Genomic DNA, 46,455 nt, shown 5'->3' on the forward strand with positions numbered 1-46,455 from the left:
AAGGCCTACAGGTCTCCGACGATGAGTTTCAAGCGCTCAATATCAAACCCGGTAAGTTTCATGGCGATTGGAACTATACGCTTCTTCCTCGCTCTTAATCGGTAACTTAATTCTTGCCCATGCCTTAGGCTACGGCGCGTTACTTTTGTCTTTGCCTGTGGCCTGCAGCCTCTAGCCTCTAGCCTTGTTTCGTATCGGCTCCTCCGCCTGCGTATACTGCGCCACTCAGCGTACTCACTGTCGGAAGTGTATAGATGACGAACACTCGTCGTATAACCGATAGCGCAGCCGTAGAAGATGAGATCATTCCTACGAGGACAAAGGTACAACAGAACTGATTGTCGTGAGAGAGGGAAGGGAGCATACCAATAGGAATCCATGCCCATCCTCCGCTGAGGAGCACGGTGACAGCGACCTGCCAGTTGCTCCATTGCTCTGCCGTGTAGCGGGATGGGGAAAGGTCATACGCACGGATTAGTACGAGGCGTATCGAGGTGCTAAGAAGCATGACCGCAAGCCATATGAGGAGGGATCTATGTGAAAGTTCCTTCCAGACCAACGCTGTCAGGGCAAGTGAAGTGAGCGGAATGGGGACAGTTGTGGTCTTGACGTTCGAATAGAGAATCCGCACTTGCTCCGCGAGAACAAAAGTATCACGAGCTTCTGTATGAGATTCCATCGCTCTGAGAACAATCCCTTAGGTAAAGTAATGATGACAGCAACTCGCCCTGTACCTTGTAAAATGGCACAGCGCGTGTAACCGAAAGGCAAAACGTCGGAAGAAGAAGTGATGGAAGAGGAGTCCGGTTTTTCCTTGCCTATATTATCGTTACCACCCGAGGTGACTTTAAGCGCAGTAAGGAAAGAACCACAGCGATCGCACAGACAAAGGCGGCAAGAAGAAAAACGTCTTGAAATGCGGGTATGAAACTCTGTGCGTTGTCGAGTGTGGGCAGACGCAGCTGCTCAGCATGGAACGCCCGACGACTGGCAAACATCATACTCGCGCCGGTGACACCGAGGACCACTCCCAGCGTGCGCATCATTTGCGTCATACTTCCAGCCACCCCTTGCTGTTCGCGGGGAATGGCGCCCATGACGAAATTCATGTTCGGAGCTTGAAAAAGACCGAGACCAATCCCTACGAGTCCTAAGGCGACGACGACCATCAGCGTATGCGAATTGGCATCAAGCTGGGCAATACTCCACAACCCAAGTGCTTCTACACCTAAGCCGAGACTACTTAGCCGTGCGGTACCCAAGCGGTCTGACAGTTTTCCTGCCAATGGTGCAACAAGTGCCGTTGCCGCTGGACTCATAGTGAGTAACAACCCTCCACTCTTAGCGGTGTACCCCAACCCATTGACGATGTAATAGGGAACTAACAACCAGATTGCGAACATTGAGCAGTTGGCCAAGACATTGAGCACGTTGGCGACGACGAATGCGGGACGACGAAACAGCTTGAGATCGACCACGGGTGCAGGTGTTCGTGCCTCAAAGAGGAGGAATACGACCAGACATAAGGCCGCACCGATGAACACTGTGACGACGAGCGGAGAGAGCCAACCGAGATCACGTCCGCGACTGATTGCCAGGAGGAATCCCGCAACACTGCCAGCCAGAGTCATTGCTCCTATCCAGTCAAACGGTTGGCTGTCTTGACGTATTGGTTGAAGAGCAATGCGGCTAAACGCGAGAGCTGCTAAGAGAATAGCTGGCAGTAGGCGAAAGAGGTACACTGCGCGCCAGCCGAAAGTATCGACGAGTATCCCACCGAGTAAGGGGCCTAACGCAAAACCTACCGCCGCACTCATCTGAAAAATGCCAAGCGCCTGTCCTCGGGTTTCTGCTGGGGTTGTCAGGGTTACGAGCGCTGGTGCAGCGGCCAGTACCAGCGCGATACCAACTCCCTGCAGGACACGGGCGGCTAGAAAGAGCGAAAAAGTCGGCGCAATACCGCACAGCAAAAAGGCAAGCGCGCTCAGAACGAGGCCCCACGTGAGCAGGCGTTGATGACCCCAGAGATCCGCAAGTCGCCCACAGCCGAGCAATAAGCTGGCGTAGGTCAGGACATAACTAATGACAATCCACTGCATGGACGGTACATCAAGAGAAAAGGCTGCAGCGATGGCTGGGAATGCGATGTTGACCGAAGAATCGAGAGACGATAACAGAGCGCTCAAGCTGGCCAGAAGGAGCACCAGACGTGGCGTCAAAGTACGAGGGGGCGTTGTGTCGATGAGTTCCACCTTGCTAAGCTGCGCATCACAACAAGAAATTTTCGCATCTAATTCAGAAGTTCGTTCATCTGTCAATCGACGGTGGAGGATGGGGAGGAAACAGGTATTTGTATGACGCAGGCACAATCGTTACGGGCGATGTTATCTGAAGACCGGTTGCTGATGGCTGCAGGGGCGTATGATGTCATCTCAGCCCGCTTAGTAGAAGAAGCCGGGTTCCCACTAGTGTACTACTCAGGGGGGGTGTCGGCTGGGGTGCTCGGCTATCCTGACTTTGGTCTGCGGAGCCTCACTGAGATGGTGATCCAACTCAAAGGTGTGTGTCGCGCCGTGAGTGTGCCCGTGATTGCTGACGCTGAAGCTGGTTTTGGCTCGGTCCTGAATGTTGTCCATATGGTGCAAGAATATGAGCGCAGTGGGGTTGCAGGATTGCATATTGAAGACCAAGACTCCCCGCGTCGCTGCGGTCACCTGGGTGGCAAGGTGTTGGTCTCGGCGAAAGAACATGCCGCAAAGATTCGTGCGGCGACAGACAATCGCACGCAGTCGGATACGGTGATCATTGCGCGCATTGATGCCATTGCGGTGCATGGGGTCGATGATGCGATCGCGCGAGGAGAAGCCTATCGTGAGGCTGGTGCCGACATGCTCTTTTTCGAAGCGTTTGAAACCGTCAAACAAATGGAAAAGATTTGTCAGCGCTTCTCAAAGACGCCACTCGTTGTGAATATGGTCGAAGGGGGAAAGACGCCATTCTTGCCCGCACAAGATTTGCTTGAACTGGGGTTTCGTGTCGCCATCTATCCAGTCACGTCGATATTGGCGGCGACCTATCAGATGAAAAAGGTGCTGAAGTCCCTGCGCGAGACCGGGAGCACTCAAGGGAATTGGCACGAAATGTTGTCGTTTAACGAAGTGTTCAATGAGCTCCTCGGGTGGGATCAAGCATTGTCATTTATCGATCATTATAGTGAGAAAAAGGACGAGAACGCGAAACGTAGAGGATAAGTATGCCCTGATTTTCTTGCTATCACGTAACACGTATCACGCATCACGGGTTACGTATTACGTGCTGCGTGTTGCCACGAGCTTTATGAACGTCATCACCAAAGATGTTTTCACCTCCCTCGCTCTCCACGATCAGGTTGCGCGCCTTGGTCAGGTTGATGCCAAGACGCGACAAGATTTGATTTTATCCTCGCGCTATAGCCTTGATCTTGTACGGTTGCTGTCGCCGGAGATGCTCTTCTATACGATTAAAGAGATTGGCTTGGTCGATGCGGTCGGCTTACTCGCGCTGGCTTCCCCGGATCAAGTACGCGACATGATGGATCTCGACTGCTGGCGCAAAGATCATCTCGACGAACAACGCACGCTGACCTGGCTGATGTTGCTCGACGAATCTGGCAGTGGAAAACTCGCTCAGTGGGCGTTGCGTGCGGATGTTGAACTGCTTGTGCTACTCATTCGCCGTCACTTTGAGATTGTGCGGAAAGCCGACATCGAAGAAGACCCGGACTTTAACCAGAGTCTCTATTTCACCTTTGACGATCAGTATTTGCTCCGTTTCATGGGCGATGAAGAACCGATCCTTCACCTCTTGTTAGAGCGTATCCGAGTGCTCGATTACCGGCTGTACACCTACATTCTAGAAAACTGCCTGATGGAACTGGACAGCAGTTTAGAAGAAGGAGCATTTCGTTGGCGCACGGCACGCCTCGCTGATCGTGCGTATCCAGACTATGAAGAAGCGCAGGCGCTCTTCCGTGTTGTTGTGCCAGAGTCGATTGGTCGTGAACGCTTTCCTCGTATTGGCGGGCACCCGCTCCGTTTTGCTGAGGGGGAAGCGCTGATCCCATCTGACCATGCGTTGATGTTGTTGGATGTGGCGAACTCATTTTTCCTCCGTGCCTTAGATCAGCTTTCGCCGGATGTGGTCGAGGCACTGAGCCATGATCTCGCAGTACTGACGAATCAAGTGGTCATTGCTGAAGGAGCTGATCCTGGTGAAGTAAGTGATGTCCGACGATGTGTAGAACTTGCGCACGACTGCTTGAATATTGGGTTAGAATATCTGGCCAAGGGAGATGAGCGGCAAGCCGTATACCTCTTACACGAAACGATGCTGCGCCCTTTCTTTCAAATTGGGCGGAGCGTGACGTTGCGCTTGGGTCAGCAGGCGCGTGAGGTTGCACGTGATCTCCAGCATCGCATCGGTGAACCGTGGGTTGGACTAGTCGATTCGCCGTTTCGTGAAGCGACGGCCGGGGCTCAACGTCGACAGCCACTGTTTTTCCGTGGCCTGGAAACCCCTGGCGAGATTTTGTTTCGACCATTCCGTTCGCTGACCGATGTTGTGCGCGTAGAAGCGTTACTTGCACAGGTTCCCGTGTGGTTTTCGGTTTTTGCTAAACTTGAACTCTTACCCCAAGAGGCTGAATTCGAGCAGGTCTCACTCGCAGTGCTCTGGAACACCATGTTTGCACGCTGGGTCGTTACCCAGAACGTTGATATCAAACCTCTGCGACGCAGAGATCTCAACACGTTACAGAGAAAACTGCGTGGAAGTCAGCTTGATACCCAACGAGTCGCTTTCCAAAGATTTGTTGCCGACCACTGCCAGCTGTCACCGCAAGAATCGCAGGCGTTACATACCTTGGCAGAGCACGCATTGGAAAAACTGCATGAGGCACTGACTGTTGATGCGATGACGATTGAATTGCGCTTCATTGAAGGTTTGTTAATGGAAGAGTAGCCCGTATTGCGTGAGCGTTCGCTTTTGGCAAGAATTTGACTCAGTGAATGAAATCCTCCCTCTCCCTCCTTTGACAAAAGAGGGGAGATGAAGCTCCCTTTGATAATGGGGGCCGCGCCTCGCGCGGAGGGATTTGGGAGCGTTGAGAACGAACAGAAGATATTGGGGTCATAACGTTATGGATAACCTCTGGGATCGTGCTGAAGAATTGCTTGCCGCGGGAAAACCGTTTGTACTAGCCACAATCATTCGCACCCGTGGCTCTGTCCCGCGTGAAGTTGGTGCAAAAATGGTCGTGCCACGTGAAGGGCAGCCATTTGGTACCATTGGCGGTGGCTGTGGCGAGGGTGAAGTTTTGCGCCGCGCCTACCCGCTGTTTGATGAGAACCAACCGCCACGTGTGGTTGAAGTTGACCTTACTGGTGACTTCGATCAAGACGAGATTCAGGTGTGTGGTGGGTTGATGGATGTCGCACTTGATCTCTGGAAACCGGATGAGCACCGGGAGCTCGTACATGCTTTGGCTGAAGCAACACGGGCACGCCGCCCCACCGCTCTAGTGACGGCGATCAATCCGGTGACTGGCCTTCCCGCTGGGGCTAAGAGTTGCTTATCGCTGGGAGCCGAAGGCACTAAACTCACTCCAAGTTTAGAGCTTGATCCGGTGACGATACAGACATTTAGCAGTTCAGTTTCTGCTGGTACTCCGCAACTGTTCTCGGTCTCGCCTCAGGGCGAGGTGATCGAAGATGCCGTTGCCCGCGGAAAGGACTGGCCGCGCGTGTTTGTCGATGTCCAACCTGGACAACAGACTCTGGTGATTGTTGGCGCAGGCCATATTGCCCAGCCGTTGTGTGAAATCGGGCAAATGCTTGGTTTTCGTACGATTGTGATTGATGATCGCCACGCTTTTGCTAATCGGGATCGTTTTCCTCGTGCGACAGATGTTCGCGTTGGACCATTTGTCGAGACGCTCGATAGTCTGGAGGTCAACGAGCATACGTTCGTTGTGGTCGTGACGCGTGGACATGTGTGGGATGAAGCCTCGGTGAAAGCTGTGATTCGCCGGAAGCCAGCATATCTCGGCATGATCGGTAGTAAACGTCGCGCGAAAGCGACCCTCGAACGCCTCATTGAGCAAGGCTACAGTTCCGAAGAACTCAGCCGGGTGCACACACCGATGGGACTAGATATTGCGGCAGCGACGCCAGCAGAGATTGCCGTGGCAATTGCGGCAGAGGTTATTCGCGTTCGTCGTGATGGACCACTTGAGACAATTTCTATCGCCGCTAAGGCGCGACCCAGTGGGGCGGTGAAGTTTGAGGGGTGATGGCAGCTCTTTCTCTCCCCTCTCCCTTGGCGGGAGAGGGCTAGGGTGAGGGTGCTTTCGGCTACGAATCTCCAACATGATCTCCGCAATCCTCCTCGCCGCCGGTGAATCCCGCCGCATGGGGTCAGCCAAGGCGCTGCTGCACTATCAAGGCCAGACTTTCATTTCTCGCATTTGCCATGCCTTTCTCACTGCCGGTGTTGATGAACTCATCGTCGTTCTCGGTGCCCGGGCTGATCAACTCCGTGACGCATTGCCACCGCACCCCAAGCTTCGCACGGTCGTGAATTCACGCTACCAACTTGGTCAGCTCTCTTCACTGATGGTTGGTATCGGTGCGTTATCGCCTGACAGTGAGGCCGCAATCGTCAATCTTGTCGATCACCCGATGATCGAGGCCGACACGGTCCAAGCCCTCATCGCTTCGTTTCGTACTGCGCCGCTACCAATTCTCATTGCTTCATACCAAGGCAAACGTGGTCACCCAGTGTTATTTTCCAGCCAGGTCTATGGGGAAATTCTTGCCGCGCCGCTCGACCAAGGGGCGAAAGTGGTCGTACGCAAAGATCCGACTCGTGTTCGTGAAATTCCGCTCGATGATCCCGGTATTCTCGCCGACATCGATACACCGGCAGATTATGCGCACTACGTCGGTAGCAAGAAATAGCGCCGGTACGTACGCAATTCCTCTCTGCTCCCTTGCCTTTGCCGCGGAAAAAGACCAAGACAGAGGGCTATTCTGCTGCAAAGGAGCTGAGCGTGGGGACTGAACCTGTTGCGTATCGTTGGTGGGTGCTGGCCAATGCGTTTTTGATCTTTGTCATGGCCTTTGGTATGGGCTGGACATATATCGTGATGTTAGTGCAGCAAGTCCTGCAAGACCTCGGGCTGCAAATGTCAGATTGGGGAAGCCTGTGGTCAGCCATTTCTCTCGGCACTGTTTTGTTTGCCATCATCGGCGGGGTCCTTGGTGATCGGTTTGGCATCCGTCTTTCGGTTGGATTAGGTACAACCTTCATGGGACTGTTCTTGTTGCTGCGTGGAACTGCGACGAGTTTCGGTTCGCTGTACCTCTGGATGCTGCTGTTCGGCCTGGCACTTGCTGTGACATTCTCCAATGTTCCCAAAGCGCTAGGCATGTGGTTTCCCCCAGGGGAGTTCGGACTCGCCAACGGTGTCACCCAAGCGGGATATGGCGTTGGCGCAGGACTGGCAACAGTCCTCACGCCATTGATTGTTGAGGCTGTCGGTGGCTGGCGTTCGCTTACTTCTATTTTGGGGGTTGTCACCATTGCACTGGGAGTGCTGTGGCTTCTGACGGTAAAGGATCGGGTGGTGGCGACGGCGCAACTCACTGAGCGAGTTGGTATTGGTGCGTCGATACAGCGGGTTCTGCACGTGCGGGATGTCTGGATCATCGCTGGTTGTTACTTTCTCTTCTTGGGCGGGTATATCGCACTGATTGGTTATGCTCCGACCTATCTGGTGTCTGAGCAAGGGATGACCGCTCCTGCTGCCGGTGTAGTGCTCTCCATCGTCATGTGGGTCTATGTGGCCGGCGCTTTTGTCTTGCCGACGATGTCTGATCGAGTGGGGCTGCGGAAGGCATTTTATGTACCCTGTATGTTTACCACCGGGGTTTTCATTATCGCTGGGGCGTTCCTCGTTGGCACGCCACTGTGGGTCGCTGCGGCAATTTGGGGCTTTGCTGCAGGGGCATCGCCGATCGCATTCGTTGTACCATTGGAAATGGCTGGCGTGGGAACGGCCTTAGCAGGATCAGCCTTAGGGGTAGCCGTCACTGCTGGATACCTTGGTGGGTTTGTTGGTCCGCTGATCTGTGCGCGCCTTGCCGAGGCCTCCCCCGTCGCTGGTTTTGCCTTCGGTGGCGTGTGCTACGCGTTGTCGGCACTGCTGTTCTTATTGATTAAAGAAACTGGCCCGCGTCGCGCTTGACAGCGTCGCGCAAAGTTTGTAATCCTCCTTTCAGAGTCAAAGGACAATTTTACTCCTTTGGGAGACTGGAGTGAGACTCAGCCGCGAAAGTGGATACGGGATTGATGGACTGGTTGCATTGGCGGAACAACCAGCTGGTACGGTATTGCTCCTGACTGAGATTGCGACGGCTCAACAGCTGCCCCAGAGTTTTCTTGCCAAAATTTTTCAGAAACTGGCTCGTCACGGTATTGTGCGGTCGTTCCGCGGTGCGGTCCGTGGGTACGCCTTAGCGCAACGTCCGGAGCATATTTCACTGAAAGCAGTTTTGTTGGCGATTGAGGGACCAGAGTTGTTTGAGCGGTGCGTTCTCTGGAGTGATCGTTGTGCGTCCCGTAACCCGTGTCGATTGCATGCGCAGTGGGTTGAGGTTGTACGGGACGTCCATGAGCCTTTGCTGATGCGAACAACCTTGGCTGATGTCCTGGCGAGTAAACCTCACCAACGCAAACGTCCGCGGCGCAAGCAGGCACTTGGCAAGCGGTGAAGGCAGAAATGCAGGGGTCTGCGAATTCGCGAGTGGGAAGCACGACAAGTCGTGCGGAAAGTGAGCGGTTCTTATGCAACAGCGTGACAACGACAGACATAACGGCAGTGCTCAACGGAACGATATGACGGGGAGTGATAGAGACAGTGCCGAACAACACTCAGTTCTCCTGCAAGAGGAAGTAGAGGAGGCCACTCAGGCTGTTCCTCAGGATGGACTGATCTCAGCGCAGGCGTTGCTGAAGCTGAAGTCCCCACGACCGGTCTTTGATATGCTTCGCGAGAAGGATGTCGATGTCAACAAGATCAAAAGCATACTCAATTACGAAGGAGAACTGGAAAAGCTGCAAATCGAGTTCGTGAAAATGCAGCGCTGGGTACAAGAACAGAGGAAACGAGTGGCGATCATCTTCGAAGGGCGAGACGCAGCGGGAAGGGGGGGAACGATTCGCCGGTTTTCAGAACACCGCAATCCGCGCGCAATGCGTGTCGTCGCACTTCCTGTTCCCACAGAAGAAGAAAAAGGACAGTGGTACTTTCAACGCTATATTAAGCAGCTCCCGAATCGTGGCGAAATCGTCTTTTTCGATCGGAGTTGGTACAATCGCGCGGTTGTAGAACCAGTGAATGGATTTTGCTCGCAAGAGCAATATGAACGTTTCATGCGCCAAGTGCCAGAGTTTGAGCACATGTTGTTTGAAGATGGTGTCCTCCTGATCAAATTGTGGTTTTCTATTTCTAAAGACGAACAAGTGCAGCGCTTCGCGTCGCGTCGTCAGAATCCGCTCAAACAATGGAAGCTGAGTCCGATTGATGGGAGAGCCCAGGACCTCTGGGACGCATATACCCGCTATGAAGAAGTCATGTTCAGTAAAACGCACACGACCTTCAGTCCGTGGATCATTGTCAAGGCGAACAATAAACGCAAAGCACGACTGGAGAGTATGCGCTACGTGCTGTCGACACTGGACTACAATGGCAAGGAGAATACGGGTGTCCCATTGTTCCCCGACCCCAATACGATTACGCGGTTTCAGCGATCGGTGAATAATTTGGATTAACGTGAGATACGGAGTTCCGGTGGCAAACGACAAGAGAAAAATGACTGTGAAAGTGCAGGATCTGATGCAACCAAACGTCGCGGTCCTCCGCGATACCGATACCCTTGATACCGCTGAAGAGCTGATGGCAGTGGGATGGGTGCGCCATTTGCCAGTGGTCGATAGTGAGAACCGACTGGTCGGCATGATCACGCAGCGTGATCTCCTCCGGGCCTCGTTGTCTTCGCGTTCCCAGGCCTCGCCAAAAGAGAAACAACAGTGGCTCGCAGGAATTCAGGTTCGTGATGTGATGACCAAAGAAGTGAAGACCGCGACTCCTGAGACGGAACTGCGTGAGGCCGTCAAGCAGTTTCTCGTGAATAAATTTGGTGGGCTGCCTATCCTTACCGACTCACAATTGGTTGGTATGTTGACTGAAACAGATTTGCTCCAGTACTTGCATACACTCCTCTCTCCCAAACGTGCTCCGCGCGCTTCGACGAAAACGAGAGCAAAGGTCAGTTCAGATTCCGGGAATACCCTTCAGTAGACCGGGGTCAGGTCGGAGGCCGTTCCCGGTTCCCGCACACGTAAAACGTAAGAAGCTGTTGATCAATTCCGCAGAGCCAGTGCAAAAAACGGAACCGTGCTTCGACAGGCTCAGCACGAACCGGGGATCTCTACTCTGCGCGGGTAGGAAGTGCGGTTTTGTCATGCTGAGCAAAGCGAAGCATCTCTCCCCCGCTCCCGCTGAGAGATTCTTCACTCCGCGGTGCTCCGGTCAGAATGACACTCGCCCTCGCCGCGGAGCAAAAAGCGCAACTCGTGCCCGCGCGCAGTATCATATCTTTTTCAGTTCTGTTTCTGTTAACCCTGCGCTTGTCGAAAGGTTTTTCAACAGCTTCTAAAGGAAGAGGGGGGGGAGGGTACGCGTTATGTATTACGTTCTCAGGGTAGGCCGGAACCGCTTCCCGTATTCCGGCCCACTTTCTGTGTCCCTCCATAGAAACCGCATTGGGTACAACCCCCGTCGTCATTGACACTAGGGCGTACGTGCGACTAGAAACGAAAGGTACGTACCATCTACCCAAAGGAGGGACATGCCGTGGTGTATGAAATGCGAGTGTATACGTTGCAGCCGGGAAAGGTGCCGGAGTTTCAAGCGCTGATCGAAAAAGAAGCACTACCGGTGATTAGTAAATACTCCAAACTCGTCGGTTGGTGGTCGACCGAAGTAGGGCCACTCAACGAGGTCGTGCACATCTGGGCGTATGAGGATCTTGCCCATCGGACGCGTGCGCGTGAAGCCCAAGGCGCTGATCCACAACTGCAAGCCTTTCGCCCCAAAGCGCAAGCGATGATTGTCAGTCAGTATAATAAGATCATGACGCCTGCGAGTTTTTCGCCGTTGAAATAAAATCTGCTGCCGCAACCTTAAAAATGGAGAAGTAGAGAAGACGCTGGAGATTGTCATTCTGAGCCACAGCAGAGCGAAAGGGTGACATTTCCGGTGCGTCTTTTGCTCGTGGCCTGACTCCGGAAGGTACCCTATGCTCAGCCCCTATCGTGTCCTTGATTTGACAACCGAACGTGGCCTGTTGTGTGGCCAAATCCTCGGTGACCTTGGCGCTGATGTCATACAAATCGAGCCACCTGGTGGTTCTCCGGCTCGTCATCTCGCGCCATTTTTTCATGATGTGCCCCATCCCGACCGTTCGCTGTATTGGTGGGCCTTTAATCGCAATAAACGCAGTATCACGCTCAACCTTGAACATGCCGATGGTCAAGCGATCGTCCAACGCCTGGCAAAAATTTCACACTTTGTTATTGAATCAGACAATCCCGGCATCCTGGCTCAACGGGGCTGTGGATATCAGGACCTTGCCAAGATCAATCCAGCGCTGGTGTATGTATCGATTACGCCGTTTGGACAGGACGGACCGAAGGTAGGGTATGCGGATAGTGACTTGGTGATTTTGGCTGCTGGTGGACCACTCGTGCTGACCGGAGATGAAGATCGTGCGCCAGTCCGTGTGAGTGTCCCGCAAGCCTACTTACATGCGAGTGGACAAGCTGCAGCCGCGGCTCTGATTGCTCATCACGAACGTCGCCGCTCGGGACTCGGGCAACACGTTGACGTCTCGGCGCAACAGGCTGTGGCACAAGCAACTCAGTCGGGCTTGTTAGCTGGACCGTTAGGAGAGCGTGACTTTCAGCGCCTGGCTGGGGGAGCCAAGATGGGACCGGTCAATGTCCGCCTGGTATGGCCTGCAAAGGATGGCTATGTCTCGATTGGTTTTCTCTTTGGCTCAGCGATAGGCCATTTCACCAAGAGACTGATGCAGTGGGTGTGGGAAGAAGGCTTCTGTGACGAGGCGACGCGGGACAAAGACTGGGTCGCGTTTGGCGCCATCTTTCTCGGTGATCCAGAGGCACTCAAAGAATATGATCGGCTTGTCGGCATTGTTGAACGGTTTAGTGCGAGCAAAACCAAAGACGAACTCTTACAAGAAGCCCTTAAACGAGCGCTCTTGATTGCGCCGGTGCAAACAACCGCCGAGGTGTTAGAAAGTAAACAACTTGCCGCCCGTGAGTACTGGCAAGACCTCGAACACCCAGAGTTAGGTCAGACGGTGAAGTATCCGGGCCCGTTTGCCAAGTTTAGCGCCGCGCCGCTACGCTATCGGCGTCGCCCACCAACAACTGGTGAACATAACCGCGAGATCTATTGTGGTGAATTGGGATTTACGGAGCAGCAGGTCGCTGACTTGCTGCATAGCGGGGTGATCTAAGCCTAGCAATCAAGACGCAAATTTTAGGAGCTGCCATTCTGAGGAGCGGAGCGACGAAGAACCTCGGTGGAGCGAGGAGAAGAGATTCTTTGCAACGCGCAGAATGACATATCCGTCCGGTTCTCGCAGTAAGTGTATGAAGGTTCTGTGTCCTACATTGGTCATAGTGTGAGGAATCTATGTCAAACCAACCTCTAGCAGATGTCAAAGTGCTTGATTTCATGTGGGCGATTGCCGGGCCAGGCTCGACACGCATGTTGGCCGACTATGGCGCGACGGTGGTCCGCGTTGAATCGACACACCGCTTCGATGCGACACGGACAGTGGGGCCGTTCATTAAAGGTAAACCTGGAGCAGAAAACTCCGGCTTGTTCTTCAACATGAACGTCGGCAAACGCATGCTCACCCTTGATCTGTCGAAAGAAGAAGCTCGCGCTGTGGTGCTTGATCTGGTGCGTTGGGCTGATGTTGTCACTGAGTCGTTCTCACCGAAAGCCATGCGCGCGTGGGGCTTTGATTACGAGTCGTTGCGTAAGGTGAAGCCAAACATCATCATGCTCAGCAGGTGTCTGATGGGACAAACTGGGCCGATGGCGCAATATGCAGGATTTGGCAACCTGGCTGCAGCGATTGCTGGCTTCACCAACATCGCTGGCTGGTCAGATGCCCTCCGGCTGGGCCGTTCGGTGCGTACACCGACTACATTGCGCCGTGGTTTAATGCCGCGGCAATTTTAGCCGCACTTGAATATCGTGATCGCACTGGCTTAGGCCAGCATATCGATCTCTCCCAAGCTGAAGCCTCGATGCATTTTCTTAGCCCTGCGTTGCTCGATATGGCGGTCAACGATCGTGTTCAACAGCGTACGGGCAATCGCGATATCAATCATGCACCGCATGGGGTCTATCCCGCTGCCGGGGTCGATCGCTGGATTGCCATTGCTGTGACCACTGACGAACAGTGGCAATGGTTGTGTGAGGTGATGGGCCAACCGGCATTAGCAAATGACTCTCGTTTTGTCACACGTACGGCACGATTGACCAGGCAAGATGAACTCGATGCGCTGCTCAGCGCCTGGACAAAAGATAAGGATACATTTCGGCTAGAACAGCAACTGCAAAGCCGCGGTGTTCCGGCCACTGCTATACGCTCGATGAAGGAATTGTACGACGATCCTCAACTCCAGCATCGTGGACATTTTGTGCAGCTTGCGCATCCTAAGTACGAATCGACGACGGTCGAAGGTTCACGCTTCCGTCTGTAGCGCACTCCCGCACATATCACTGGAAGTGCGGCGACCATCGGGCGTGACAACCAGTACGTGCTGGAAACGCTGCTTGGTTACAGTGCAGAGCGGATTACGGAGTTAGTCGCGGCGGGAGTGTTGGAATGAAAACGCCAAAAAGTAGTCAGCATTCAGCATTCAGTAGGTGAAGGATGACACGGAGAATCGGAGAAAGGCGAGAGGCCGTGTCATTGCTGGACAAGCCAGCAGTGCGAGCGGTCCGCACGGCTAGCAAGCTAAACTGGACTACAGAGCATTCGTACACTTGACGCTAAGACGTTTCGCTTCTGTCATTCTGAGCGGAGCGAAGCATCTCTCTGCGAGACCCTTCGTTGCACTCAGGGTGACAGCTCAGGTGTACGAATCTTTCCTGGTTCGATTTAGCCGTGGCGCATCAAGGTTGCGCGTCTGCCTTATTTTTTTGCCCACAAATCAGCGTACCCTTTAATCTCGATGCCTTGTACTTCAGGGGTCATAAGCAGTGGTTCTTCGGTGTCGAGGTTGATCGCTACGAATTCTAACCGTGCATCTTTCTTCCAGTTCTTGACGCTGTTTTCCCATACGCCAGGTTGTGGGCCGTGATGGAGTCCTTGCGGGTTCAGGGACATCACACCGAAAGGCGTCGTGCCACTGCGACGGCTCAAGGTAAACTCGCCACTGTGCACAAAGAAGACCTCATCGTAATCGATGTTCCGGTGGTACCACGGCACGCGTAACGCCTTGGGGTCACCTTCCAGCGGTCGCGGGGCGAAAGTACAGATCACAAATCCTGGTGCCTCAAACGTGCCGTGCGCGCTCGGTGGCAGGTGGACGCCGTCACTCATGAGCGGACGAAAATCTTTCACATTCAGTTTGAACACTGAGTGTGTTCCTTTCCAGCCGACGACATCAAGCGGACAGAAATCATAGAATACCGAGGTGTACTCACCACGCCGACGCACGCGCAGTTCCCACTCATGGCGCTGTTCCGTTACCACGCCAGGTTCCGGTGTTTCGATGACATCATAATCAAACGGTGCATAGTGGCCAACGCCAGACCGTTCGGGAAAACGAATGGGCCCACGTGATTGCATGACGAGAGAAAAGTTGTCGCGCGTCTCGGGAACGATGCGATAGTTGGTCCCTTTCGGGATGACTATGTAGTCACCGTCTGTATAGGACAGCGGTCCGAAGTCGCTTTGCAGTACGCCACGGCCCTTGTGAATGAAGTGGACTTCATCACCATCGCCATTGCGGAAACAAAACGGCATAGGCTCTGTGCGACGTGAGATGGAGAGGGCAACATCATTATTGTACAGCACTTTCGTGGGCTCGCCGCGCGGGTCATCGAGGTCACTGGGTTTGAGGTCGTAGGTATTGAACGCCCGTGGCTGCAGGGGGCCTTCAATACGTTTCCAATCTGTTGGTGGATGGGTGTGATAGAACTGCGTCGCCGGGCCAAAAAATCCCTGTCGGCCATGTTCTTCTTCATACAGCCCTTCGGGAATGGCGACGTGGGCTTGTTTTGGAACCGTGCCTTTGGAGTATTGAATCTTCACGATACGCCTCCTTTCAGTCGGCAATGAAAAATTAAAAATGGAGAATTAAAAATTGAAGGCAGCCTCTCTATATGCAGGGTTCTGTTTTTATCTTCTCAATTCTTCATTTTTAATTTTGAATTTTTCATTGGAATTTAGGAAGTACATACTTCGCAAATCGATCCAACGAGGCCAGGATCTTGCCGTGACCGAGCCCACCGAAATTTACTAACAAGCTCACGTTGGTCACGCCGACGGTGAGCACTTGTTTGATACGCTCGACACACTGGTCGGGATCGCCAAAGATGACGCGATTGGGATACAGATAGTTATCAAAGTCCATCATTTTGAAGGCGCCTTTGAGGTCTTGGTAAATGGTGTACTGATCGGAATAGGCGGACTCTTGGTTGGCATCAGCGACCGAATTGACATACCGCATCATCGCTTCGCGTGGTTCTTCTTTGGCTTTCTCTGGAGTCTCTCCACAGTAAAAGTGATAGACCCCGAGGACCTCGGCTGGCGTTTTGTAACCGTGGGCTTTGCGGGTGTCGTTAAAAAGATTGATCTTGCTCCTCAAGAATTCTGGGTTCGCCGCAGCATACGGGACGGTCATGAGATTGTGGCCCATCTTGCCGGTCCACTGGAAGGATTCGTCGGTGAAGATACAGGCCACGTAAATCGGCGGCAGTTTTTGCACCGGTTTCGGGACCACGCGCAGATTGTGTATCTTGCGGAACTTGCCCTCGTACGAAAAGCGCTCTTCGGTCCAGGCTTTCAAGATGATGTCGTGCGCTTCTTCAAACAGCGTGCGGCTATCGCCCATATTCCGTTCAAACGCGTCATATTCCATTTTCTGAAAACCACGACCAATGCCAAATTCGAGTCGTCCGCCAGAGAGGCAATCGAGCATGGCGTATTCTTCCGCGACGCGCACGGGGTCTTGTAATGGGATGAGGCAGATGCCCGAGCCAATGCGAATCTGTTTGGTGCGCTGGGCAATGGCCGAGCCGAGGACCGGCACCGAAGGAATGTGACCTCCATAATTATGGAAATGATGTTCAGCTGACCACACTGAATGGAAGCCGAGTGCGTCCGCACGGGTGGTCTCGGTCAACATGTCCTGATAAAACTGCGCTTCGCTGGCGTGAAATTCGGGAAAGAAACTCGGCAAATGAAAAAGTGAGAATCGCATGGTGAACTCCTGACATGTGGCGTGTCAAACGTTATGCGTAAGGATGAGGTAGTTACGAATTCCGTTTGACGTTTTATGCTTCTGGTTAGGTATTATGCATTCTGCATTAATGTTTCCATTGCTTCTACCAGCTTATCGATCTCCTCGTCAGTGCCGACCGTGATGCGGAGACAATCCGCTAATTCTGGAACCGAGAAGTACCGAACGAGAATGCCTTGATCCTTTAAGCCGCGATAGATTGGGTCCTGACTACTCCCTTTTTTCCGCGCCAAGATAAAATTGGTATGTGAGTCGTACACCAGATAACCTAGCTTGCGCAATTCGGTGGTGAGACGGGTTCGGGTTGCACGAATTTTCCCGACGTGCTTTTGCATCCAGTGATAATCTTCAAGCGCGGCTGTGGCTGCCACGATACTCAAGCGATTGACGTTGTACGAGTCTTTGACTTTGAGTAATTGCTGCATGAATTCCGGGTGGCCAAAGGCGAGGCCGACACGCATTCCGGCCAGCGAAAATGACTTCGAGAAGGTACGCAGAATCACTACATGGGGATATTTGTGAACGAGCGGTAAGGCGGTTTCCTCAGCAAAGTCGATATAGGCTTCATCGATGACAAGAATGCCAGAGACACGCTGAGCGAGGTCTTCAACTTGAGCGTGGGTCGGTAACGTTCCCGACGGCGCATTGGGGTGGCACAGGATCGTGAGCTTTGCGTCAACGTTCGCAAGTTGAGGAGGAAGGGAGAAATCATCGGCAAATGGTACGCGGACAATCTCGCCGTCCTGCATCGTTACCAGGTCATCATACAAACTATAGGTCGGGACTGGATAAGCAACACGATCTCCAGGGCCGACGCAGGTCCGCATTAGCATCGTCAGCAGATCATCCGAACCGTTGCCAACGAGGATCTGCTCCCGTTTCAAGCCGTAGACTTCGGCAGCCTTATCGCGCAAACGATTGGCGACCGGATCGGGATACAAGCGGAGATCCTCGCCGATAGCGTGTTGCAACGCTTCTAGCACCCGAGGAGAGGCCGGGTACGGATTCTCATTTGAATTCAACTTGATATAGCGTTTGTCCTGGGGTTGCTCTCCTGGGACATACCCATGCATACGCTGGATAGTTGGGCGAACTATGTGATGGCGAGAAAAGGTCACCCTCATACTCCTTGATTTTGCTAGCAAAAACCTTTGCTGTCCCTTCATATAGCCGACTTATGGTCGTGAGAGAAGCGTGAAGGCGCCGATTTTTCCTCAGGAAATCCGCTGAAGAGTTGCAGTGTTTGCCAGCTTTTGTTACTCAGGAACTATAGACTTCTAGCAAAATGACGATATTTGCTCGAAAGACGCCCGGATGCGTGGGTTTGGGTAGTGCAGAGGGACAGAGACTGTCGACATCGCAGGAGGGATAATGAGTAGAGCCGGAGCCTGGGTAAGTAGGGTCTTTTTGGTTGTTTTATGGGCATTTGCTCTTAATGTCGAGTACGCGCGAGGAGAGGAAAAAGAACCCTCTCATAGCTATTTCCCAATTCCCAAGTCCATTCGTCCACAAGTTGATTTCTGGAAAAAGATCTTTGCGGTCTATTCCCGCTATCAAGTCGTCATTCACGACACCGAGACCATGCAAATTTATCGTGTCCTGGATTTCCGTCGTCTGCGCGACGATGAGGAACTGGACGAAGCGACGGTCAACCAGATCCGGCAGGATCAAACGAAGCTCGAAATGGCGCAGATTCGTTCCGTACTGACGAAGTTGCAAGGTTGTGTGGACGGACTGGAGAGCTGCGACAATCTTGACCCAGAAGAGAAGAAGATCTGGAATCTCTTTAAGGGGAATACTGATGTCGATCGTTTCCGGGCTGCTGCTGGAGAGGATCGATTACGTACTCAGACTGGCGTGCGTGAACGTTTCCGTGAGGGAGTGCAGAACTCCCGGCGCTATCTCAAGGCGATGGAAGAGATTTTCCAACGCGAAGGAGTGCCAGTCGAGTTAACCCGTCTTCCCCTCGTGGAATCCAGCTTCAATCTGAAGGCAACCTCAAAAGTCGGTGCGGCTGGAATCTGGCAGTTTATGCCTTCAACCGGTCGTCTCTATGACATGCAGGTCAGCAGCGCAATTGATGAACGTCGCGATCCACTTATTGCGACCGAAGCCGCTGCTCGTTTCCTCAAGTCGAACTATGAGAGACTTGGCGCTTGGCCATTAGCCATTACCGCATACAATCATGGGCCTGGTGGTGTTGCCACAGCGATCAATACCGTGGGGTCGCGTGATATCGGTGATATTGTCCGCCTCTATCGCGGCAAGAACTTTGGCTTCGCCTCGCGGAACTTCTATACTGAGTTTCTTGCGGCGCTCGATGTCGAGCGCAATCACAAGAAACACTTCGGTGCTCTCGAGATGGATGCACCGCTTGCATATGATGAGATTTCTCTTGAGTCTCCACTGTCTCTCAGCCGGGTGGCTGAATTTGTTGGTGTAGAGAGTGACGAGATACGTAACCTCAATCCGGCGTTAGGGAGTCCGATTCGTGAGGGTTCTTCGCCGATTCCTCGTGGGTATCAGCTGCGGCTGCCTTCAGGGACGTACACGACGTTCCAGCAACGCTATTCGGCGTGGCAGGATGAAGAACAAGCACGGATCGCTGCTGCTGAGCGTGCTCGACAAGAACGCGTCGAAGCGGCGCGACGTGCCCAAGAAGAACGCCGGGCCGCGTGGCGTGCGAAACGTTCCACACTGGTGCGTGCAACCGTCAGCAAAAGCCGGAGACGTGGCGGATGACCTGGAAGACGCACGTCAGTCTGCTCCAAGGCGATATTACTGACGCAGACGTTGATGCGATCGTCAATGCGGCGAACACTGAGTTGCAACTTGGTGCCGGAGTAGCCGGTGCCATCCGACGCAAAGGCGGGCCCACCATTCAGCACGCATGTGATGCGCATGGGCCAGTCCCATTAGGTGAAGCCGCGCTCACGAACGGTGGCAATCTCACAGCCCGTTATGTCATCCATGCCGCCAGCATGCATCTTGGTGGCCTCACGAGCGAAGACAGCCTTCGGGCGGCGACCATGAACAGCCTGAAACGTGCGACTGAGAAACAACTGACCTCGATTGCCTTTCCGGCAGTCGGCACAGGGATCGCTGGATTTCCGCTCGCTCGTTGCGCAACTATCATGCTCGAAGAAGTGCGCAAGCACTTGAGCACGCAGACTTCGCTGCAGCACATGCTGTTCGTTTTATTTGACGCCGCGGCGCTCCGTGTTTTTCAGCAGACGTTGGCGACTATGCCAGACGGTGAGAGCAACTACATCGGATAGATTGAGGATACAGCTCACCGCACAACGAGTTGCGTTGGAGCTGCAGGGGGAGCCGGTAGAGAACTCGGGACTCCTGGTGCCTTGAATCCCGCGAGTACTCGCCAGCCTGGGTTTGTGGTGCTTCCATCTCGCTCATAGGCTCCAACATCTGACGGAGTAGTACGTGGCCTTGCATTAAAGTCCGTCGGCGGACTCACACTTGCCTCAGCTTTGTTGAGTAACGGCGAATTGGCCGTCGGCCAGAAATCGAACCCTCCAGGGTTCACAAACGCTGCTGAGGCTGTGCCACCAGCAAAGAACCGCACGTTGTCGATTGTTGCTCCACTGAGGCTTCCGTCGAGATAATTCGCACGAACTGTGAGTCCTGCACCGCCGATGCCGACCGCGCTGACTGCTGTGGTGCCAGCACAATAGAAGGCATTGTTGGCGAGAATTCCGTTGCTGACCGTGCCCCAACGTAACAACGTACACGCAGAGCCTCCATAGACTGTGTTATTGACAATCGTCAGGTTGCGCATCTGCGCGACTGCTTGGTGAGGGTATGTCGCAATACCCGTATCAGAGTTGACGACAATATTATTGCGCACGATGGCATCAGAGACCGCATAAATACCTTCTCCGCAATTCCATACCGTGTTCCCTTCGACGATATTGGCCGAGGTACCGCCGCCATAGACAAAAATGCACGGATAGCGAACGCCACTGGTTGTGTCATGGATCACGTTGTCGCGGATGATATTGCCGGATGAACCGACTTTGACTTCGATACCGTCGTTCCCCCCGCTGCTCGTGGCGCGCAGATGATGGATGTAGTTGCCTTCAATAAGGCTGTTGGTGACGCGGCAGGAGCCATCGTGGCATCCCAGGTAGATCCCTTCGCCTTCGGTCTCGCGAGTAGTGTTCAAGCCAGTATGATGAATGTGATTGCGGCGGAAGATCAGTCCGTCCGCATTACCGGTATTGGCACGAAGGCCGTTATTCAAGGTTTCAAAGATCTCGCAGTCTTCGATCGTGATATGGTGGCTACTGATGAGGCGGACTCCACCATCACCGCCGCGAAACCGCAATCCACGGATGATCAGATATGAGGAGTTGGCAATATCGATATTGTTCTGGAGTTGACTCGCCGCGGTCGAGCGGGTGATTACCGGCTTCTCTCCAGTTGCTGCACGAATGATGATGGGCTGTGTCGCTGTGCCATTGACCGTGATGGCGCGGTAGCAGTCTTGGGAATAGGTTCCTCCGCGTAACACCAGTTCGTCCCCCGGCTTCAGCGTATTCGCGACAGTTTCAAACTGCTCGTTACAAGAGAACGTTGCTGGTGGAAAGATTTCTATGACAGCGGCATATCCTGGCTGCGGATATAAGAGCCAGCCACCTGAAAGGCCTATGGCAAGTTGAACGAGGAGAGGCGCAAGATAACGCAACCGAGGCAAGGGGTGACGACGTTGTTGGGTCATGCAATTGTGCTCCCTAACGAGACAAAATATGGGGCTGGGATGAGTCATTGTTTGTCGTGTCCACTGTAGCCGGAATTGGGGAGCGAACCTAATGTGGGGAGAAGTCCTGATTAGCGACTTTACAATGAATGGGGATTCTGTTACGGGAATCTCGTCACGTGTGAAAGAAGTATTCACAGAAGTACCCTGAATTATGATACGCACGATCTGGGTGGTAAGTGCGGCCTTCCTGCTTTTTCTCAATCAAGCACAGGCTGATAATCTTAACGCAACGTCTCCCTCTGGTTCACCCCAGAAGCTTGAGCAGGCGCCTCCGCCGACTTCCCCTGCTGATCCTGCCCCATCGCCTGCAGGTCGGTCGATTGGCCAGATTCAAGTCTCGGGGAATGACCGCGTTGAGGAGGAGGCGATTCGCGTCTACATCAAAAGCATGATTGGTGAGCCCTTGAACGAGGAGCAAGTCGATCGCGATATCAAGGCGATCTACAATATGGGCTTCTTCAAAAATGTGGAAGCGCAAGTGACAGAAGACAAAGGACGTACGGTTCTCACCTACTCGGTGAACGAACGCCCGCTGCTCCGTGAGGTACGTATTGAGGGGCAAAAGACACTCTCGAAGACTGAAATCGAAAATAAGCTGAAAGTACATCCGCGGACGATTCTCAACCCTGTCAGAATTCGTCGTGGTGTTGAAGAAGTGAAGAAAGAGTATGAGAAGAAAGGGCATCTGGATGCCGACATCACCTATCGCACTGAGCAACAAGAGTCCGGTGATGTGATTCTTACTTTTACGGTAACTGAGAACGAGCGCATCAAAATCAAAGATCTGCTCTTCGAAGGCAACAAAGCGCTTTCCGCTACGCAACTCAGCGCAATTATTCAGACGAGAAAAAGAAACTTTCTTTCTCGTTTCATGAACACGGGCGTCCTCAATAACGACGCGCTCAAGACCGATGTCGAGCGCGTGACCGCCTTCTATTACGACAATGGCTATATCAACGTACGCGTCGGTGAGCCGAAAGTTGAACGTAAAGAAGACGGTCTGTATGTCACGATTCGTATTGATGAAGGTGAACAATTCTCGGTCGGTGAGATCGGCTTCGTTGGCGAGGTCCCAGGTGGAGAAGATGGGGCAAAACAGCGCATCGCCCTCGAGAAAGGGAAAATGTTCAAAGCCAGTATGTTACGTGATGATGTTTTCCGTCTCACGGGCTATTTTAGTGATCAAGGATTTGCCTTCGTCAACGTTGAGCCTGAAACCAACGTCCGGCCAGAAACGAAGACGGTGGATGTCAATTATCGGGTTGATAAAGGGCCCGAAGTGTATGTCGATCGTGTTGAGATTGCTGGCAATACCAAAACGCGCGACAAAGTGATTCGTCGCGAACTCCGCATTGAAGAGCAAGGGTTGTTCTCCGCTTCTGGCTTACAGATGAGCAAGGAGCGAGTCCAGCGTTTAGGGTTTTTTGAAGATGTGAACGTGGCAACACAGCGTGGGCCGCGCAATGATCTGCTGAACGTCCTGGTCGATGTGAAAGAGGCACAGACCGGTGCCTTTAGCGTTGGCGCAGGATTTAATTCATCCACCAGCATCATCGGGACCGCTCGCATACAGGAGAACAACCTGTTTGGTCGCGGTCAGCAACTCGTGCTCGGTGCGAGCCTTGGGACGCGCTACAAGAACTCCATGCTCAGTTTCTACGATACCTATTTTCTTGATACGCGATTTTCCGTTGGGGCCAGTCTCTTTGATTGGCAATTTGCCTTTGAAGACTTTGATCGGGCTGGGACCGGTGGTGGAGTTCGCCTCTCCTATCCTATCAGTGCGTTAGGCTATACCCGATTGTTCGGATATGGCCTTGAGGATGTCTACCTCGGCGTCAACTACCAGTGGGAACGCGCGCGCATTTCGAATTTCGATCAGATCACGCCGGCGGCAATTCGTGCCGAGCGTGGTACGAAAACAACCGGTTTGATTAGTCCGACGCTGATGCGCAATACCCTGAACAATTTCATGGATCCGACCGGTGGTTCCTATCATAGCCTCTCACTGGGCTTCGCTGGTTTTGGTGGTGGGGTGACCTATCAGAAGGCTGAGCTTGAGGCCCGCTATTTCCTACCTGTATATAATAGCCCCAGGTGGGGCCAGTTTACCTGGATGACTGGTGGATTCTTTGGCTATGGTCTCGGTGATATCGACTTCGTTGAAGAGAGCCATATTGGCACGCAACGCCGACGCATCTTGAAAGATGATATGCCACTGTTCGATCGTTATTTTCCTGGTGGAATCAATTCGATTCGCGGCTTTGGCGAACGTAGCCTTGGGCCACGTGAAGATGTGATTGTCACTGTGACAAGAGCCGATGGAACCCAGAGAAAACGGACGTACCGCCGACCAATCGGTGGCAGTGAACAGATGATTTTCAACAACGAAATCACTTTCCCTATTGTTCAGCAGCTCAACCTCAAAGGAGTTGTCTTTGCGGATATGGGGAACGCGTTTACCCAAAGAAACGGTATCGACTTTAGTGATCTCCGCTATTCGGTGGGAGCGGGTGTTCGCTGGCGCTCTCCGTTTGGGCCCATTCGTATCGAAATGGGTAAAGCCTTGAACCCAAAACGGGATGAACGGACGAGCACGCTGCATTTCTCCTTCGGGAACTTTGGTATTGGACATGGTGGCGGGCGATACTTTGGTGGCGGCTATGGTGGGATGTCTCCATTCTAGTAACACAAAGTATTCAGACGTTAAAACTTCATCGACGGATACTGTTGATCTTCGTCAGCACGAGGATCAACGCATAAGGGAGAAGCGAACATGTGTAACCGTATTTCCTTGTTGATCCTCTCAAGCGTATTTCTGTTTGCCCCGATCGACGTGCAGGCAGAAGAGCTCAAGCTCGGATATGTCGATTTACAGAAAGCGCTCAATGATTCAGAGGCTGGAAAGCAAGCCAAAGAGCAGTTCAAAGCAGAAGTAGACAGAGCTGAGCAAACGCTAGAAAAACGAAAAAGTGAAGTAGAGAAGCTCAAAGAAGAACTTGAGAAAAAGGGCCTCCTCCTGAACGATGAACAACGCGATGCCCTTGAGCGAGACTATCGCGATAAGCTCACTGACTTCGAGCGTGTCTACAAAAACATGCAACAAGAACTGCAGATCAAAGACCGTCAATTGACTGGCCGTATCCTTGAGGGGCTGCGTGAGGTGGTACAAAGCGTTGGCGAACAGGGAAGCTACACGGTCATCCTTGAGGGAAACAACACCGTCGTGTTGTATGGTGCCAAAGCTATTGACCTGACCGAGACAATTATCAAAGCCTACAACCAGAAAGGGACGAAAGTGTCCCAGAGCCCTGCGCCTGCCAAGGCCGCAGCTAATTAACACGTATGGATAGTATCCAGGTCGCAACGCTGCTTCCCCACCGCTACCCGTTTCTCTTGGTCGACCGCGTAGTGGAGATCGAGGCTGGGAAGCGGATTGTCGCGATCAAAAATGTCACCATCAACGAGCCATTCTTTACTGGCCATTTTCCCGGTTATCCCATTATGCCCGGAGTCTTACTCTGCGAGGCAGTGGTACAGGCTGGAGGGATCCTCGCACGTTTGACGTCGGGAGAAGTTGACGACCACGATCGTGTCCTGGCCATGCTCACGTCACTCGACCGTGTCCGTTTTCGTCAGCAGGTCACTCCTGGTGATCAGTTGCGACTAGAGGTCGAAACCGTCCGCCGACGAGGGTCTTTTTGGAAAATGCGCGGGACGGCGCAGGTGGATGGAAAAACCGCTGCTGAGTTGGAGTTTACCGTCGTGTTTGAGGTCGACCGCCCTCAGGAGGCGCGGTCGTGACGTACACGGCCTCGTTTATCCATCCTTCTGCGGTTGTTGCACCCGAAGCCCAGATTGGCAGCGGCGTAGAGATTGGCCCCTACACGGTCATTGGCCCGTATGTGACGATAGGTGCGGGAACTCGTGTTGGCCCACATGTCGTCATTGAAGGGCGGACGACCATTGGACGCGAGAATCAGATTTTTCAGTTTGCCAGTATCGGCGCGATTCCGCAGGACAAGAAATATCGCGGCGAAGAGAGCCAGTTGATCATTGGCAATCATAACGCCATTCGTGAATTTGCCACGTTGCACCTCGGGACCGAAGGTGGCGGGATGGTGACGCGCATCGGCAATCATAATCTGCTGATGAACTACTCCCATGTGGCGCATGACTGCCAAATTGGGAATTCCACCGTGCTTGCCAATGGGGCGACGCTTGCGGGGCATGTGGCAATTGAGGACTATGTCACCGTGGGCGGACTGGTGGCGATTCATCAATTTACGCGTATCGGTGAGTCGGCACTGCTCGCGGGTGGTGCGATGGTATCACAAGACGTCCCTCCTTATTGTGTGGCCACGGGAGATCGTGCACACCTCAACGGCCTCAATCTTATCGGCTTAAAGCGACGCGGGTTTGCGCCTGAGGAAATTTCTGCGCTGAAGAAAGCATATCGGACGCTGTTTGCCGAAGCGCTCCCACTGAAAGACGCTGTTCTACGCTTACGGGAAGAATTCAGCGCTTCTGTCGCTGTTGCTCATCTCACTGCGTTTGTTGCGGAATCGCAGCGCGGGGTGTGTCGCCCGCGTGGCAATGCTGATCCTGAAGGTGGAGAAGAAGCGTTGTAGATCCACCAGCGAGAAGTTATGGCACGTCTAGGGTTGATAGCTGGGAATGGACGGTTTCCCGTCATCTTTACTGAAGCCGCACAAGCAGAGGGTGTCGAGATTGTCGCTGTGGCACATGAAGGAGAAACTCCAGACGAGATTGTTACGCTGGTGCCGACCGTGACCTGGATAAAAGTAGGAGAACTCGGCAAGATGCTCGATACATTTCATCACGCTGGGGTCACGCAGGTGGTGATGGCTGGCGGGATTAGCAAAGCTGGTGCCTTTGCTCACTTCCAACCCGATGGGCGAGGGATGGCGTTTATTGGTCGACTGTCGAGCCTCAAGGATGATGTCATTCTCCGTGGTGTTGCCCAAGAGCTAGAAAGTGAAGGCATCGAGGTTGTGGAATCAACCCGGTTTTTGTCCTCATTGGTTCCATGCGTTGGAACGCTAACGACAGCGGAGCCAGATGCTCAGCAGTGGGAAGATATTCGCTTCGGCTTCGCCGTTGCCAAAGAAATTGGTCGCTGGGACATTGGCCAAAGTGTCGTCGTCAAGCGTGGAACTGTACTTGCGGTGGAAGGTGTCGAAGGGACCAATGCCACGATCCGTCGTGGTGGAACCCTAGGTGGGGCAGGGACGGTGATTGTGAAAGTCAGCAAACCTCAACAAGACTTACGCTTTGATGTCCCGGCGGTGGGACCAGAAACCATTGCCGTGATGCAGGAAGTGAATGCTGCGGTGCTGGCTGTGGAAAGCGGAAAAACCCTCATGCTTGATAAACCACGGCTGCTGCAAGCGGCAAACACGGCAGCAATCCGGGTTGTCGCGGTTCACGAGGGGAACACGAGCGCGCACTAAACATGTGCTGAAGACAGCACGAGCAGGACCTTTATGAAGCTGTTCGTTTACTATGGTCGTTTTTTCTGGGGCCTGGTGGCTCTGCTGTGGATAATACCGCACCTGGCTATTGCTGAGATTCGGGCAGTGTTAGAGAGTCCCGCGACTAAGCAGAAAGTGACCGGGATTGGTGCGGTGACTGGCTGGGCGTTTTCCACCGACCCGCAAGCAAAGATTACAGTCAAACTTCGCGTCGATGAGAAAATCGTTGAGCCAGGGGGAGACATTGCCTGGCCAGGCCAGCGCGGCGATGTCGCGGCAGCGAATCCTTCCGTTCCGCAAGCTGTCAATAGTGGATTTGCCCGTGTAGTCACTTTTAGTGAACTCACTTCGGGTTCTCATAAAATCGGGGTACAGATCACTGACGATCGTGGTTCGGCTCCCGTGATTATCGATCACGAAGTGACAGTGATTCGCGTGGGCGGGTTCGTGTTGCTGAGCGACCTCAACTTAGTGACCTCAGACCCCAATAAAGAAGGGCGGGAAATTCGTCTGCCGTTTGTTGATGTCACTGAAAAACCAGTCGAACCGACTCCTGACCCGCGGACACGCCAGGTGAGGCTGACCCTGGGATGGCAACCTGATCGACAAGCGCTGGGCATTATTGACTCTGAGAATACCAGGGACCCAACCAGACCAGACAATGATACGGATAACCGACCGCTGCAAGCGTTCACTGCACCAGAGCGAGAATCCCGCGCCGCAGAGGGAGATACGGTTCGTGCCAATTTAGAAAATCCCGTATTCGGGCTTTCCGCGCTCTCCGGTAAGACGCTGATTTCGGGGTGGGCGTTTTCGACAACGAGTGGCTCTGTCGTGACCAAGGTTGAACTCCAGCTGGACGGGAAACTACAGCAAACGATCCCGTGCTGTACCCCGCGTCCGGATGTGGCAGCAGCGAACACAGATTTTCCTCAGGCGGGCAACAGCGGGTTTGCCACTGAGGTGAATTTAAATGATCTCGCTGCTCCACCAAAGACCTTGGAAGTGGTTATTCAAACGACCAACGATAAGAAGACGTTCTCATTACCGGTGACAGTCGTCCGGCTCGGTGACCTTTCGTTTATCGATCGGATTGATCTCCCATCGGTTGCTGAGGTATTCGTCCAGGCGAATCGGACGCTTCGGGTCGAGAAATTAAAGGTAGAAGGGAGAGACCGGAGTGGGACAGCGGCGACACGAACAGTGACTGCTGACTTTACCTGGAACGAAGCCTGCCAATGTTTTGTCACGCTGTCGAACTGCGGTGACGGGAACGTTGCTCCTACGACGGAAGAATGTGATCCCGGAGCGCCGGAAAGTACTGAGGGACCATCATTGAATGGCGCGAGTTGCACCTCACTGGGGTTCACTGGTGGTAACCTCAAATGTACACCAGTGTGCTCCTTTGATACGCGTGAGTGCACCGGCGGGCAGAAACTATATGTGACAAACCTCCTGGATAACACAGTCTCCGTGGTCAACACGGCGACCTACGACATTGTGAAGACCATCAAAGTCGGCAGTTCACCGCGGAGTATCGCCATCAGCCCAGACGGCGCAACGGCCTATGTGACCAATACTGGAAGTGACACGCTCTCGATCATTAACGTTGCTGACAACACCGTCAGTGCGACCGTCCCAGTGGGGAAAGGGCCGCAGTCGGTGGTGGTGACTCCCGACAATGCCAAATTGTATATCGTCAATGGCAAAGCCAATACCGTATCGGTGTTTGATGCGGCGACAAGACAAATTGTGACTAACGTGAACGTCGGAAAAGAGCCCCAAGAGGTAGCGCTGACACCGGATGGCAATTTTGCCTATGTATCCAATTATGCCGACAATACGGTTTCGGTCATTAATACCGGGACGAACGCTGTCGTGACGACGATTAGCGACAAGATTGGCGAAGGCCCCAGCGGCGTTGCGGTCAGTCCCGATGGAAAGCAAGCGTACGTGATCAATTTTGATGGTGACTCGATATCTATTGTTGATACCGCGCAGAACACAGTGATTGGCGAGCCGATTAAGGTAGGTTTTTCACCAATACGGGTGGCATTCGATCCCGATGGAAGGCGCGCCTATATTTCGAGTGTGCTCGATTTCTCTGTGGTCGCCTTTGACACCGAAACCAAGAAGCAAATCAACGCGATTCCCACCTTTACCGAACCGGACGGGGTGGTGGTGTCGGCAAAAGGGAAACGGGTGTTTGTTGCGGTATTCGGGCGCAACGGCAACGAACGACTGGTTGATGTCATTAGTACGCTCACAAACAGTCGTATCGGATCGGTCGAAGTTGGGGATGGTCCGTTTGCTGTAGCGCTGACGCCCCTCAAGCAATAGGAGTTGACTGTCTCAGCGGAAAGTGGCACCATCCCACCACTTTCCTTATCCCTTGTTTCGTTCCTCTGTGTGGGGCTGTAGCTCAGCTGGGAGAGCGCTTGAATGGCATTCAAGAGGTCGTCGGTTCGATCCCGATCAGCTCCACTTTATATTCCACGAATGTCGGCAACTTGTAACGGTAGCAGTCCTAAGGGTTGCTGCCGTTTTTGCTGCTACTAGAGCAGTTTGGAGTTGTATTTACTCGGAGAATAAGGACTGTCTGCGTTCGTACTCCCCTCTCCCTGCCAGGGAGAGGGCTAGGGTGAGGGTCGAATGTTGGGAGCTGAGCTAAGGACCATTGCAAATTGCTGTAGATGTAGGCTGGGATAAAGTCACGGCCGTTTCTCTTCTGCTTACTTTTCCTTGCAAACCCCTGACTGAGAGTGATAAGTGTAGGGAGGTATTGGGGTACATGGGGAATGACCAGAAGCATACAACTGCAGAGAATAGTCGCGTGGGGATGTGTTGGTTTTCTTGCCTTGGTGGTTGTGGTCTTTGCGCAAGAGGATGAAGAGTGGAAACGCAAGAACACATTTGACAACCGTTACGAGGGAACAAAAGGGTTTCCGGTAGCGACTCCTCGTCTTGTTCTTTTATCCTTCATTGCCTCTCCAGCTTTCCTTCCTGAAGGAGAACCTCCCGATATTACATTGCGAGTGAAATTCTTCCTGCCACGTGATGCTTCGTCAGCCTTTCTGTCTGCCCGACAATTACGAAAAACGCAGCGACTTTACTGGATGGAAGCGGTGCAGACGGAGTGGGAGTCTCAACAATGGAATGAATTCACTTGGCCAACCAAAGATTTTTTGCGTCCCAAAAGGATTCCTTTGTCTACGCTTGGTGTTACCGTCCGAATCGGGGAAAAGACAGGAACGCGAATTGCCCCAACGATTATTTATACTGATACTTCCCCAAAAGCTGTCACGGCTTATAAGCTGTATTTCCGACCAGCCAGAACTCTTCACCGCGTGACGCATACCCTCTCTACCTGTGAGACTGCTACATGTGATACTGGGAAGCTCGTACGGACGGAGACGTGATCTGATGGAGAGAAACGCGGTTCGCTGCCGTTTGTCGTTGATTTGGATGCTCGTGGACTTTGTGAAGGATGGATGCGCGTCAAGGTTGAAGGATTCTCGGACATGCCTGCCGAGAATCCGTTAGAAGAATACTCCTTCTACCACAAGCCCATGCCGTAATCTGAGCTATTCTCAAGAGTACGAACATACGAGTGCGAGCGCGCATGAACACCGGGGAACGACAACTCAGATGAGCGACATTTTTCTGAGTCACGTGCAGGAAGATGCTGCAGTAGCTCTGCAAATTGCGCTTGGTCTTGAAGCTGCGGGGTATTCGACTTGGTGTTACGAGATTGATAGCGTACCTGGCCCATCGTACCTTGTGCAAACTGGGGAGGCGATTGAGAAGTCGCAAGCTGTGATCCTGCTTATTTCCTCTGCCGCGCTCGCATCTCACCAAATCAGTCGAGAAGTCGATCGAGCCCACGAAAATGGAAAACCCATCGTGCCAATCTTGTGCGACGTGACCCATGACCAGTTCCAGCAACGCGCACCAGCATGGCGACAGGCGATTGGGACAGCAACATCCTTTCATATTCCAGCCAAAGGCATTGATACGCTTGTTCCTGAGCTTGTACGCGGTCTGGCCATGTTAGGAGCGCAGTCTACTGGTACTTGTGAGGATGCACGGATCGCGTTGCTCCAAAAACAATTAACCGAGCAACAAGCCAAGCCTCAGACAGCCGCAGTTCATCGTGGTACTTCAAGCGAAACCCGCACTTCCCAGCAAACCTCATCAATGCGCGCGTCAAGTGCGCTTGCGCAGCACCGACTCACAAAAGCTCGTTGGCTCTCTGCTCTTGCTGCTGCTGTTGCTGTCCTTTTCCTTGTTCTTGCCCTGCTGCCCAAAAGCGTTTACGTCACTGGTGACCTGAAGGTGAGTCAGCTCTCGTTCGTGATCGGTGAGCCAATACCGTCAGATCTGTTTAGGAGTATCAATACGAAGGCATTTACTCTGTCGGGGGTGGATAGCGTGCTGCTTGGTGATGGCACTCTTGAGGTGCAAGAGGTCCAGCAGGCGCAAACCGCTGATGCTGGACCGTGGCGATCACTCGGACATTTAGAGTCTGTGACTATTGGACTGGTTAATCGCGAATCCTCTCAGGTGACCTTACGCGAGGTGAGTCTGAACGGTCTGGACCTGCAACCACACTCAACAGTGATGTTTTCGTGGCTGGAAGCAGAACCACATTCCCTCAATGTCCATGTTTCTCGCAATGCAGTTACCGGTAAGGTCGTCACTCCGCCAACTCTCCAGTTTTCTTGTGTCGAGTGTCCCATCACGGACAAGAATGGGCGTGAATACGCAGGCGCGCGCTGGCGTTTGGGGAGCGACTCCAGGCGTATCGTTCATTTCCAGAGTGCTCCCGGTGGTGTAACACTTGGACTCGATTTGGCGGAAAGCATCTTGTGGAAAGAAACAGATAGTCCTATTCCTATCGCCGATGCGTTCGATCTGAAACAACTCGACGAAGAAAATGGAACAGAAGCATCGACTATCATTGGCGAGGGAAAAATAGCGATTGAAGAAGTAGGAAGGGAAATTGGTGTACGACCGAGAGACTTCGTTATTTTCAAGAAGCTGAGCAGTGTTACCCTACGTCCTGTATCTCTCGACACTGGCCTTCGGGTCGCTGTAGCTGGTAGCGTTGGAGAGCTGCGAACGGGAACGAAAGGGGCGATGCAAAGCCGTCTCCCGTCTGTGCTGGCATGGCTGCATCATCAGGAGACATTGGTGCTGTATCTTTCGGTGATGCTATTCCTTGTGACGACGGTTGTAGCGATTCTTGAACGCTGGAAGATAATACCAACAGGAGCGTAGGCAATGCGAAGAGGTGGTGGGCACGGATGGAGTATCTTTACGTTTGTTTGTATCTGCCAGGTTTTCTTGCCTGGTTTCTTCGCGTTTGCTGATGTTGATTACTCGTCCTTAACAAAAGGTGTCGTCAAGATCGTTGCAAAAGAAACTGGTGCAGGGGTTATTCTTGCCAATACCGATGGAGTTGCAACGATCGTTACCGCTTGGCACGTCGTCAAAGATGCGCAAGCTGTAACCGTGCGATTTCCCGGGAAAGCGAACGTACCATTTGCGGCGAACGTTTATCAGTTTGATACAAAACTTGACCTCGCGGTCCTGACCGTGCAGCCAACGGCTGAAAAGAAAATTCCGCAAGCGCTTCCGCGTTTTTTGCGCGGAGACGTTGAGAGGCTGAACCTTGGCGATCGCATCTCCGCTATTGGTCATCCCGCAGGAGCGGATTGGCAACTGGCGGCATTGGCGAACACCCTCCAGAATATCAATGCAACTGATTCGCGCTTGTTTGAGTTTACTAACCAGAGCATTGATGAAGGAAATTCCGGCGGGCCAGTGTTTGACGAACAAGGAAGACTCATTGGCATTGTGAAAGCGATTGTTCCTCCGAGTCGTGCAGAGGCAGTGAAAATTGGTGTAATTTTGACGACGCTGAAGAACTGGCAAATCGACCCGACGCAACTGGACGAGGAGCAAGGAAACACTGCCGGTATGGTTCGTATACCCGCCGGAGAGTTTTTTATGGGCTGTAATAAGGATGTCGATACAGAATGTGATAGTGACGAGGCGACAAGCCGACTGAACTTATCAGAATTCCTGATTGATCAGACAGAAGTGACGGTAGCGCAGTTTGCCCAGTGTGTGGATGCGAATAAATGTTCGAGTCAAGGGTTAACGATGCCGTATTGGGACAATAAAGAGCAGCCGGAATTTGCCTGGGCATGCAATTGGGGAAAGGCGGGCCGTGAGAGTCATCCAGTCAACTGTGTAGAGTGGAATCAAGCGAAAGCCTTTTGTGAGTCAGTGGAGAAGCGGTTACCAACTGAAGCAGAATGGGAGAAGGCTGCGCGAGGGACGGATGGTCGCAAGTATCCGTGGGGAAACATAGGGTACGAAGCGGTAGGGAAGGCAGCGAATATTACTGATGAGACGGCGAAAAAGAATCAACCAACATGGAAAATTGCTGAAGGGTATGATGATGGTTTTTATGGAACAGCACCTGTGGGCTCTTTTCTTGGTGGGAAGTCCCCCTATGGAGCTTTAGATATGGTGGGCAATGTGTGGGAATGGGCGGCGGATTGGTATGACGAAAAGAAGAATGCCCGCGTCGTTCGTGGGGGTTCGTGGTACTCTCGCCCGCAGCACGCCCGCGCGTCCGCCCGCCTCGGGTACGAGCCAGGCAGCCGCGACGACGTTGTCGGTTTTCGTTGCGCCCAGTAGCTGGACTGTTCTGAATTCTTTTTTCTGATTTTCTGTGGGTCCAGGGCGAAGCCCTGGTCGAATTTTCTGGCAATGAAGGAATCGCCGATTTTCATCAGAGGAAGCAAAAGCTTCGCTTGTGGATTTGATTCATCGACTGCAGCCGCATGAGGAAGTTATCATTACTGAGAATGATCGGCCGGTGGCGAGGTTGGTCGCAACTGCAGATTCCAAACCGAAGCGGCAGTTGGGAACGCTCAAAGGGACCGTGTTGTACATGGCACCGGATTTTGATGCTCCACTGGAGGATTTCAAGGAGTACATGGAGTGAGGTTACTGCTCGATACTCACACCTCCCTCTGGGCCGTAGACAATCCGTCGTTGTTAGGGTCACAAGCCAAAATCGTCTTGGAGGATCTCTCAAACTTCTTGTTAGTAAGCGCAGCTACCGTCTGGGAAATGGCAATTAAGGTCGGGACGAAAAAGCTTGACCTTTCGTTTCCATACCGTCAGTGGATGACGCAGGCGATCCGTGATCTGGGAGTCAGCATTTTGCCTGTGACAGTAGAGTATGCCGACGTCCAAGCGGGACTTTACCCACACCACAATGATCCATTCGACCGTTTACTGATCGCGCAAGTGCTGTACGAGCAGGTGTCGATCGTGAGTGTTGCCTCAGCTTGATGCGTTCGGTCTCTACGATTGATTTCCTGCCACCAGTTTCCACGCCTGATCGATAGTGGCAACGTCAGGCAGTTTGTCGAGCTCGACGCGATAGAAAATCCGCGCCCCTGTTACCTGGCGCCTCGACAGGCTGACGTTGTACCCCGAACTGCGGACAGATTGGGCCATTTTCTCTGCCGCGATGGCTGTGGGAAAAGTCCCAAGAATCAGCTTATAGGTGCCATCGGTCTGCTGACGCATAAGCGTGTCGCGAGAGAGTGAGGGCAGTACCAAGCGCTGACCGATGAGAATACGATCCAGATTGGTAATGTCCGGGTTGAACTCTTTAATCAGATCGAGCGCGAGTGCACTGTAGTTGCCATAGACACGTAAGACCAATTCTGAAACCGCATCACCACGAGTGACTGTCACCGCCTGACCGTTGCTGTCTATTCTGGAAGCGTCTGGGAGCACTGCTGGCGTCGGGGGCTGGGCGCTCGTCGGCGTGGGGCTCACCGCTGTTGCTACTGATTGTGGTGTCGGTGGCACCGGAGCTGGAGTAGTAGTGACGGGTGCAGGTTCTGCCTGCGGTGGCGCAGATTCGCTAGGAACCGTGGTTAGGGTGGTGGGTTCCTGTGTCAAAGACGCCAGGACAGTTGGTTCTGCCTTGACCACTTTTTGCTGTACCGGCTCATGCGTGGTCGTCGTTGGTAAAGATACCGGAGGCTGGGCCGAGCTTGATGCTGGCCCATTGGTCGTTTGCGCAACATTGACGGTTTCCGTCGATGTCGGGGGTGCGAGTGTTGGTCGGTCGATCGTTCTGGCTGGTTGTGGTGGAGGTGTCGAACGTGTGTCAACGACGCCCACCGCTTTTGCTTGGGGGTCGCCTGCGCGTGCAGGGAAGAACACATTGTTCCCGAGGTAGAGTAATGACAACGCCGCGACTGTGCCAATACCAACCCAATGCAACTGGCGAGTCCAGCCCCAGGGACGTTCCCCGACCCAGATTTCTGGTACCCCATTTGACGCATTCGGGGTTGCGCGGCGGCCCCACGGTTCGTCGTCGAGGCGCAGTACGGGCGCCTTCTTGGTGCCATCTTGATCGAGAGCGGCCTTTTGCGACGGCAGTGCGCCTTTTAAGCGGAGATTGTCTGTCACCTTTTCGACCATCTGTTCGGAGACGGTGAGCTGCGAGGCCTGGTAGGCGACGGAGAGAGAGTTGTCACAAATCGTATTGATGACACGAGGAATACCATCCGAACGTGCGGCGATGAGTTGGATCGCCTGCGGGGTAAATACGTCGTACCGCGTGCAGCCAGCAGTCTGCATACGATGATGAATGAAGGGTTCTATGGCCTGCGGTTTGAGGCATCCCAAGCGGCAGGAAATGGCAATGCGCTGCTTCAGTTGTCGGAGTTCGGGGCGATCGAGTTTCTGTTCCAGTTCTGGTTGTCCGACGAGGACGATTTGTAGCAGTTTGTGATTGTCGAGTTCAATGTTCGATAAGAGGCGGAGGTTCTCTAATACTTCATCCGCTAAGTGGTGTGCTTCATCGATAATGAGGACGCCAGTCCCGCCTTCGGCAAACCGCTCACGCAAAAATTTATCGAGCGCCTGGATCTTTTCTAGCTTTCGCCCCTCTTTCGTCTGTAGACCAAAACTCGTGCAGATAAAATCGAGAAATTCGTCGAAGGTCAGCGTGGTGTTGTAGTAGTAAAAGGCGACGCGAATCGTTTTCTCAAGGTCCGCGACAATGCGGCGGAGCAATGTCGTTTTGTCGGTGCCCGCTTCGCCAATCAGCGACATATAGCCTTTACGTTGACGAATGCCGTAGATGACGCTGGCGTATGCCTCTTCGTGCCCGGGGTTTGCATAGAAGAAGCGTGGGTCGGGAGTGATGCTAAAAGGTTCTTCGCGAAAACCAAAATAGTGTGTGTACATGATCGTTCTCTTCTCTAGTTCCATTTTCTACTTCGTGAGCATAGAAGCTAGATCTCTGGAGGTTCATTTTTTTCTCTCAAATGGGACCTCTCTCCGTACGGCCACGATCGCAGTCTTTCATGGGTAAAAAGGAACCAGACACCGCAAACCACAACCTTCATCTTAGCTGAGAGTCTTCTGCTAGGGAAAGCCCGGAGGAAACAAAGAAAAGAACCGATTGCAAACTTGCTGAAAATGCGACACAGTGAGCGCGTGGTGAGTCCCGATGTGTCCCTTATCGTCAGTTACTGAGCGTTCGCTTCGTGCCTCGGGACCGCGCGAAGCAAGTGCTCGCGGCCAGAACTTCTGACGTATGTAAGGGGCCTGTGGGGGAGCGTTCATCAGTACGACTGCTGTTGCGGGCTGAGGGGAAGGGGGTCGCTTGTCCTCATACACTGAACATTTCGCTTTGTGCGGAGAGCCATTCGCGGATACTGCCATGGCATCTCCGACATTCTTCAGCAATTCCGTGTATCAGCGGGCGTATGCTACGTTGCTTTCCGGTATTCACGATCATAAGGGATTTTTCCTGCTCACGGGGGAGCGCGGCACTGGGAAAACGACCTTGGTCCAGCGCCTCATGCAGGATGCGGAGGCCGTAGGTTCGTGCGTCTATCTTGACGGCTCGAACGTTCTGTACGCAACCATTGATGACGTATTGTCCTTTCTCTGTACTGCCCTTGAATTGTCCAGCACCGAGAGTGACGGAGTGGAAAAGCTGCGAATGCTCAGTGCGCACCTACACGCACTCATGCGGAACGGTCGTACTGCCGTGCTGTTTATCGACGAGGCGCAGCGCTTGAACGATGAGGTGCTTGGCGGGCTACGGATGCTCGCCGCAGTCGACAAAACTGGCACCCAGCTGCTCTTACAGATTGTTCTTGTTGGTCAACCCGCACTTGAACAACGACTCACGGAGCCTGACTTACGCCCTATTTTTCAACGTGTTGCGCTGCGATGTCGATTGACTGGGCTTACGGAAGATGAGGTTGCTGCCTACCTTGTTCACCGCGTACACGCAGTGGGTGGGGGACGACGAGATCTTTTTGACGCTGACGCGGTGTCGCATATTGCGCGTGCGTCGCAAGGAATTCCTCGCCTCATTGATCACATTTGTCATCAGGCTTTGCTCTTCGCACGTGATGCTCGCTGCGAAACCGTATCTGCTCAGATGGTTGAGGAAGCGGTGACGGCGTTGCGTCTTCGGGACATTCCTGAGTCAGGACCATCTTCGATCGATGACGCTATTCCCGTGGTATCGCGTCAAGAGGAACATGGCGCTACGCCCATACCACCGCGAAAGTGGAGACGGCTCACCATTGAGGTTTTGCTTGCACTGGGGGCAGTGTTGATGGTGTAGCCGTCACTGGCCTGTTCCGCTGCCCACGACTATTGGTCGGTTTTGGCTACGGTGCGGAACGATAATGCATTCATGCCCCGCCCTTCACTGGGTGCGTTCTCCCAGAGAGAGTTCCCCTGGACAATGATCTTATCAAACACCGCCTTTTTCCCTTCGCCCGATACGTGACCAGTCCCAAGAATCCAACAATCTGAACAGAGCGTAGTCAGTTTATGCCGGAACGGTTCATAGACCGTGCTGGTGCGAAACTCTTCTACATAGGGGTCCGGGTTCGTGCGTACCGTCGGGATAATGCTTTCTAAATACATCGTCAGGTTGATCTGATCGTCTTTGGAGAGGCGCCGCCATTCGTCTTCTGGAATAATCAGCGCCACGGCTGGGGTCGCAGTGGCTAACCCCCAGGCTATGGGATGAAGGCTGTGATAGCGGGCTTTGAGCCTATCGACAATGGTGTGCCCTCGTTGCACTCGCGGGTCATTCACAGCGGGTGATGCCGTTGCTGGATGGACGGGGGCTGGTGACACCTCAGTCACAGGCATCGCAGCAGGAGGCGAGAGGCGCTCGCCAATCGGGTCGTTCACCGTACGTGCGACCTCTGTGGGGCGGGGCGGTTGCGGCACCTGGAGCATGGTAAAGAGCAGGAAGCCAAGAAGGACAAAGAGAAATCCTGCACCTCCCCACGCGAGCGATTGCCACTTGCTTGCTGGGGCAGGAGGCTCAGGCAGAGGTGCAACGGAGACAGGAATCTCCGATGGCGTGCCCTCCACTGGATCTGCGACTTCATCAGTGTGACCGCCGTGTTGACGACCGCGCAGACGGAGTGTGGTGATGACTTCCTGTATATCGTCAGGCGTAACGATGCGCCGTGACGCGTCACTGATCAAGCGTAGGGCATTGTCACAAATGAGGTTCACGACCCGCGGAATGCCCCCAGAATATGTGGTGATGAGGTCAATGACCTCAGGGCTAAACAGATCCTCGCCTTCATATCCCACTAATCGTAAGCGGTGGTAGATAAAAGCCTGGACCTCTTCTGGTTTGAGATGTTCGAGTTGACAACGAAAATGTACTTTTTGGCGAAGGGAATCAAACCGAGAGTGAGCAAGTTTCTTCTCGAGTTCCGGGTGTTGTCCGACCAGAATAACCTGGAGCAGTTGGGCGCTGACATGAGGGGAGTCGGACAGTCGAAAGAGGTGTTCAAGCACCTCTTCTTCGATATCTTGCGCTTCATCGATCACCAGTGCGGTGGTTCCGCCGGAGCTTGAGCGCGCTTTCAGAAACTCACTGAAATCTTGTAATTCCCCGACAGCCTTGCGTGTGACTCCGAGGTCGCGGCAGGCAAAGCCAATGAGTTCTTCAAAGCTCAGCGTACTGTAATAGGAAAATGAGATCCGTACCGAGGCGTCGTCCTTCAGGTGGTCGATGAGCCGCCGGACGAGGGTCGTTTTTCCGGTTCCTACTTCCCCGGTGAGGACTAAAAAGCCTTTGCGCTCACGAATCCCTTGCATGAGTTGCGTGTACGCTGCGTCATACACAGGGTTCGAGTAAAACAGACGTGAAGTGGGGGTCAGACTAAACGGTTCTTCTTGAAAACCAAAATACGTTGTGTACATCTGGTGTAGTCCGGGTTGATACTCCCAAAGGAGGAAGAAATAGTGCCTTCCAAGGCAGGAGTAAAGCCCAACCTTCTTATGGAAATAGGACTCTTCTATCATACTCGAAGGGTTTTGCGAAAAGCTCAACGTACCCTGAGCGTAGCGAAGCGGAGTCGCAGGGGAAGTCGAAGGACGAGCATGCGATGAATCCACATCGCATGCAGGTTCCCTATATGACGTTTCGTCTTGGCCGGGTCAGCCACCGCAGCATCACGATGAACAAGATCACCAATATCCACAAGATCGCCTGATTATCGAGAACTCTATGCACGGCATATTGGAATTGGGAGGCGTAGAAGGAGAACGATTCTCCGCCTAGGAAGGAGTATGTCAGCAGCCATTCGACCATGAGAAGATCCTCCTTTCTCAAGGTGTCCTGATCCCCCGCTATCAAAGCGTTGTTGGCAAAAAAAAGTCAAGGGTAATATTTTTGCTTTTCAGCAACATGGTAAAGGAAAAAAAACCCAAAGCTAGAGTTAGAGTTTTAACTGATGACATGGTCCTCTATCGAAAGGTAGATTGCCACGGGCTAACCCTTGGCCCATGACGTTGTATGAGGCTAGTCACGGGCTTGGTGTTACTGTCTTTCCCTGAGTAGTAGCGGGCGAGATTGCTGTACTGCAGCGCTCGACTATATCACAAGAGGTGGCTTTCTCAGCAGAGAAACGCTATGAAGAAAGGCGCTATGAAACGTCTACAACCGTGCTCTGTTCTCCTCGCGCTGTTTCTTGTGCAAGGAATATGGGTCGCTGGGTGTGTGTCACGACCGCGACCGAAAGTTGTCGAAGTTGCACCAACCGAGGCGCCGCGACCGCCGCAGCGGACGTGGGTTGGTGAACGGGCAAAGGTCGTGATCTTCGAGTTTGACAACAAGCTTGCAGTGGAGACAAGTGGCAAACGAGGCCTGGTTGATGCGGCGTTCGGTAGCAATCTGAAGAAACATCTAGTGATGGGACTCCAACAGACCGAACAATTTGCCGTTCTTGATCCGCGTGGCGCGAAGCGAGTCTTGACCGCGCAGGACTTCACTCCTGCAGGTGAAATCAAGCGCAAACTCCTGCAAAAGCTCGGTCCGTTTGAGGGCGCGGAGTTTCTGATTGCTGGGTCTGTCACTGCCTATCAGCCGAGCCAGACAAGTCTGCGCGCAGGTCTGGACGCGGACCCGCTGTTGGGTGGAAAGGGAGTGAAGCAAGGAGGAAAAACTACGCCTTTGGCAAAGGCCTTTGCCAGTTTGCCGGTGGCGAAGCAGGATCGAATTTCCATCGAGCTGCGACTCATTGAGGCTGCCACTGGAAAGATCATTGAGACTACCGTTCTTGAAGGAACTCCCCAGGAGCTGAGTCAGCCCCGCGGTGGTTTGTTCGATGAAAAATTCTCGACCCCTTCTGGGACGCTCTCGACACCGATGCAAAAAGCGCTTCGGGTCTGTACGATCAAAGCGGTAGACTGGATTGCTGAGACTGGTCTGGCGCATCGTGGACGAGCGGTCGCTCGTCCCGCACCCTTGCCTCCTCCTGGAGAGAAGCCGACCCCGCGCAAGAAGCTGGCTGTAGAAAAACCGGTTGTGGAAAAGCCGATCGGCGACAAGTCTGCGGTCGAGCCACCGGTTGTGGAAAAGCCAGTTGTCGACAAACCGAGTGTACGAGAGAAGCTGGTCAGAGAACCAGCAGTGAAAAAACAAGAGGTGAGTAAACGATCACTGGGAGAGAAACCGACAGTGGAGAATCCCAGCCCACCGAAGCCAGTCGCGGAGTTGCCGGTTGCTGAGAAACCCGTTCCGAAGAAAGAGGTGCCACGGAGCGAAGAGTGGGGGCAGTAGGTGGGGGTGTGAGGGAGAAACGACGAGGTACCTATGGCTGAAGAACCAATTATGAGGATTCCCCTCCGTACCTGTGTACGATGTGGAAAGCCGATAGTGGCGGGGATGAAAGAGTGCTTTTCTTGTGGTGCGCCAGTTGATGAAGAAAAAAAGCCCGACGATCAGCTGATTCGTTGCCCGACGTGTGGTAAGGAACTGGTGCGTGGTGCAGCGGTATGTAGTCTCTGTGGCACTCGCCTCCGTCCAGAACGCGCTGCTGCTGTCACGTCTGCGGCGCGGCCAGCACCTATTCCCCTCACCACACTTGAGTCGGCAGGGCCATCCTCCCCCTTTCCATCTCTTGAGAAAGGGTCGTTTCTTGGCATGACGCGACGGATGGGATTACGGCTTGGCACGGTTATGTTTCTGTTGTTCGGTTTTCTTGGCGGAAAACTGTTGTTTCGTGGCTCCTCCACTGACCCTCCTGCCGTTGTTCCTCCTCCGCTCTCGTCACCAACCTCCCCCTCTCCTCCTGAGTCGGTTCCTCCTCCTGTTCCACCATCGCCGTCTTTAGAAGTTCCGGCTCCTGCTCGTACGTTCCCCAAAGGGCGAGTCGTGACTGCGGATGGGCTTGGGAGCATTCGCGTTTTTGGACCGGGGATGAAAGAGGCGACGCGTACGACGACAGTTCTGCGCGAACGTGTGGAAGAGTTTTTGCCGAGCATTCGTAACGTGTACAGTGAAAGACTTACCCCGACGCAACAGCTCCTTGGTACCCTCGTGTTGGAACTCGCCATCACGCCAGAAGGGCATGTGTCGCAAGTCGAAATCCATGCTACCGCAATGGAAAATCAAGAGTTCGCGCAAATCGTGCGAAGTCTGGTGCAAGAGTGGCGCTTTGAGCCAGCGGCAGGCGCAACGACCGTTTTCTATCCCTTACTCTTTACGCCGACAGAACTTGATCCTTTTTCACTGATTGGGTTGACGAGAGAGTTGCTGCCGGGGCGATACCGAATGGTAGGAGGAGGGCCAGTGCCTGTGCGCGTACGACCAAATGATGGCGGTGCTGAGGTGGGTAAAGTGTCGCCCGGTCTCCGCGTCGATATCGTAGGCTCACAACAAGGGTGGCTTGCGGTGCTCTCGCCGAAAGGGAAAGTGGGCTACATCCGGCGCGATGCGCTCTTTCCTCGCAGCGAAGAAGGAGTACCATCGTCGTAAGTCCTCACTGCCACACGCGCGTGGAGACTGGACGTACGCGGAGAACGAAGGAGGAAACGACCTATGGAATTTGCGATTGCGTACCCTGCGAAGCCGGACGCCTGGAAAGATCTGCTCGTTGCCGAAGATCACGGATTCACTCATTGTTGGTTCTATGATTCGCAAATGATCTACAGCGATGTCTATGTGTGTATGGCACTTGCTGCGGAACGGACCAAGCGGATCACACTTGCTACTGGTGTGGCCATTCCAAGCAATCGCATTCCACCAGTGACCGCGCATTCTATTGCGACGATCAATCAGCTTGCGCCGGGCCGTGTCATTCTTGGCATCGGTACCGGTTTTACCGGACGCAATACGATGGGGCTGCCGCCGGTGCCACTCGATACTGTCCGCTCCTACATTCAACAGTGCCGGACGTTGTTACGCGGGGATGAGTTACTCTACCGCGAGGGAGCCCGAGAGCGTTGGATTCGTTTTCTCCATCAGGATCATGGGTATATCAACGTTAAAGATCCGACTCCTATTTATTTTGCCGCGAACGGACCAAAAGCACTCGAACTCGTCGGCGAGATAACCGATGGCTGGATTACCACCTTGTCTGATCCGCAGAGCTTCAAGAAGAATCTTGCCGTAGTCGAAAAAGGAGCGACAAAAGCTGGTCGAACGCTGACCAATTTCCCCAACGTTGCGTTGTGCACCGGATGCGTCCTGCGGCCAGGAGAGTCGCTGACCTCGCAACGTGTGATTGACCGGGTTGGGCCGTTTGCGATTGTTGCGCTGCATGCCTTGTGGGAGCGCTCAGCGGTTGCCTCGGATCTCCCACCACTGTTGAAAGATCTGTATGGGAAGTATGACACCGAGTACGCGGCCAAACTCAAAACCCCGACGGACCGCCGGTATTTGGAGATCCACGAAGGCCACCTGATTTACCTGAAGCCTGGGGAAGAAAAGTATGTGACTGAGGACCTCGTTCGCGGGTTTAGCTTAACCGGCACCGGGGAAGAGATCATTGCTCGGCTCAAAGCGCTTGAAGCTGTGGGACTGAAGCAAGTGGCGATTCAAGTCGTAGGAGAATCTGGTCGTGAGATGATCGAGGAATTTAGTCGCGAGGTGATTGCAAAGTATTAACAGGCATAAGACGTAAAACTTGGGACTAGAGGCTGGGGGCTAGGGGCTTGTGAGGAGAGCGACTCTACTTCTCGCTTTTAACTCTCAGTCCCCGCTTTGCTACAGATCGCTTTTTACATTTTTACATTTTGAGGAGGTGTGGTATGGGGCGGTTGGATGGAAAAATAGCACTCGTCACTGGCGGTGCCTCCGGCATTGGTCGGGCGATTTGTCTCAGTTTCGCCCGTGAAGGGGCGACGATTGTCTGTAACGACCTCGTCGTTGATCTCGCACAGAAAGTGCTTGATGAATGCGGCCAGGCAAAACAGGGCCTGGCGGCCAAGGCGGATGTGTCTAACAGCCGCCACGTTGCTGCGATGTTCGAGAAAGTTGGGAAAAAGTACGGCCGCCTCGATATTCTCGTCAACAATGCAGGCATTGGGTTAGAGAATGCCAAGTTGCGTGCGCGTTTCAACAAAGTGCTGGAAAAGCAGCAGAGCGAACTCGCCAGCACGGGGAGAATTACCACTGCTCTCGCGGCCACGCAGAATCTGAGCGATGAAGATTGGGATCGCATGCTCGGGGTGCATCTGACTGGCACGTTTTACTGCACCCGCGAAGCGCTTAAGCTGATGGAGAAGCAACGGACCGGGAAGATCGTGAGTATCGCCTCGATTTGTGGCATGACCGGCTGTGCCGGTGCGCCACACTACAGCGCTGCCAAAGCGGGTATTATGGGATTTACTCGTGCCGTGGCACGCGAAGCAATCATCAGCGGAGTGAATGTCAATGCGATCGCGCCGGGGTATATCGATACCCCCATGACTGAGGCGATCGACGATGCCGTTCGTCGTATGATCAGTATGGCAACACCGGCTGGCCGCTTTGGCTCGCCGCAAGATGTGGCCAACTTAGCGGTCTATCTGGCATCGGAAGAGGCGAATTTTGTTGTCGGTCAAGTGACGAGCCCAAATGGGGGCTACGTCATCGCGTGATGGGTTCTCGGTAAAAACAGCATGCAGCCGTCAGCTATCAGCATTGAGTCAAAATAAAGCTCTCTTTTGCGCAATGTTCTGCCGTCGAACAGCCGATGACCACAAGCAGCGGTGTTTTCTGGCCAGGCTGATAGATGCTCACCGATAGCTGATCGCTTCCTTAATTTTTTTCTCCACCGGGTGTCAACCAAACGTGACACTCCTTCGTTATTACACAGAGGGCAAGAAACGGTGGGAGACCCGGTTCGCGTGACAGACGATATTTCGCATGAGAGGTTTGAAGACCTGTATCGCGCCCATTACGGGCGCATTATGCGGCTGTGTCGTCTGCTTTTACATGACACGCAGGAAGCAGAGGAAGCTGCCCAGGAGGTTTTCCTCAAACTCTTACGGGTGAGTAAAGGTCTGACTGGGGTCATGGTGTGGGAGGCTTGGCTGACGCGCGTTGCCGTGAATACCTGCCGGGACCGGCGGCGCAGTTGGTGGTGGCGTAGCAAACGAGGGAACGAGATGGAATGGCAAACGTTACAGCTCCCCAGCATTGCACCATCGCCTGAAGAAGTGACCGTCAGTCGTGAACAACGGGAACGTATTTGGCACTTTCTCCGCCGCTTGTCCTCTCGCCAACAGGAAGTCTTTGTTCTGCGTTATGTCGAGGGCTGGACGGGCGAGGAAGTCGCGGAGTTCTTAGAGATGACGCCTGGCAGTGTGAAGCGCCATCTCTTCCGTGCTGTTCAGCATATGCGCCAGGCGCTTGGAGGTCGCTCGTGAATCCGTGTGTATCAGAAGAAGTCCTTCTGTCAGTCTATGACGGTGACGCCTCACCAGAGGCGCGCGCACATGTGGCGAAGTGTCAGATTTGTACAATGCGCTACGAACACCTCGTCAAGGACCTCAAGCTCCTTGGACAAGTGTTACGAGATCCGCCGCCACAGCCAGCGCCACGGCCAGTACCACAACCAGTTGTGCGACGCTGGTTTCCATTGGTCGTTACCAGTGCGGCTACTGCCGGGCTGGTATGGGGCTACATGCAATGGACAGCGGGATGGCGTCTGGAGTCGTCGCGCCCCCCTCTCTCTACAGTGAGGGCGAATGAAGTGCGGGATGAGGACCTGGCCCGTTTCTTCAGCCAAGCAGTGGGGCCAGCGGTTTTTTCGACTATGGAACTGGGTGTGACAGATTTTCCGGAACGTGCCACGAACCTGGCGTACGTACGAGCGGCACTCGACGGTGGCTGGCCGCAAGAACGGTGTAGCGGGGAGCAAACGCGCGGGTGTGAGAACGACCCCTTTGCGTTGCTGTTTGACGAAGAAGAACATTGAGGAGGGGGTTTCGTGAGAAGATATCTACGTGCCGTGATGATTGCAGTGGTCATGAGCAGCCTGTGGGTCTCTCCGGCGATCGGGCAAGACCTCGGCGGGCTGGAATCATTTATCACTGGGAGCACTCGTGGAGATGGACCGGGGACGTTGATGCTGCTGCTGTTGAAAGGGATCGGCCTTACTCCCGAACAAAAACAACAAGTGAAGAGCATTTTCATCGCCCATCGAGGCAATCTGGAGACGCTCTTTCGTGAACTCCAGGCGGCGAATGCAGAGTTAACGAAAACCCTCTTTGCTGAAGAAGAAGTGAATGCCGCGGATATTGCTCCTCATGCTGAACGTGTCACTCTGGCGCGACAACAGTTACTCCAGGAAGGGCTGACCGTTGTCCTTGAGGTACGACAGGTGCTGACTCCGGAACAACGAGTGAAAGCCGCACGACTGCGAGAGCAACTGCAAAAACTCCAGGGAGCATTGACTGGGTCGTCGCAACAACACAGTGGAGGAACAGCTCCATAAACAGGTGGTGAGAAAGCAGAGCGCCGAAGATTACGGAGGTAACAGACGATGTACGCACAGCTTGTTTACTTAAGGCATGGGCAAGAATTAAGTTACCGATTAAGAGCGAGGAAGAAGCGTATAGTTCCAATCGCCATGAAACTTACCGGGTTTGATATTGAGCGCTTGAAACTCATCGTCGGAGACCTGTAGGCCT

41 protein-coding genes and 1 tRNA gene are annotated in these 46,455 nt (G+C 53.5%); 34 read left to right on the forward strand and 8 right to left on the reverse strand.

Features of this window, described 5'->3' with window-relative positions:
- Nucleotides 1–178: 178 nt before the first annotated feature.
- Nucleotides 179–679: a hypothetical protein gene (locus FJ147_04890; GenBank protein ID MBM4255215.1), complete on the reverse strand. Its 501-nt coding sequence runs from the start codon at nucleotides 677–679 to the stop codon at nucleotides 179–181.
- Nucleotides 680–818: 139 nt separating this feature from the next.
- Nucleotides 819–2,369 (reverse strand): MFS transporter, encoded by a 1,551-nt coding sequence (locus FJ147_04895; GenBank protein MBM4255216.1) that lies wholly within the window; start codon nucleotides 2,367–2,369, stop codon nucleotides 819–821.
- Here FJ147_04895 and FJ147_04900 point away from each other — a divergent pair.
- The 12 genes from FJ147_04900 (at nucleotide 2,355) to FJ147_04955 (ending at nucleotide 13,905) form a co-directional block, all read left to right on the forward strand.
- Entirely contained in the window at nucleotides 2,355–3,251 is an 897-nt protein-coding gene (locus FJ147_04900) for an isocitrate lyase/PEP mutase family protein (GenBank protein MBM4255217.1), read from the forward strand. The two genes, FJ147_04895 and FJ147_04900, sit on opposite strands and share 15 nt — an antisense overlap.
- 85 nt (nucleotides 3,252–3,336) lie before the next feature.
- Nucleotides 3,337–4,998, forward strand: coding sequence for a hypothetical protein (locus FJ147_04905; GenBank protein ID MBM4255218.1), 1,662 nt, complete (start codon nucleotides 3,337–3,339; stop codon nucleotides 4,996–4,998).
- Nucleotides 4,999–5,176: 178 nt separating this feature from the next.
- The gene (locus FJ147_04910; GenBank protein MBM4255219.1) at nucleotides 5,177–6,328 is read left to right on the forward strand and encodes a hypothetical protein; all 1,152 of its coding nucleotides are present in this window, start codon (nucleotides 5,177–5,179) and stop codon (nucleotides 6,326–6,328) included.
- Nucleotides 6,329–6,404: 76 nt separating this feature from the next.
- On the forward strand, nucleotides 6,405–6,995 hold the full coding sequence (locus FJ147_04915) for a nucleotidyltransferase family protein (GenBank protein MBM4255220.1): 591 nt from the start codon (nucleotides 6,405–6,407) through the stop codon (nucleotides 6,993–6,995).
- Between the two features lie 92 nt (nucleotides 6,996–7,087).
- Nucleotides 7,088–8,284 carry an MFS transporter gene (locus FJ147_04920; protein MBM4255221.1) on the forward strand — a complete coding sequence of 399 codons (1,197 nt, stop codon included), beginning with the start codon at nucleotides 7,088–7,090 and terminating at the stop codon, nucleotides 8,282–8,284.
- A 46-nt stretch (nucleotides 8,285–8,330) separates the two neighbouring features.
- A complete protein-coding gene (locus FJ147_04925; GenBank protein MBM4255222.1) occupies nucleotides 8,331–8,810 on the forward strand; it encodes an Rrf2 family transcriptional regulator in 480 nt (159 codons plus the stop codon).
- A gap of 124 nt (nucleotides 8,811–8,934) precedes the next feature.
- Entirely contained in the window at nucleotides 8,935–9,870 is a 936-nt protein-coding gene (ppk2, locus tag FJ147_04930; protein MBM4255223.1) for a polyphosphate kinase 2, read from the forward strand.
- Between the two features lie 19 nt (nucleotides 9,871–9,889).
- Nucleotides 9,890–10,399, forward strand: a complete 510-nt coding sequence (locus FJ147_04935; protein ID MBM4255224.1) for a CBS domain-containing protein — start codon at nucleotides 9,890–9,892, stop codon at nucleotides 10,397–10,399.
- 555 nt (nucleotides 10,400–10,954) lie between these two features.
- Nucleotides 10,955–11,266 (forward strand): NIPSNAP family protein, encoded by a 312-nt coding sequence (locus FJ147_04940; protein MBM4255225.1) that lies wholly within the window; start codon nucleotides 10,955–10,957, stop codon nucleotides 11,264–11,266.
- A 133-nt stretch (nucleotides 11,267–11,399) separates the two neighbouring features.
- Nucleotides 11,400–12,641, forward strand: coding sequence for a CoA transferase (locus tag FJ147_04945; GenBank protein ID MBM4255226.1), 1,242 nt, complete (start codon nucleotides 11,400–11,402; stop codon nucleotides 12,639–12,641).
- A 179-nt stretch (nucleotides 12,642–12,820) separates the two neighbouring features.
- Entirely contained in the window at nucleotides 12,821–13,378 is a 558-nt protein-coding gene (locus tag FJ147_04950; GenBank protein MBM4255227.1) for a hypothetical protein, read from the forward strand.
- Nucleotides 13,207–13,905 (forward strand): hypothetical protein, encoded by a 699-nt coding sequence (locus tag FJ147_04955; protein ID MBM4255228.1) that lies wholly within the window; start codon nucleotides 13,207–13,209, stop codon nucleotides 13,903–13,905. The genes FJ147_04950 and FJ147_04955 overlap by 172 nt, the downstream gene beginning before the upstream one ends.
- A 434-nt stretch (nucleotides 13,906–14,339) precedes the next feature.
- On the opposite strand, the gene FJ147_04960 is transcribed toward FJ147_04955, so the two are convergent.
- The 3 genes from FJ147_04960 to FJ147_04970 all read right to left on the reverse strand — a co-directional run bounded on the left by FJ147_04960 (nucleotide 14,340) and on the right by FJ147_04970 (nucleotide 17,798).
- Nucleotides 14,340–15,458 carry a homogentisate 1,2-dioxygenase gene (locus FJ147_04960; protein MBM4255229.1) on the reverse strand — a complete coding sequence of 373 codons (1,119 nt, stop codon included), beginning with the start codon at nucleotides 15,456–15,458 and terminating at the stop codon, nucleotides 14,340–14,342.
- Nucleotides 15,459–15,588: 130 nt separating this feature from the next.
- Nucleotides 15,589–16,635: an LLM class flavin-dependent oxidoreductase gene (locus FJ147_04965; GenBank protein ID MBM4255230.1), complete on the reverse strand. Its 1,047-nt coding sequence runs from the start codon at nucleotides 16,633–16,635 to the stop codon at nucleotides 15,589–15,591.
- A 92-nt stretch (nucleotides 16,636–16,727) separates the two neighbouring features.
- Complete coding sequence (locus FJ147_04970; protein MBM4255231.1) at nucleotides 16,728–17,798, reverse strand: histidinol-phosphate transaminase; 1,071 nt, start codon at nucleotides 17,796–17,798, stop codon at nucleotides 16,728–16,730.
- Nucleotides 17,799–18,045: 247 nt separating this feature from the next.
- On the opposite strand from FJ147_04970, the gene FJ147_04975 reads away from it, so the two are divergent.
- Together FJ147_04975 and FJ147_04980 are read left to right on the forward strand one after the other, a co-directional pair.
- Nucleotides 18,046–19,416 carry a lytic transglycosylase domain-containing protein gene (locus FJ147_04975; protein MBM4255232.1) on the forward strand — a complete coding sequence of 457 codons (1,371 nt, stop codon included), beginning with the start codon at nucleotides 18,046–18,048 and terminating at the stop codon, nucleotides 19,414–19,416.
- Nucleotides 19,413–19,952, forward strand: a complete 540-nt coding sequence (locus FJ147_04980) for a macro domain-containing protein (GenBank protein ID MBM4255233.1) — start codon at nucleotides 19,413–19,415, stop codon at nucleotides 19,950–19,952. The genes FJ147_04975 and FJ147_04980 overlap by 4 nt, the downstream gene beginning before the upstream one ends.
- Nucleotides 19,953–19,966: 14 nt before the next feature.
- Here the strand turns inward: FJ147_04980 and FJ147_04985 are convergent, their stop codons facing one another.
- On the reverse strand, nucleotides 19,967–21,460 hold the full coding sequence (locus FJ147_04985; GenBank protein MBM4255234.1) for a hypothetical protein: 1,494 nt from the start codon (nucleotides 21,458–21,460) through the stop codon (nucleotides 19,967–19,969).
- Nucleotides 21,461–21,605: 145 nt separating this feature from the next.
- Between FJ147_04985 and bamA the strand changes: the two genes are divergently transcribed.
- The 12 genes from bamA (at nucleotide 21,606) to FJ147_05045 (ending at nucleotide 34,323) form a co-directional block, all read left to right on the forward strand.
- Entirely contained in the window at nucleotides 21,606–24,140 is a 2,535-nt protein-coding gene (gene bamA, locus FJ147_04990) for an outer membrane protein assembly factor BamA (GenBank protein ID MBM4255235.1), read from the forward strand.
- Between the two features lie 90 nt (nucleotides 24,141–24,230).
- A complete protein-coding gene (locus tag FJ147_04995) occupies nucleotides 24,231–24,794 on the forward strand; it encodes an OmpH family outer membrane protein (GenBank protein ID MBM4255236.1) in 564 nt (187 codons plus the stop codon).
- Between the two features lie 5 nt (nucleotides 24,795–24,799).
- Entirely contained in the window at nucleotides 24,800–25,258 is a 459-nt protein-coding gene (gene fabZ / locus FJ147_05000; protein ID MBM4255237.1) for a 3-hydroxyacyl-ACP dehydratase FabZ, read from the forward strand.
- Nucleotides 25,255–26,085: an acyl-ACP--UDP-N-acetylglucosamine O-acyltransferase gene (lpxA, locus tag FJ147_05005; GenBank protein ID MBM4255238.1), complete on the forward strand. Its 831-nt coding sequence runs from the start codon at nucleotides 25,255–25,257 to the stop codon at nucleotides 26,083–26,085. The genes fabZ and lpxA overlap by 4 nt, the downstream gene beginning before the upstream one ends.
- Nucleotides 26,086–26,103: 18 nt before the next feature.
- The gene (locus tag FJ147_05010) at nucleotides 26,104–26,928 is read left to right on the forward strand and encodes an LpxI family protein (protein ID MBM4255239.1); all 825 of its coding nucleotides are present in this window, start codon (nucleotides 26,104–26,106) and stop codon (nucleotides 26,926–26,928) included.
- A gap of 33 nt (nucleotides 26,929–26,961) precedes the next feature.
- Nucleotides 26,962–29,289: a YncE family protein gene (locus FJ147_05015; GenBank protein MBM4255240.1), complete on the forward strand. Its 2,328-nt coding sequence runs from the start codon at nucleotides 26,962–26,964 to the stop codon at nucleotides 29,287–29,289.
- 71 nt (nucleotides 29,290–29,360) lie between these two features.
- Nucleotides 29,361–29,433: transfer RNA gene (locus FJ147_05020), tRNA-Ala, on the forward strand.
- A 314-nt stretch (nucleotides 29,434–29,747) separates the two neighbouring features.
- Nucleotides 29,748–30,368, forward strand: a complete 621-nt coding sequence (locus tag FJ147_05025) for a hypothetical protein (GenBank protein MBM4255241.1) — start codon at nucleotides 29,748–29,750, stop codon at nucleotides 30,366–30,368.
- A 229-nt stretch (nucleotides 30,369–30,597) separates the two neighbouring features.
- On the forward strand, nucleotides 30,598–32,229 hold the full coding sequence (locus tag FJ147_05030) for a toll/interleukin-1 receptor domain-containing protein (protein MBM4255242.1): 1,632 nt from the start codon (nucleotides 30,598–30,600) through the stop codon (nucleotides 32,227–32,229).
- A 3-nt stretch (nucleotides 32,230–32,232) separates the two neighbouring features.
- On the forward strand, nucleotides 32,233–33,660 hold the full coding sequence (locus FJ147_05035; protein ID MBM4255243.1) for a trypsin-like serine protease: 1,428 nt from the start codon (nucleotides 32,233–32,235) through the stop codon (nucleotides 33,658–33,660).
- Nucleotides 33,661–33,778: 118 nt separating this feature from the next.
- On the forward strand, nucleotides 33,779–33,970 hold the full coding sequence (locus FJ147_05040) for a DUF2281 domain-containing protein (protein ID MBM4255244.1): 192 nt from the start codon (nucleotides 33,779–33,781) through the stop codon (nucleotides 33,968–33,970).
- Nucleotides 33,967–34,323, forward strand: coding sequence for a type II toxin-antitoxin system VapC family toxin (locus FJ147_05045; protein MBM4255245.1), 357 nt, complete (start codon nucleotides 33,967–33,969; stop codon nucleotides 34,321–34,323). The genes FJ147_05040 and FJ147_05045 overlap by 4 nt, the downstream gene beginning before the upstream one ends.
- A 12-nt stretch (nucleotides 34,324–34,335) precedes the next feature.
- On the opposite strand, the gene FJ147_05050 is transcribed toward FJ147_05045, so the two are convergent.
- Nucleotides 34,336–36,267 (reverse strand): hypothetical protein, encoded by a 1,932-nt coding sequence (locus FJ147_05050; GenBank protein ID MBM4255246.1) that lies wholly within the window; start codon nucleotides 36,265–36,267, stop codon nucleotides 34,336–34,338.
- 454 nt (nucleotides 36,268–36,721) lie between these two features.
- On the opposite strand from FJ147_05050, the gene FJ147_05055 reads away from it, so the two are divergent.
- Nucleotides 36,722–37,642: an AAA family ATPase gene (locus FJ147_05055; protein ID MBM4255247.1), complete on the forward strand. Its 921-nt coding sequence runs from the start codon at nucleotides 36,722–36,724 to the stop codon at nucleotides 37,640–37,642.
- Between the two features lie 29 nt (nucleotides 37,643–37,671).
- Here the strand turns inward: FJ147_05055 and FJ147_05060 are convergent, their stop codons facing one another.
- Nucleotides 37,672–39,357 carry an AAA family ATPase gene (locus FJ147_05060; protein ID MBM4255248.1) on the reverse strand — a complete coding sequence of 562 codons (1,686 nt, stop codon included), beginning with the start codon at nucleotides 39,355–39,357 and terminating at the stop codon, nucleotides 37,672–37,674.
- Nucleotides 39,358–39,967: 610 nt separating this feature from the next.
- On the opposite strand from FJ147_05060, the gene FJ147_05065 reads away from it, so the two are divergent.
- The 7 genes from FJ147_05065 to FJ147_05095 all read left to right on the forward strand — a co-directional run bounded on the left by FJ147_05065 (nucleotide 39,968) and on the right by FJ147_05095 (nucleotide 46,259).
- Nucleotides 39,968–41,116, forward strand: a complete 1,149-nt coding sequence (locus FJ147_05065; GenBank protein MBM4255249.1) for a hypothetical protein — start codon at nucleotides 39,968–39,970, stop codon at nucleotides 41,114–41,116.
- Between the two features lie 33 nt (nucleotides 41,117–41,149).
- Nucleotides 41,150–42,313 carry an AgmX/PglI C-terminal domain-containing protein gene (locus FJ147_05070; protein ID MBM4255250.1) on the forward strand — a complete coding sequence of 388 codons (1,164 nt, stop codon included), beginning with the start codon at nucleotides 41,150–41,152 and terminating at the stop codon, nucleotides 42,311–42,313.
- Between the two features lie 63 nt (nucleotides 42,314–42,376).
- The gene (locus FJ147_05075; protein MBM4255251.1) at nucleotides 42,377–43,444 is read left to right on the forward strand and encodes an LLM class flavin-dependent oxidoreductase; all 1,068 of its coding nucleotides are present in this window, start codon (nucleotides 42,377–42,379) and stop codon (nucleotides 43,442–43,444) included.
- Nucleotides 43,445–43,587: 143 nt separating this feature from the next.
- Complete coding sequence (locus FJ147_05080) at nucleotides 43,588–44,418, forward strand: SDR family oxidoreductase (protein MBM4255252.1); 831 nt, start codon at nucleotides 43,588–43,590, stop codon at nucleotides 44,416–44,418.
- Nucleotides 44,419–44,667: 249 nt separating this feature from the next.
- Nucleotides 44,668–45,189 (forward strand): RNA polymerase sigma factor, encoded by a 522-nt coding sequence (locus tag FJ147_05085; protein ID MBM4255253.1) that lies wholly within the window; start codon nucleotides 44,668–44,670, stop codon nucleotides 45,187–45,189.
- The gene (locus tag FJ147_05090) at nucleotides 45,186–45,740 is read left to right on the forward strand and encodes a hypothetical protein (GenBank protein ID MBM4255254.1); all 555 of its coding nucleotides are present in this window, start codon (nucleotides 45,186–45,188) and stop codon (nucleotides 45,738–45,740) included. Before FJ147_05085 ends, FJ147_05090 begins: the two co-directional genes overlap by 4 nt.
- Before the next feature lie 12 nt (nucleotides 45,741–45,752).
- Complete coding sequence (locus FJ147_05095) at nucleotides 45,753–46,259, forward strand: periplasmic heavy metal sensor (GenBank protein ID MBM4255255.1); 507 nt, start codon at nucleotides 45,753–45,755, stop codon at nucleotides 46,257–46,259.
- Nucleotides 46,260–46,455 lie beyond the last annotated feature (196 nt).

It is taken from the genome of Deltaproteobacteria bacterium (assembly GCA_016874775.1).
Taxonomy (GTDB): Bacteria; Desulfobacterota; Binatia; order Bin18; family Bin18; genus VGTJ01.

What these genes read in the sequence shown, in the direction of transcription:
- FJ147_05030 (MBM4255242.1), top strand. Translation starts at nt 30,598, where the DNA reads ATGAGCGACATTTTTCTGAGTCACGTGCAGGAAGATGCTGCAGTAGCT.
- FJ147_04910 (MBM4255219.1), top strand. Translation starts at nt 5,177, where the DNA reads ATGGATAACCTCTGGGATCGTGCTGAAGAATTGCTTGCCGCGGGAAAA.
- ppk2 (MBM4255223.1), top strand. Translation starts at nt 8,935, where the DNA reads ATGACGGGGAGTGATAGAGACAGTGCCGAACAACACTCAGTTCTCCTG.
- FJ147_05055 (MBM4255247.1), top strand. Translation starts at nt 36,722, where the DNA reads ATGGCATCTCCGACATTCTTCAGCAATTCCGTGTATCAGCGGGCGTAT.
- FJ147_05080 (MBM4255252.1), top strand. Translation starts at nt 43,588, where the DNA reads ATGGGGCGGTTGGATGGAAAAATAGCACTCGTCACTGGCGGTGCCTCC.
- fabZ (MBM4255237.1), top strand. Translation starts at nt 24,800, where the DNA reads ATGGATAGTATCCAGGTCGCAACGCTGCTTCCCCACCGCTACCCGTTT.
- FJ147_05060 (MBM4255248.1), bottom strand. Translation starts at nt 39,357, where the DNA reads ATGATAGAAGAGTCCTATTTCCATAAGAAGGTTGGGCTTTACTCCTGC.
- bamA (MBM4255235.1), top strand. Translation starts at nt 21,606, where the DNA reads ATGATACGCACGATCTGGGTGGTAAGTGCGGCCTTCCTGCTTTTTCTC.
- FJ147_04890 (MBM4255215.1), bottom strand. Translation starts at nt 679, where the DNA reads ATGGAATCTCATACAGAAGCTCGTGATACTTTTGTTCTCGCGGAGCAA.
- FJ147_04975 (MBM4255232.1), top strand. Translation starts at nt 18,046, where the DNA reads ATGAGTAGAGCCGGAGCCTGGGTAAGTAGGGTCTTTTTGGTTGTTTTA.
- FJ147_05025 (MBM4255241.1), top strand. Translation starts at nt 29,748, where the DNA reads ATGACCAGAAGCATACAACTGCAGAGAATAGTCGCGTGGGGATGTGTT.
- FJ147_04915 (MBM4255220.1), top strand. Translation starts at nt 6,405, where the DNA reads ATGATCTCCGCAATCCTCCTCGCCGCCGGTGAATCCCGCCGCATGGGG.
- FJ147_05065 (MBM4255249.1), top strand. Translation starts at nt 39,968, where the DNA reads ATGAAGAAAGGCGCTATGAAACGTCTACAACCGTGCTCTGTTCTCCTC.
- FJ147_05070 (MBM4255250.1), top strand. Translation starts at nt 41,150, where the DNA reads ATGGCTGAAGAACCAATTATGAGGATTCCCCTCCGTACCTGTGTACGA.
- FJ147_04985 (MBM4255234.1), bottom strand. Translation starts at nt 21,460, where the DNA reads ATGACTCATCCCAGCCCCATATTTTGTCTCGTTAGGGAGCACAATTGC.
- FJ147_05075 (MBM4255251.1), top strand. Translation starts at nt 42,377, where the DNA reads ATGGAATTTGCGATTGCGTACCCTGCGAAGCCGGACGCCTGGAAAGAT.
- FJ147_04965 (MBM4255230.1), bottom strand. Translation starts at nt 16,635, where the DNA reads ATGCGATTCTCACTTTTTCATTTGCCGAGTTTCTTTCCCGAATTTCAC.
- FJ147_05050 (MBM4255246.1), bottom strand. Translation starts at nt 36,267, where the DNA reads ATGGAACTAGAGAAGAGAACGATCATGTACACACACTATTTTGGTTTT.
- FJ147_04970 (MBM4255231.1), bottom strand. Translation starts at nt 17,798, where the DNA reads ATGAGGGTGACCTTTTCTCGCCATCACATAGTTCGCCCAACTATCCAG.
- FJ147_05010 (MBM4255239.1), top strand. Translation starts at nt 26,104, where the DNA reads ATGGCACGTCTAGGGTTGATAGCTGGGAATGGACGGTTTCCCGTCATC.
- FJ147_04980 (MBM4255233.1), top strand. Translation starts at nt 19,413, where the DNA reads ATGACCTGGAAGACGCACGTCAGTCTGCTCCAAGGCGATATTACTGAC.
- FJ147_04900 (MBM4255217.1), top strand. Translation starts at nt 2,355, where the DNA reads ATGACGCAGGCACAATCGTTACGGGCGATGTTATCTGAAGACCGGTTG.
- FJ147_05035 (MBM4255243.1), top strand. Translation starts at nt 32,233, where the DNA reads ATGCGAAGAGGTGGTGGGCACGGATGGAGTATCTTTACGTTTGTTTGT.
- FJ147_04995 (MBM4255236.1), top strand. Translation starts at nt 24,231, where the DNA reads ATGTGTAACCGTATTTCCTTGTTGATCCTCTCAAGCGTATTTCTGTTT.
- FJ147_04950 (MBM4255227.1), top strand. Translation starts at nt 12,821, where the DNA reads ATGTCAAACCAACCTCTAGCAGATGTCAAAGTGCTTGATTTCATGTGG.
- FJ147_04905 (MBM4255218.1), top strand. Translation starts at nt 3,337, where the DNA reads ATGAACGTCATCACCAAAGATGTTTTCACCTCCCTCGCTCTCCACGAT.
- FJ147_04945 (MBM4255226.1), top strand. Translation starts at nt 11,400, where the DNA reads ATGCTCAGCCCCTATCGTGTCCTTGATTTGACAACCGAACGTGGCCTG.
- FJ147_05015 (MBM4255240.1), top strand. Translation starts at nt 26,962, where the DNA reads ATGAAGCTGTTCGTTTACTATGGTCGTTTTTTCTGGGGCCTGGTGGCT.